The sequence below is a fragment of the Kitasatospora sp. NPDC004723 genome, assembly GCF_040609255.1.
In the GTDB taxonomy this organism is placed as follows: Bacteria; Actinomycetota; Actinomycetes; order Streptomycetales; family Streptomycetaceae; genus Kitasatospora.
The window spans coordinates 343,581-400,556 of the sequence record NZ_JBEXJT010000003.1; the positions used below are offsets into that span (position 1 = coordinate 343,581).

The following is a 56,976-nucleotide window of genomic DNA, read 5'->3' on the forward strand; positions in this document are numbered from 1 at the left end:
CTGAAGGAGGTCCGGGGGTGGCGTTGATGGTGGCGCGTGAAGTGCCGACTTCATCGACCATGGCAGTGCCGCACGGCCCAGCGAGTGTCGGGGTCGCACGGCGCCGGCTGCGTCGAGATCTGGGAGACCGCGAGATACCGGAACCGGTCATTGATGATGCGGTTCTGATCCTTTCCGAACTTTTGAGCAACGCTTGTCGCTACGCCCGACCGTTGGGCCCGCTGCCCGCGCTCGGCCGGGGCGCCCGCTCCGGGGCCGTCGAACCGCTGTTGGTCGGCGGACCGGCCCGGACCGGCGGGAGCAGCAAGCAGGCCGCCGCGGCGGGCGAGGCCGGCGAGGACGCCGGCGGCGTCCTGGTGCGCTGGCAGATGCACGCCGACGGCGTGCTCACCCTGGAGGTCACCGACGGCGGGGCGCAGACCCGGCCGTCGCCGTCCAGCCCCTCGCTGACCTCGCACGGCGGCCGCGGGCTGAGCATCGTGGACCAGCTGGCCAGCGACTGGGGCGTGCGCGACGCCCCCGGCGAGGTGACCGTGTGGGCGGCGCTGCCGGCCCGCGCCCGGCACGCCCGGCGGACCGGCGGCGGACACCACGCCGACGGACACCACGGTGGTGGGCAGCACGGCGGTGGGCACCCCGGCAACGGCCGCCACACCGGCTGACCGGCCGCGCACCGGACCGGCGGGCGCGGGCCGGGCCGCCCGCGCCCCGGCGCACGCCACGCGCCCGGGGAACGTCAGTAGGCTGCCGGGAGCACAACACCACCGTTCCCGGGAGAGCCGCACCATGGGCAAGAAGGCCGCCAAGAAGGCGCCGCAGCGCACCCAGTCCACCCCTGCCGTCACGGGCGAGATCCCCGTGGTCGGAGCCCGCGAGGACTGCCCCTGCGGCTCGGGCCGCCGCTACAAGGCCTGCCACGGCCGCGAGGCCTCGCACGCCGTCCAGGAGCTGGTGCACCGCCCGTTCGAGGGCCTGCCGGGCGAGGCGGACTGGGTGGCGCTGCGCGAGCTGGTGCCCGCCGCCACCGTGCCGCTGACGCTGGCCGCCGGGGTGGCCGGGGACGCCGCCGGCGAGGTGCCGTCGGTCACCCTGGCCACCGTGCTGCCGCTGGCCTGGCCCGCGCTGCGCCGCCAGGACGGCTCGATCCTGCTGGGCCTGCAGACCCAGTCGTCGTCCGGCGACCTGAGCCGTGACCTCGCGGACGCCCTGGAGCTGGCGCTGGCCACCGAGCCGGGCACCCCGGTGCCGGCCCGCCGGACCGTGCCGGGCGGCCGCCGCCTGCAGGACCTGCTGGACGGCACCGCCGCCTTCGAGCCGACCGTGCACACCGGCTTCGAGTTCTGGCTGGAGGACGCCGAGACCGCCACCGGCGAGGTGGCCGCCTCGCTGGAGCGCGCCAACGCCTCGGCGATCCCCACCGAGAAGCTCGCCGGCGTCGACGCCGCCTACTGGTGCGGCACCCCGGACAAGAACCACCTGCGCTGGGTGATGACCGTCCCGGAGGAGCAGCTGCTGGACGCGCTGGCCCGGCTGACCGCCGCCGAGCAGTCCGCGATCGGCCCGGACACCCGCCTGGTCGGCTCCTTCCGGGCGCACGGCCTGACCGTGCCGGTCTGGGACCTGCCGATCGAGATGACCGCGGCCGACTGCGAGAAGCCGGCCGCGGAGTTCGCCGAGCGCCTCGCCGCGACGCTCGCCGACCCGGCCCCGCTCACCGCCGACGAGCGGCGGGCCCGGGCGAACCTGGTGAACCGTCAGGTCACCCTGAACTAAAGGCGGGACGCAACGCCGGGACACACCCGGCGGATCGGCGTGATACGCGTCACATTGTCGCCCGCAACCCGCAATTTCCGGGCTGCGAGGGCGTCTTGGAAATTGGCGCGGGCGCGGATCCTTGTTACTGTCTAAAGAGTCCGGTCGCTGGTGCATCCCCCGTCGCCAGCGGCCGGATCTTTTGTTTTCCGAACGCCCCACGCCGGGGCCGGTCGGCCGTGCCCGATCAGTACGCCGACGACGGATCGTCAGTATGCCGAGCGGCCGCTGTCCAGCTGGACCGCCGCCGCCACCAACTCGCCCAGCAGCGGCTCGACCTGCGGCAGCCAGACCTCGCCGTCGGCACCCCGGCCGGGCGGCAGCACCCAGCGCACCCGGTCGCCGTCCCCGCCGCCGGGCGGCAGCGGCAGGAAGCCGCCGACCCCGTGGTAGCGCAACGATCCGGGCACCCAGGGGAGTTGGACGAGCATCTCGCCGAGCGCGTCCAGCGAGTAGGGGGCGACCAGCATCGCGTAGCGGCCGGGCATCGCCAGCACCGGGCCGAGCCGCAGCCGCAGCGCCGCCAGGTAGGCGAGCGCGCGGGCACCGGCCGCCGCCGGGAGGCTGACCGCGCAGACCGTCCGCCCGGTCGCCACCAGCACCGGGGCGTCCGGGCAGCGCCGCTCCCACCACCAGCGCACCATCCGGGCGTCGGTGGTGGCCGCGAGCAGCGGCGGGTCGTGCGGGTGGGCGCCCGGCACCGGGCAGTCCGGGTCGCCGCAGGAGCAGTGTCCGTCGGCGAGCAGGACGGCGCCGGGGACGACGGGCCAGCGGTGCCCGCCGGCCGCCGTCAGGGCCCCGGCCAGCCGGGCCGCCCGGGCCGCCGACCGGCCCCTCGGGTCGTCGCGCAGTGGGTTGTCACGCATTGGCACCCGTTCCTTTCCGTGACCGCTCGGTGGCTCCGCCCGCGGTCGCCGGACCGGCCGCCGCCGCGCGTCCGGGGACGCCGGACCGGCCCGCGAAACCGGACGGAGGGAACCGGCCGGGAGCCGGGTCGGAACGGACCGGGGGCCGGGCCGGGGCCGGGCTGCGGGCGGGGCGTACGGCGGAACGGACGGCGGTGCGACAACGGCGCGGGCCTGGAGCACGCGGTGGAGCACGATGTGAAAGGGCCGTGGAATAGAACAGCCCTTGGAACGAGAATCCCGTATGCGACCGGATGGACGCCGCCCGGCCGCGGTTGGTTCCACCGTACGAGTGAGTCGCTTCCGGCCGACCCGGCCGGCCGGCGCCAGGGGCATACGATCCGGACGGCCGCCGGTGCCGTCCCCCCGGTTCTGCCCGTTCGCCGACCGCTCCATGCCCGACGGGCGGCCGGGGCACCGTGTCCCGCCGGACTGCGGCGCAGTCGACCGGCGCGCGCCGAACGGAACGCGCCCCCGGCCGGGCCGCTCCGGCGCGGAACGGGCCATCTGCCTTGTCATGGCTCTGGACATGCCCCGAATGGCCTGTGTAGAAGTGGTGGCATTGCTGTCGATCAATGACGAGTAGTAGCGAATCGAGGCGAAACGCGCCCTTTTGGCCGTGCTCGCTCCTAACGGCCGTACCTGGGGGTTCCGCATGATCCGCGTGACACGCACCACCGCGTCAGGAGTGGCGGCATGACCGAGTCCCACCCACCGTCGACGTCCTCCGAGCCGGCCGACCCCGGCGGCACCAGCGGGCTCTCCGTGCTCGATCCGCCGGGCTTCCACGAGCCGGCCGCGCCCGCCGGACAGTCCGCCGGCCGGCCGGACGGGCCGCAGCAGGGACAGCCGGACGGCGCAGCGCCCGGTGAGCTGCCGGGCGGCGGCGAGGGCGCGAGCCGCGCTGCGGGCGCCCCCGGCGCATCCGACGGCGCACGGCCCGCCGCCTCCGCCACCCGCGTGCAGGACCGTTTGGCCGGACGCCTGTCCGAACTCACCAGCCTGCACGAGCACACCGCGCGGCTCGCCCGCGCCCGCGGCCTGTCCGCCGCCCTGGACGCGGTGCTCGCCTCCGGCGCCGCGCTGCTCGGCGCCGGCCGCGCCCTGCTGGTCACCGCGCTGCCCGGCGGCGGCCCCAGCCAGCCGGTCGGCCTCGGACTGGACCGCGCCAGCCTCGGCGCGCTGGAGACCGTCCCGACCGACCAGAGCCTGCTCGCCCGGCTGCTGCGCGAGCACGACCGGCCCGTCGAGCTGCAGTCGCACGACCTCGCCGGCGATCCCGCGATCGGCGCCCGGCTGCGCGAACTGGCCGGCCACCTCGGCCTCGGCGGCTGCTACGGCCTGCCGCTCGCCACCGAGGAGGACGGCCCGCTGGCCGCCGTGCTCTGGTTCTACGACCGGCCCGCCGCCCCGACCGAGCGCCAGCGCGAACTGGCCCGCCGCTACTGCGAGGTGGCCGCCCCGCTGCTGGCCAAGCAGCTCGACGCGGAGAAGGTCCGGCGCACCACCGAGGCGCTGCGCCGCGGCCTGCTGCCCGACCACCTCCCCCAGCCGGCCGGCCTGCGGCTGGCCGCCCGGCTCGTCCCGGCCGGCCTGGACCGCTCCTGCGGCAGCGACTGGTACGACGCCATCCCGCTGCCGGACGGCACGGTCGGCCTCACCGTCGGCTCGGTGTCCGGCGACGGCCCGGGCGCCGGACCGGGCTCCGCCCCCGGCGCGGCCGCCGCGATGGGCCGGGTGCGGGCCGCGCTGCGGGCGTACGCGGTGCTGGAGGGCGAGGACCCGGTGTCCGTCCTGGGCGACCTCGAACTGCTGCTGAAGACCACCGAGCCGGCCCGCACCGCGACCGCCGTCTACGCCTGGGTGGAGCCGGAGGGACGGCGGGTCACCCTGGCCGGGGCCGGACACTGCCCGCCGGTGCTGGTCACCCGGTACGGCGCCGAGTTCGTGGAGACCTCGCTCTCCGCGCCGCTGGGCGTGCTCTCCTGCTGGGAGGCGCCCGGCGTCGAGTTCACCGCCGAGCGCGGCGACACGCTGCTGCTCTGCACCGAGGGACTGGCCCGCCGCTTCGGCCCGACCTTGCACGCCGGGCAGGCCAATCTGCGCCGGGCCGCCGCCGACGCCCCGCGCGACGTGCGGAGCGACCCCGACCGGCTCTGTGCCCACCTGGTGGCGGTCGCGGCGGAGCAGGAGGCGGCCGGCGCCGGGGGCGTCCCGGCCAACGACGACCTGACGCTGCTCGCCGCGCGCTTCGAGTAGCCCGGCCCGGCCGGTTCGAACGGACCCGGCGAAGGCCCGAACGGGTGAGCGGCCGGGCGTCCGTACCATGGACGCACGGCCGCCCACCTGTGTCGCGATCCGACACGCCCCGGGCGGCACCACGCGCAAGGAGGCGACGTACGTGACCGAGGACCGCACCCCCGCGGTGGCCGAGAACCCCGAGGCCGTCGGCGGCGACGAGGAGCCGCAGCAGTACAAGGGCCGCAAGAACGGCCTCTACTCCAAGGTCTCCGACGAGCTGGCCGCCTCGATGAAGTCCGGCTGGGCCGACACCGAGCTGCACGGCCTGGCCCCGGTCCCGCAGGCCCCGTACGCCGCCGAGCGCCGCGCCAAGCTGTCCGCCGCCTTCCCCGGCGAGCGTCTGGTCGTCCCGGCGGGCACCCTCAAGGTCCGCTCCAACGACTGCGACTACGCCTTCCGCGCCGCCAGCGAGTACGTGCACCTCACCGGTGACCAGACCGAGGACGCCGTCCTGGTCGCCGAGCCCGCCGGCGACACCGGCCACACCTTCCACCTCTACCTGCTGCCCCGCTCCGACCGCGAGAACGGCGAGTTCTGGCTCGACGGCTACGGCGAGCTGTGGGTCGGCCGCCGGCACAGCCTCACCGAGCAGGAGCAGCTGCTCGGCCTGCCGGTCCGCGACGTCCGCAAGGCCGCCGACGAGCTGGCCGAGCGCGCCGCGGACGGCGTGCCGACCCGGATCGTGCGCGGCTACGACGCCGGCCTGGAGGCCGCGCTCGACGCCGCCCTGGACGCCGGCAAGGACGCCGAGTTCAAGGAGTTCCTGAGCGGCCTGCGGCTGGTCAAGGACGAGTGGGAGATCGGCGAGCTGCGCGCCGCCTGCGCCGCCACCGTCAAGGGCTTCACCGACTGCGTGCGCGAGCTCGGCCAGGCCGTCGCCACCTCCGAGCGCTGGATCGAGGGCACCTTCTGGCGCCGCGCCCGGGTCGAGGGCAACGACGTCGGCTACGGCTCGATCTGCGCCGCCGGCCCGCACGCCACCACCCTGCACTGGGTGCGCAACGACGGCGAGGTCCGCCCCGGCGAGCTGCTGCTGCTCGACGCCGGCGTGGAGACCAGCACCCTCTACACCGCCGACGTCACCCGCACCCTGCCGATCAACGGCCGCTTCGACGAGCTGCAGCGGAAGATCTACGACGCGGTGCACGACGCGCAGGAGGCCGGCATCGCGGCCGTGAAGCCGGGCGCCCGGTTCCGCGACTTCCACGACGCCTCGCAGCGGGTGCTCGCCGAGCGACTGCTCGCCTGGGGCCTGCTGGACGGCTCGGTGTACGACGTGGAGAAGGTCCTGGAACTGGGCCTGCAGCGCCGCTGGACCCTGCACGGCACCGGCCACATGCTCGGCCTGGACGTCCACGACTGCGCCCACTCGCGCACCGAGGAGCACGTCGACGCGCTGCTGGTGCCCGGCATGGTGCTCACCGTCGAGCCCGGCCTCTACTTCCAGCAGGACGACCTGACCGTCCCGGAGGAGTACCGCGGCATCGGCGTCCGGATCGAGGACGACATCCTGGTCACCGCCGACGGCAACGAGAACCTCTCGGCCGGCCTGCCGCGCCGCGCCGAGGACGTCGAGGCGTGGATGGCCTCGCTGGCCTGAGCCGGCGGGCAGCGCGCCCGAGCCGCCGGCGGTCCGGCCCCCGAGCAGTGGGGGCCGGACCGCCGGCGGCGTTTTCAGGGGAGGGGCGCGGTGAGGAGGTTGAACCCCGGGTAGACCACCACCGGTGCGGCGTCCTGACCGTCCCCCTTGGCCCCCAGCAGCACGGCGAAGTCGTTCATGCCCTCGGGCCGCCAGTCGTCCGGCACGCTGAACTGGAACGTGAAGGCCGTCGACTCGCGCGGCTTCACCAGCCGCTCCAGCAGGGTGGTGTCGACCATCAGCTGTCCGTTCCCGTCCAACGCGGCCGGCAGGGTGCGCAACCCCTCGACGCCGGAGCCGTACCGGGCCTGGACCACGATCTTGGCCGCGTCCTTCCCGTTCAGCCGGACGGTCGGGACCACCGAGGCCAGCGGCGCCGCCCCCGGATTGCGGACGGTCATCGTGACCACGCCGAGCGCCGTCTTCTCGACGTTGATCGCCGGTGCCTTCCGGGCGCTGGCGGGGGCCCTGCTCAGCCGCAGCGCCGTCAGCGTCGACGCCTCCTCGGCCCGCTTCGCGGTCGGCAGCACGGCCAGGGCCTGGAGCAACAGCGTCCCCTCCGCGCTGTCGATCGCCGGGTCCAGCCGGTAGCGGACCGTTTGGACGGCCCCCGGGGCCAGCGCGAACGCCACCGGATCGCCCGAGGTCAGGTAGGCGCCCGTCGCCTCGGTCAGCGGGACCTCCGTCCAGGTGCCGCCCGCGTCCTCGCGCTGCAGCCGGCCGCGCACCGTGCGGTCGGTGCCGACCGGGTCGGCGAGCGCCCGGACCGCCACCACCGGTGCCACCGCCTCGTAGGACTCCTGGGTGGTGTTGCGCCAGCTCACCGAGAAGGTCACCAGCTCGCCGCCGGCGATCGCCTCCGCCCCCGCCAGGCCGTCGAAGCCCACCTCGATGCCCTGGGACGGGCGGGCCACCCCGGTACCGGCCGTGCCCGGAGCGGGCGCGGCCCCGGACGGTGCCCCGGGTGCCGCGGCGGACTGCTCCGGGGAGCGCGCCGACCCGCCGCCCGTCCCGCCCCCGCCGCCGGCGGTCCCGCCCCGGCCCGGGGCGGACCCCTGCCCCGCGGCGGGGTCCGGGGAGTCCTGCGGGGAGCCCCCGGGCGGCGCCCCGGCCGGGACGCCGAGCGCGTCGGAGGGCTGCGCGGTCGGCGACAGCGGGTCCGTGCCCCCGGACGGGTCCGGACTGGCGCTCATCGTCGCCGCCGGGGCGTCGCCGCGCCGGTCGGCGCGCGTGTCGGTGGGGATGGTGAGCACGCCGATGAGCGTCGCCGCGGCCAGCCCCATCAGCGGCAGGCCCATCAGGTAGGCGGGCCGGCGCCGCATCCGGGGACCCTTCGGCGGGTCGGCCGGACGCAGGTCCTGGGTGGTGATCCGGGCGGCGCGGGCCGCCATCGCCTCCCGGAGCAGATACTCCACCGGGGAGTCGCCGCCGGGACCGGTCCCGCGGCCGGCGCCGTTCTCCCCGCCGGCCCCGCCGCCGCGCTCCGCGCCCACCGTGGGGCGCCGGTAGTCGCTCATCGGGCGTTCTCCAGCTTCTTCTCCAGGGCGTCCAGGGCCCGACTCGCGGTGGACTTCACCGTGCCGCGGGACACCGCGAGGATCTCCGCGATCTCCGACTCCGACAGGTCGGACCAGTAGCGCAGCACCAGGACCTCGCGCTGGCGCGGGGTCAGCTCCTGCATGGCCACCAGCACCCGGCGGTGCTCGTCGTTCAGGACGGCGTGGTCCTCCGCCGACGGCGCGTCCGCCTCGTGGGGCGGTACGTACTCGCGCGCGGTGCGGCGGCGGCGCAGCACCGACCGGGCGCCGTTGACCACGGCGGTGCGCAGGTAGGCCAGCGCGTTGTCCAGATCGTCCAGCTGCTCTCCGTGCCGCTGGTAGAGCTTGGCGAAAGCTTCCTGCACGACGTCCTCGGCCTGGTCCTGATGGTCGACCAGCAGCACCGCGAGGCGGACCAGGCTGAGCCGGTGGGTGAGATAGAGGTCGGTCAGCGTCGGCCCGGCCTCGCGGGAGCGGCCGCCGCCGGGCAGCAGGCGGAACCCGGCGCGGCGCCGGCCGGCCGACTGCGCGGCGACCGGCACGTCGAGCACCTCGCCCGGGTCCTGCACCTCCCGGGCGCCGAACAGCAGCGTCACCAGCCCGCGCAGGGTGGCCCCGCGCCCCTGGGCGGCCCGTGAGGCCGGCCCGATGGCCATGGACATCCGTCTTCGCTTTCCCCCCGACGGCGGTCCGGTTCCACCCCGGTGCGTCAGGACATCGTCATCGGTCGCCCCGGCCCGTCCGGGCCCGGTCGGATCGTCGTCGGCGAGCGGCCGGCCGTCAGGAGGACAGGCGCACGTGCGCCCTGCGGGTCGGCAGGGCCTGGCCGTCGACGCTGTGACCGACCGTCAGGTCGATGCCCATCCAGGCCAGCCATCCGGTCGGCACGGCGATCCGGAAGCGGTAGACGGTGCTCTCCCCCGGGCCGAGCACCCGGGAGAGCCCGGCGGTGTCCAGCGGGACCGGGCCCCCGGCGCCCGCGGTGGCCTGGAGGCGGCGCCACTCGCCGTCCACCAGCACCTCGGTGATCAGGGCCTCCGGCCCCGGGCCCTGTCCGGTGGCCTGGGTGCGCGGGTCGGGCACCGCCAGGGCGGGTGCGACGGTGTGGCTGGCGAAGCCGTCCACATTGGTCAGTTCCACCCGCACCTCGGAGGGGACCCGGCCCATCGCCGCGTCCGTCGGCCTGGTCACCGACAGCTGGACCGGCTGGGCCACCGTCACCTGCAACCGGGCCTCCGTACCGCCGACCCGCACCGCCCTGGCGCCGCGGCCGATCCAGCCCTCGGCCGAGATCGGCAGCCGGCCCGCCATGCCGCCGGAGGCCAGGGTCAGCCGGTAGCGGACCGTCCGGCGCTCCCCGGGGTCGAGCGCGAAGGTGCCCTGCTGGGGGCCGGTGCCCACGCCGACCTGGTCCAGCTTGACCTCGCGCCACTCGTCGAGGTCCTTGCGGTCCAGCATGCCCTTGGCCGTCGTACCCGGGCGGGCGACGGCGGCCGGGTAGTCGTACGGGAGCACCCGCACCACCGGGACGACCTCGTCGTAGCGCATCGGGGTGGTGTTGGTCCAGGTCACCTCGAAGTCGACGTAGCTGCCGTCGGCGCGGGCCTCCCAGGTGCCGCCGAGCGGGCGGATCGCGACGTCGACCTGCTCGCCGACCGCGAGGGGCGGCACCTCCGGCCAGACCGGGGAGCCGCCGGGCTTGGGCAGCGCCCCGCCGCCCGGGGCGGACGGGGTGGCGGACGGCGTGGAGGACGGGCCCGGAGTGGCCGTGAGGACCGTCGTGGCGTCGGCCGGGAGTCCGTCCGCGTACCCGGCCGGGACCAGCACCGGTGCGAACACCGGTGCGGACCCCTCGGCCACCGGCGCGGCCAGCGCCGACCTCATCGAGGCCCCCGACGGCGCCACCCCCGTCGGCACCGGACCCGTCGGCGCCACCCCCGTCGGCACCGGGCCCGTCGCGACCGCTCCGGCCGGCAGCACCTCCACCGGAACCGGCCGCACCGCCCGGACCGGGCCGGCGCCCGCGCCGCTCTCGGCGGGGAGCAGCGCGTAACCGGCCGCCCCGGCGACGACGGCCGCCAGCGGAACGGTCCTGACGAGACGCCGGACAGTGGACGGGCGCATGGTGGGTTCCCCGTGGTAGTCGGACTCTGCCTCTGCGGCGAGGCCCGGCACCGGCGCGGTGGTGACCCGCGCCGGATCGGCCCTCACCCTCTCAGACGTCCGAGTCCCGGCGAGGTTGCAGGGTGTTCGAAGAAAATTTCGTACTGTCCGGAACGACCGTACGACCTCCGTGGCGCGGCCGTCCCGCCGTGGCTACGCCTGCTCGCCGGTACGCCGGGCCGCGTTGGCGAGCATGGCGTCGTGCAGCCACCGCGCCAGACCCGGGGCGAGGTCCTCGTAGACCTGCGTGAAGCGCGGGTCGGCGACGTACATCCCGGCGATGCCGCGGTGGATCTCGAAGGTGCAGTCGTAGAAGTTCCGGCAGATGTGCTGCCGGTGCTCCTCGGCGAGGTCGGTGGCCCGGCCGCCGTCGGCGGGCTCGCCGGCGGTGAAGGCCTCCACCAGACGAGCGTTGAGCCCGTCCGTCTCGGCCTTGATCCGCTCCCAGTCGGCCTTGTCGTAGCCGCCGGTGCGGCGCTGGGACTCCGTCCAGGCCGCGGTGTCGCCCCAGCGCTGCTCGGCCTCGGTCTCCCACTCCTCGCGGTAGTTCTCGCCGAAGAGCTCGAACTTCTCCTCCGGGGTCAGCTGGATCCCCATCTTCTCTGCCTCCATGGCGTGTTCGACGGCCGCGGCCAGTTTCTGGAGATGGGCGATGCGGTCGGTCAGCAACCGGTGCTGGCGCCGCAGGTGCTCGCTCGGACTCACCGAGTCGTCGTCCAGGACGGCCGCGATCTCCTCCAGGGAGAACCCGAGTTCGCGGTAGAACAGGATCCGCTGCAGCCGTCCGAGGTCGGCCTCGTCGTACCGGCGGTAGCCGGCCCGCGTGCGGCCCCGGGGGGACAGCAGGCCGATCTCGTCGTAGTGGTGCAGGGTGCGGACGGTCACCTTGGCGATCCTCGCCACGGCACCGACCGGGTACCCGTCCCCGGTGTCCATCCGGGTCCTCCCTCCGTGCTGACCACGACCCTCCCGCCTCCCGTTGCGTGAGGGTCAAGCCGGTTCCGGCGCGGATCAGGCCGCCGCCGTGCGCCGGCCTGCCGGGCGACCCGCCGGGACCCGTCACCGCCCCGGCCCCGCTGCCGGGTGGGCCAGAGCAGCACGTACCCGGCCGAGACCACCACGAAGGCGAGCCGGACGAAGCCGCGCGCCGGGTCGGACGGCAGGAACAGCGTGCCGCCGTACAGGGCGACCAGCGCGATCCAGCTCCACCACGGCACCAGCCGCCGCTGCCCGACCGTGTCCCAGAGCAGCGTGCCGAGCAGGACCGACGCGGAGTAGTACGTGTAGACGCTCGGGTCGAGCAGGATCCGGGCGTCCGCGCCCAGCAGGACGACGGCCGGCCAGCGTCCGCGCCAGACCGCCAGGCTGCCCAGCCCCAGGCCGAGCGCGAACTGCGCCGGGCGGTCCCACCACGGCGTCGCCGGATCGGTCACCCCGAACCAGCGCAGCGCCGAGGCGGGCTGGTTGGGGATGGTGAACTTCGCGGCTGCCATGGTGTTCAGGTCGCCCAGGTAGAACGGCAGCCAGGCGACGGCGACGAGTCCGACGAACCAGAGCGCCGTCCGCGGCCATCTGGCCCGGGGCAGCGCGAGGATCAGCGGGGCGAACGCCAGCGCCCACGGCTTGGAGTCCACCGCCAGCGCCAGGTGGACGCCGACCAGGGCGGCCCGGCCGCGGCTGACCTCGTACGCGGCGAGGGTGGTGAAGAACAGCGCGAGCACGTCGTCCAGGTGCGCGAAGCGGACGGACACCTCGACCCACATCGGGATGAACGCCAGGCCGGCGATCAGCAGCCGCTGCTGGAGCCGGCGGTGGTTGGTGCCGGTGCCCAGGTAGTGGCGGGCGGCGGTGCGGCCGACCAGGACCAGCATCGCCAGGCCCAGGCCGGACATCACCGCCTCGGCCAGCAGTTGGCCGGTGTGCGGCGGGAACGGGTCGAAGAGCCGGGCCACCGCCAGGCTGACCGGGCCGATCTGCAGCTCGGGGTGGTCGGCGTAGAGCGCCAGGCCGCCGTCCGGACGGTCGCTGAAGAGCAGTTCCTCGCCCTGGCGCAGGTAGTGCCAGGAGAAGCCGCCGCTCGGCTCGACCAGCAGGAACCAGAGGACCGTCCAGGCGAGCAGCAGCACATGGTGTCTGCGGACCGGCAGGCCCGCGATCCGGCCGGTGGCGGCCTCGTGGTCCCTCTCGACGCGCGCCGCGCGCCTCGACCGTCCCGGCCCTGCCGAGCGCTCCGCGCCCCGTCCCCGCACCCCGCTACCTCGCCTGCCGTGTCGGCCCCCCGGGCCCGTCCCTCGGAGGCCCCAGGGGGCTCATCCTAGGCACGGCCGGGGCGGCGGACGGAACCGCCCGTGCCCCCGGTGGGCCGGGGACACGGGCGGCTGCGGCCGTCCTTGCTCAGCCCTGCTGGGCGGCGCGGCGGCGGCGGAGCACCACCAGGGTGCCGACACCGGCCGCGAGGACGGCGCCGCCGGCGATCGCGATGCCGGTGGTGTTGTCACCGCCACCGGTGGTGGCCAGGGCCTTGTCCGCGTTGGCCCGCGCCTTGACGACGGCCTCCGGGGTAATCGGCAGCGGCGCGATGGCCGGGACCTTCACCGGGAAGTCGATCGGCTGCCGGCCGCCGGTCTCCTCGTCGTCCGGGGTGCCCCCGGGGGCGGGGGTCGCCGGGGCGGTGCCGGCGGGGGCGCTCGGCGAGCCGCTCGCACTGGCGCCGCCCGTCGCGCTGGGCGAAGCGCTCGGCGACGCGCTCGACGAAGCACTCGGCGAAGCGCTGCCCGACGGCGTCGTCGTCGCGCTCGGCGTGGCGCTCGGCGTGGTGGTGGCGGTCGCGGTCGCCGACGGCGTCGCCGTGGCGGACGGCTCGGTGGTCGCCGACGGGCTGGTGCTCGTGCTCGGCGTGGCCGTGGCGCTCGGGCTGCCGGTCGCTGTCGCGGTGGCGGACGGCGTACCGGTCGCCGACGGCGAGGTGGTGGCCGACGGGCTGCCGGTCGGCTTCACGGTCGGGCTCGCGCTCGGGCTGGTCGGCTTGGTGGTCGTCGGCGCCACGGTCGGGCTCGGCTTGCCGCCGCCCCCGGCCACGATCTTGAACCGCTCGCCGCGGATGCCGTCGCAGCTGAACTCGCCCTCCCCCGTCGGCTTGTTGCCCTCCGACCTTGAGGCGAAGACCACCGGGACGACGCCGGCCGTGCCGAGCGGCGCGTCCTTGCCGACCGAGACCCGCACGGTGACGGTGAGGCTGCTGCCCTTGTTGACCGCGAGCAGCGAGTTCTCGAAGTCGGGTACATGCCCGTCGATGAGCTTGGCGAGCAGGAACAGCACGCCGTCGTCGTCGGTCTCGCCGCCGCCCGGCGCGGGCTTGGCCGGCAGCCAGGTCTTGGACTTGTCCAGCCCGTCGGGCAGTTGGAACTCGACCTTGAGGTCCTCCGCCCGCAGCGTGCCCTTGGCGTTCTTGAACTTGAGCAGCGGGTAGTAGACGAAGTCGTGCTTGGTGTTGTTGTCGACGGTGAAGTTGAACAGCTTGCTGTCGCCGCCGGCGACGAAGGTCCGCGGCACCCCGTCCAGGGACAGGTCGAGCGAGCGGGCACTCGCCTTGTCGGCCTGCGGTGCGGCGGCGGGCGACGAGCCGGTGGTGGCGGCGGCCACCGCGCCCTGGGCACCGGTCAGGGCCATCGAGGCGGCGAGCGCGGCGGCGGCGGCCAGGGCGAGACTGCGAGGTATGGAGAGGGACAAGGGAAACCTCACGGGAAAGTCCGGGCGCTGGCCCGGGGGCGCGGAAGGACCGGGCGGCCGTTCGAGCCGCGATCCCCCCGCGAAGCTGAAAGTCCGTCGGAGACTACCGAAGCCTCCGGCAGCGCCGGAACGGGGGTGCCGTTTTCCGGCGGCTGCCCGGCGGCTCCTGCCCGGTTGGTCCAACTCTGCCCCGGGAAGGGGCTTTTGGCTCCGACCGGCAGGTGACGCGAGGGTGACCGGTACACGTCCGAAGGACGGTACCGGACGGCCCGGCGCCCCCGCCGCCGTTACGCCTGGGACAGGACCCGGGCGTCCGCGAAGAAGGACTCGGCGGCGATCAGCGCCCGCTCGTCGCGCAGCACGTCGCCCGGCCGGTTGGCGTGGCCGAGCAGCGCGCCGCCCCAGCGCATGCCCAGGTGCTCGGCGGTGAGCCGCAGGGTGCCGATCAGCGGCTCCGCCTTGTCCGGCTCGGTGGCGTACGCGGTGACCGCCCAGACGGTGCCGCCGGCCATCCGCGCGCGGAAGTCCGCGCCGGGCACCCGCAGCCAGCCCGACCAGTGGTCCAGGTAGTGCTTGGCCGCGGCCGGCAGCGCGTACCAGTACAGCGGCGCCACGAAGACCAGGTCGGTGGCGGCCAGGGTGGCGTCCAGCAGGGTGCGTTCATGGCCGGTGGGCGGCTCGTACCGGCCGTCCCCGGTGTGCCGGAGGTCCTCGAACGGCGGCAGCGGGTGGTCGGCCAGCCGCAGCCAGCGCTGGTCGGCGCCGGCCGGCAGGCTCGCCTCGGCGGCCAGCCGGGCGAGCCGTGCGGAGTTGCCGTCGGCGCGGGTGCCGGCGTCCAGGAAGAGGAAGGACCGGCGCGCGTCGGCGCGACCGCTGGGCTGGGACATCGGGACCCCCGTACGGACTGCGGATCGATCGAGGATCACGAGCCTACGGCGGGCCGGCGGTCCCGCCCGCGCTACTCCGGGAGCCCGGCCCGACGGCGCGCGACGGCCGCGACGGCCGCCCAGTCCTTCTCGCCGTCGCCGTGCGCCAGCGCGTCCAGGAACGCGTCCCGCAGCACGCTGCCGAACGGCAGCGGCACATGCGTCGCCGCACCGGCGGCGAGCGCGAGGTCGACGTCCTTGAGCCCGAGCGGCAGCTTGAACCCGGCGGGCTCGTAACGGCGTTCGGCCACCATCGAGCCGTACCCGGAGTAGATCGGGCCGGGGAAGAGCGTCCCGGTGAGCATCTCGATCAGGTCCGTCGGCCGGACGCCGTTGGCCTCGGCCAGGCTGCACGCCTCGGCCATCGACTCGATCGCGCAGGCCAGCAGGAAGTTGGTGCTGATCTTGGCGGTGTTGGCCTGGCGCGGGCGCTCCCCGAAGTGCCAGACGCGCCGGCCCATCGCGGCGAACAGCGGCTCGACCGCCGCCAGCGACTCCGCGCTCCCGGCGGCCAGGATGTTGAGCTCGCCGGCCTCCGCCACCGGCGGGCGGCCGAGCACCGGCGCGGCGACGTACCCGATGCCGTACTCGGCGTGCAGGGCCTCGGCGCGCTCGGCCAGGGCGACCGAGACACTGGCCATGTTGACGTGCACACCGGCCGTGGCGGCCTCCAGCAGGGCCGGGTCGAGCAGCAGCCGCTCCACGGCGGCGTCGTTGGCGAGCATCGAGACGACCGCGTCGGCCGCGAAGACCTCGGCCAGTCCGTCGGCGGCCCGGGCGCCGCGGGCGACCATGGCGGCCACCGGTTCGGGCGAGCGGTTCCAGACCCGGACGGTGTGCCCGGCCTTCAGCAGGCTGGTGGCCATGCCCCGGCCCATCGCGCCCAGTCCGACGAAGCCGACGGTCAACCCGCTCATCGCACACGCTCCCGCTGTCGCCCGGTGGCCGGAGAGATCGTCCGGCCACGACCAGCCGACTCTACGTCAGCCCTCCGATCGGGCGGGGCGCCGTCCGGTCAGGCCGCCGCGGCGTGCCGTCCGTCCGCCGATCCCGCCTCCAGCTGGGCGAGGACGCGGTGGCGCAGCAGCTGGTACTGGGCCTGCAGCCGGCCCGGGCGCTGCGGACGAGCGACCGGCCGGCCGGGGCCGACCCGCTCGTCGGGGCCGAAGCGCGCGCGGGTCATGTCGACCTCGGCGCCGGCGGCCGAGCGGTTCCACCAGTGCAGGTCCGTGCGGACCCCGCCGGTGTACACCTCGCCCATCATCAGCTCGCCGCCGAGCAGGTCGTGCACCACCAGGGCGGTCGCCCGGCACTGGCCGTGGGCGGGGTCGTCGGCACGCCAGTGGGCCTGGTCCTCGGGCGCGCAGGTGTCGACACCCCAGGAGGAGCGGATCGCACGTTCGATGTCGTTGAGGGTCCACGCCGTCATAGCGGGAAGCCTGCCATGCGGCACCGACAGCGGCAGCGGCTTTTCGGCGGCCGACCCCGTGTTCTGCGGCGACCCGCACGACCTTCACCCGTACGGGGAACCCGCCGGGGAGGCGGGGCGCGCCGGGGAGGTCGGGGGTCCGCCCCGGCGCGCGGGCCGGCCGCACGCCCTCGGCGCGGCCGGCAGTCCTCGGTGGGAACTACTTGGTGAGCGCCTCGACGCCCGCCTGCGCGAACTGCTCGTCCTGGTCGCCGCTGGGCGCGCCCGCGACACCGATGCCCGCCACCGGCGCGCCCTTGGACTGCACCGGGGCGCCGCCGGCCAGGAAGAGGGTGTTCGGGATGTCCTTGAGGTTCGGGGCCTGGGCGAGGCGCTTGGCCAGCTCCGAGGTGGGCGCGTTCCAGGAGACCGCGGTGAACGCCTTGCGCACCGCCGACTCCGGCGACTGCGGGCCGGCGCCGTCGCCCTTGAGCAGCACCCGGGTGACGCCGTCGCGGTCGACGACCGCCACCGAGACGCGCTGGCCCGCCTTGGCCGCCGCGTCCAGGGTGGCCTGGGCGGCCTTGGTGGCGGCCTCGATGGTCAGACCGGTGCTCTGCGCGAGGTTCTTGTTCTGGGCGTCGGTCTTGACGGCGGCGGCGGTGACGGCCGGGGTGTCGGTGGCCTCGGCGCTGGCCGAGACGGCGCCGACGGTGGCGGCGGCCAGCGCGGCCGCGGCGACGGTGCCGGTCAGCACCTTGGCACGAACGGAGGTCTTCTTCATGGTCCGGCTCCTCGTCGGATGGCGGTGGTGGGGTCGGATCCGATCCTCCGTTCCGGCCCCCCGGTGCCACATCGGCGGTCCGGACACGGCGTCCGGGCATGATGGACGACAGACCCGTCAGCCGATCGGTCGATGCGGGCGGCGACCGGGCGGGCCACCATCGAAGGATCGCCGCGGCCCGGACGGCCCGGACGGCCCGGACGGAACGAGGAGCGGCCCCGTGCACCACCCCGGCCCCTCCCCCGTCGACCCCGCCGACCCCGCTGCCGCCGCTGCCGCCCCCGCCCCCGCTCCCGTCCTGGCCTTCCCCGACCCGGACGCCGGCCGGCTGGCCGTCCTGCTCGACTCCGCCTTCCTCCTCCTGCTCGCCACCTCGCTCAGCCGCTACCTCACCCACCACTCCGGCAATCCGCGGATCCCCTGGGTGCTCGGCCTGAGCATCGCCCTGGCCGTCGTCCAGCCGCTCGGCTCCTGGCTCGCCCACCGCCGACCGCCCGCCCCCGGGCAGCGCCGCCGCCCCTGGCCGCTGGTCGCGGTCACGGTGCTCTGGGTGGTCCTGGTCCTGATCGCGCCGAGCTTCTCCTGGTGCGCCGTCCCGCTGGTCTACACGGCCCTGCGGACGCTGCCCACACCGGCAGCGATCCCGCTGGTGGCGGCGCTCACCCTGCTGGTGGTCGTCGGCGAGGTCCGGCTGCCGGGCCCGCTGGACGCCAACCTCGTCCTGCTGCCGCCCGCCGTCGCCGCACTGGCCACCGGCGTCTTCCTGTACATGGAGCGGCAGGCCGAACGGCAGCGCGTGCTGATCACCGACCTGGTCCGCACCCGGCGCGAGCTCGCCGCCACCGAACGGCGGGAGGGGACGCTGGCCGAGCGCGAACGGCTGGCGATGGAGATCCACGACACCCTCGCCCAGGGGCTGTCCAGCCAGCAGATGCTGCTCCAGGCCGCCGACCGCACCTGGGACGGCGACCCGGCGACCGCCCGCGGCCACGTCCGCACCGCCGCCGAGGTGGCCGCCCGGAACCTCGCCGAGGCCCGCCGCTTCGTCCACGACCTCGCGCCCGCCGAACTCGCCGACGGCCGCACCCTGGACCAGGCGCTGCGCTCGCTCGCCGAGCGGGAGTCCGCCGAGAGCGGGCTGCCGGTCCGCTTCCACCTGGACGGCACGCCGCTGCCGCTGCCGGCGGCCGCGCAGTCGGCGCTGCTGCGGATCGCCCAGGGGGCGCTGGCCAACGTCCGTGAGCACGCCGGGGCCTCGGCCGCCGCGCTGACCCTCTCCTTCCTCGGCGACCAGGCCGTCCTGGACATCGCCGACGACGGCCGCGGTTTCTCCCCCTCGCCCTCGCCATCGCCCACCCCCTCCCCCTCGCCCTCCCCCTCCGCGCGGCCCTCCGCCTCGCCCGATCCCTCCGGCCGCGGGCACGGCCTGCCGGCCATGCGCGCCCGGCTGCGTCAGCTCGGCGGCACGCTGACCGTGGAGAGCGCCCCCGGCGAGGGCACCGTGGTCTCCGCGGCGATCCCGCTCACCCCCGACCGCCCCTAGGCACTGGAGCCGTCCGATGAACCCCACGCCTGCCCCGTCGCCGGTCCGGCTGCTGGTCTGCGACGACCACGCCGTGGTCCGGGCCGGCCTGCTCGCCCTGCTGGCCAGCGCCGGCGACATCGAGGTGGTCGGCGAGGCGAGCAGCGGTGAGGAGGCGGTCGAACTGGCCGCCCGGCTGGCGCCGCAGGTGGTGCTGATGGACCTCCAGCTCGGCGACGGCATCGACGGTGTGGAGGCCACCCGCCGGATCACCGCGGCCCCGGACGGCCCGCACGTCCTGGTCCTGACCACCTACGACACCGACGCCGACATCACCCGGGCGATCGGCGCGGGTGCCACCGGGTACCTGCTGAAGGCCGAGCGGCCGGAGGAGCTGTTCGCCGCGGTGCACTCGGCCGCGCAGGGGCGCACGGTGCTCTCGCCGCCGGTCGCCTCCCGGGTCATGGCGCAGATGCGGGCCCCGGCACCGCAGCTCACCGAGCGCGAGACGGACATCCTGGCCCAGCTCGCCCAGGGGCTCGGCAACCGGGAGATCGCCCGTGCGCTGTTCATCAGCGAGGCGACCGTCAAGACCCATCTGGGCCGGATCTACGCCAAGTTGGGCGTCGACACCCGGGCCGGCGCGGTGGCCGTCGCCAAGGAGCGCCGGCTGCTCCGCTGATACCGACCTTCCGTTCGGATTGTCTGATTCCGAACAAACGGTTCCGCCGGACCCGCGCCACCCGGCTCCGGTGCCCGAACTACCGGCCCCACCAGCGCTTTCCCCGCACCGTCAGCTCCCCGCTTGCCATCCGGGCCGAGATCCCCGAGGGTGGGACGCTTCAGGAATTCAGCATTGACAAACCAACCACGCGGTTTGTTACCGTAACGATCAACGACGCCCCACCTCAAGGGGGCTTGCCGGGCCTGTGCGGAACGCTCTCGCCGGAGAGTGGCGCCAGGGGGGACGGCGGGAGTCCGGGGCGATCGGGGGGAGCGGCGGAGAGCCGCGCGTCGACGCGGCGCGGAGCGGGTCCGGGGGGACTCGCTCCGCGCCTCCCTGCTTCCCGTGCCACCCCCACCGATCCCCCACCAACCCCTCACCGCCCCCGTGCCGAAGCCGCTCCGGCCGGTAAACTGCACCGGGTAGTGCAATCCGCCGAGGAGGGGACCCGCCGATGAGCACAGCGAACCCGGCATCGACCGCCGGTTCACGCCGCATGCCGGAGAAACGCCTGGCCATCGCCCGCGCGGCGAGCACGGTGTTCGGCCGCGAGGGCTACACCCGGGCCAGCGTCGACGCCATCGCCACCGAGGCCGGCGTCTCCAAGCGCACCATCTACAACCACTTCGGCGACAAGGAGAAGCTCTTCCTCTCCGTCGCCCTGGAGACCGCGGGCGAACTCACCGAGATCATCGCCGGCCTGGCCGACCGTCACCTGCACAAGATCGTCGATCTGGAGGCCGACCTGGTCGCCTTCGCCGTCGACCGCGCCAAGGCCGTCCTGGCCGCCGGCGAGCACTACGCGCTCGGCCGCACCATCCGCGCCGAGGCCGGCAACATCCCGCCCGACGTCCTCGCCGCCTGGCTCGCCGCCGGCCCCCTGGCCTCCCAGCGCGACCTCGCCGACCACCTCGCCCGCCTCGCCGCCCAGGGCCTGCTCACCCTCGACGACCCCGACCTCGCCGCCACCCACTTCACCCTGCTCACCTTCAGCGGCGCGGCCGACCAGTCCTTCTACGGCGCCGTCCCCATCTCCGACGCCGCCCTCCACACCACCGTCGCGACCGGCGTCCAGGCCTTCCTCCGCCTCTACCCCCGCCCCTGACCCCACCGCCCCCTGCCCCCACCGGCCCCCGACCCCTGACGCTGCGGGCCCCGAAACCGCGCGGCCCCCGCCGACCGGCGGGGCCGGCATCCGTCCCGGGACAGACCGCGCGGATCGGTCCGCCGCCGGACGCCGCCCCCGCACGTCTCTGGAAACCTCCTCGGCGTACCGGAAACACGCGAGCAGTTCCCGGGTCGCGTCGATGCCGTTCAGCACCGGCATCCGGATGTCCATCAGCGCCACGTCCGGACGCCGTTCCCGGACCAGGTCCACCGCGGCCCGTCCGTCGGCCGCCTCGCCGACCAGCACCAGATCGTCGGCGGACTCGACCAGGACCCCGAACCCGGCACGGACCAGCGGTTCGTCGTCGGCGATCATCACCCTGATCGTCACAGCGTCACTGCGGTCTGCTCGTCGACGCACTCGTCAACGCACTCGTCCGCGGAGGGCGCGGCAACCACGCCGGCGGCCGGAACGGCCACCGGCCGACGTCCGGCGATCGGAAGCCGCACCAGCACCCGGAATCCGCCGCCGGGCAGCGGCCCCGCCTCGGCCCCCCGTGGAGCGCGGCCCGCTCCCGGATGCCGACCAGACCGTGGCCGTCCCGGGCCGTCCCGGCGGGCCAGCCGCACCCCTCGTCGCGAACCGACCGTCGCTTGCCCGGTGGTTTGCTCCGGTCCACACTGATCACCGGACGAAGGGGACGCCATGGCGGAGGGCACGGCGACGGCCGCGGGGGGCGGGTCGGAGGCGTTCGGGGCGCGGCTCCAGGCGTTCCGCAGGCGGGCCGGGCTGAGTCAGCAGACGGCCGCGGCGCGGGCCGGGGTCAGCACCAGGGCGCTGCGCGACCTCGAACACGGGCGGGTCCGGCGCCCCCGGGCGGGCACCCTGCGGCAGCTGGCCGAGGCCCTGCGGCTGACCGACGGCGAGCTGGCGGAACTGCTGGCCGCCGACCCGGCCGAACCGGTGGCCGGCGCCGGGCGGCCGCGGCTGCTGATCCTCGGCCCGCTCGTCCTCCGGCACGACCGGACCACCGTCCCGGTGACCGGCCCGATGCTGCGCCGGCTGCTCGGCCTGCTCGCGCTCAAGCACCCCGCGCCCGCCACCCGGCAGGAGATCACCGACACCCTCTGGCCGTCCGGGCCGCCCGACTCCCACCGGAGCCTGGTCCACGGCTACGTCAGCCAGGTCCGCCGACTGCTGGCGCCGGACGGCCCGCGCACCGCCCCGGCGCCGACCGTCGTCCGCACACCCACCGGCTACCTGCTGGAGGCGCCGCGGAACCAGATCGACCTCGGCCGCTTCGACGAACTGCTGGACGACGCGCGACGCCTGCGCCGCACCCCGGACCCGGAGGCCTCGTACCGGGCGCTGACGCAGGCACTGCGGTACTGGCGGGGCCCGGTGCTCGCGGACGCGGACCCGGCGCTGCGCCGGCACCCGGCCGCCGTGGCGGCCGGCGAACGACGGCTCAGGGCCGTCCTGTTGCACGCCGACACGGCGCTGCTGCTGCGCCGCTCCGCGGAGGCCGTCCCGGTGCTGTCGGAGCTGGTCGACGCCGAGCCGCTGCACGAGGGCCTGCACGCCCGGCTGATGCTCGCGCTCGCGAGCTGCGGCGAACAGGCCGCCGCACTCGCCGTGTTCGGCCGCCTGCGCGCCCGGCTCGACGAGGAGTTGGGCATCACGCCCGGCGCGGAGGTGCACGACGCCCAGCTGCGGGTGCTGCGCCGGCAACTGCCGCTCGCACCGGTCGGCGGCCCGGCGCCGACCGCCCCGCGGCCGGCCCAACTGCCCGCCGCCACCGGCGTCCACGTCGGCCGGCGGCGGCAGCTGGAGGAGCTGGACGCCCTCGTCGCGACCGACCCCGCACGCCGTCCGCACCTGGTGGCGGTGGTCGGCGCACCCGGCATCGGCAAGACCGCCCTCGCCACGCACTGGGCGCACGCCCGGCGCGCCCACTTCGAGGACGGACAGCTGTTCGTCGACCTGCGCGGCCACTCCCGGCTCCCGGCACTCAGCCCCGACGACGTCCTGGCCCGCTTCCTCCGGGCGCTCGGCGTCCGGCCCGACCGGCTGCCCGCGGACCGGGACGAGGCCGCGGCGCTCTACCGCACCCTGCTCGCCGACCGGCGCATGCTGATCGTGCTGGACAACGCGCGCGACGCCGAGCAGGTCAGGCCGCTGATCCCGGGCGCCCCGGGCTGCGCCGTGCTGGTCACCAGCCGCAGCCGGCTCGCCGGACTGGTCGCCGGCGACGGCGCCCGCCAGCTCGCCCTGGAGGTGCTCGGCCCGGAGGAGGCCCGCCGGCTGCTCGGCAGCACCGTCGGCGAGTGCCGGGTCGCGGCCGAGGAGCGGGCCGCGGTCGAACTCGTCCGGCTCTGCGGCGGCCTGCCGCTCGCCATCCGGATCGCCGGTGCCAACCTGGTCTCCCGCGGCACCGGAATCGCCGACTACTGCGCCGAGCTGGCCGGCGGCGGCGTCCTCGGCCGGCTGCACGTCGAGGGCGACCACCGCTCGACGGTGCGGGCCGCCTTCGACCTCTCCTACCGCGCGCTGCCGCCCGCGGCCCGGCGGATGTTCCGGCTCCTCGGCCTGATGCCCGGCCCGGACCTGTCCGCCGACGCCGCCGCCGCCCTCGCGGACTCGGCCCCGGCCGCGTCCGCCGCACTGCTGGCGGTCCTGGCCAACGCCCACCTGGTGCAGGAGCGGGCGGCCGGCCGGTTCGGACTGCACGACCTGCTGCGCTCCTACGCCCGCGAACTGGCCCGCGAACTGGCCGGCGACACCGAGGCGCAGGCCGCCCGGGAGCGGCTCTTCGGCTGGTACCTGCGGCACGCCGACGCGGCGGCCCGGCTGCTCTTCCCCACCGCCCCCGCCCCGGACCCGGATTCCCGCACGCCGCCGGCCGCACCCCCCTTCCCGGACCACGGCCGGGCGGCGCGGTGGCTGGAGGAGGAACGCGAGAACCTGGCCGGCGCCGTCCTGGAGGCGTCCGACGCCGGTCTCATCGCCGTCGCCCGGCGGCTCGCGGAGAACCTGCACGGCTACCTCTCGACCGGCATGTACACCGGCGACTGTGCCGAGCTCGCCACCGCCGCCCTGCTGCACCGCCCCCGGCCCGACCGCCCCGACGGCCCGGAGCGCCCCGCGGGTGAGGTTGCCGACACCGACACCGACACCGACGCCGACGACGAGGCCACCCTCGGCCTGATCTGCTGGAGGCTCGGCCGGCTGCACGAGGCCGCCGACCACTTCTCCCGGGTGGCCGGGCACTTCCACGCCCTCGACGCGGCCCGCGCGGAGGCGGTCTCGCACACCAACCTGGGGATCGTCCACCGGGCGCTGGGCCGCCCCGGCGACGCGATCCGGGTGCTCGGCGAGGCCCTGCCGGTCCACCTGCGGAGCGGCAACAAGTACAGCGAGACCGTGGCACTCAACGGCCTCTCCGGCGCCCACACCGACCTGGGCGACCACGCCACCGGCCGGCAGCTGGCCCGCACCGCGCTCGCCATCGCACGCACGCTGCGCAACCGGGCCCTGGAGGCCAACGCCTTCCTGGCGCTGGGCGCGGCGCAGGAGCGCGCCCACGAACCGGCGGGCGCGGCCGACAGCTACCGGGAGGCGCTGCGCCTCGCCGAGCTGGTGCGCGACCGCTTCACGCAGGCCACCGCCCTCGTCGGCCTCGCGACGGTCCGGACCTGCCACGAGCCACGGGCCGCCCTGCGCACCGCGGAGCGCGCCCTCGTGCTCTCCCGGGAGGCGCGGTTCCGGATGCTCGAAGGCAACGCGCTGGACGCGTTGACCCGCGTCCGGGTCCGGCTGGGCGAGCCACGGGCCGCCCTGGAGACCGGGCACGCCGCCCTCGCCGTGCACCGCGAGACCGGACACCGGCCGGGCGAGGCGCGCAGTCAGCTGGCACTCGGCCACGCGCAGTCGGCCCTCGGCGCGCGCGGCCCGGCGTTCGGACACTGGCGCGAGGCGCTGCGGCTCTCCCGGGCGATGGGCGGATCCGGGATCCGCTGACCGGCGGTCCGGCAGTTTCCACGGTTCTGCCGGTCCGCCCTTCCGACCGCCGCTCCGGTGACGGAACCGCAGGTCAGCACCGGTGCGCCCGCGTTCGCCCGCTCCCTCCCGGCCTCCGGTCCGGCTCCCGGAACCCCACCAGACCCGCTCCCTACGGTGTGATCATCAACCCCGCGCCCCGAGGGATCGAACGCCCATGGACGACCTCCTGACCCACCGGCCCACCGCGGCACCACCGACCGCCGAACCGGCCATCTGGTCCCGCAACTTCCGCTACTACTTCACCGCCCGCAGCGCCGGCCTGCTCAGCTGGGCCATGCTGCCGGTCGCGGTCTCGGCCGGCCTGCTCAGCGGCGGGTACGGCCTGGACACCGCCGGGTACGCGATGGCCTTCCTGGTCGGCCCGTTCGCCGGTCTGGTGCTGTTCGGCGGCGTGCTCGCCGACCGGTTCACCGCCCGCCGGATGATGATCGCCGCCGACCTGGCCAACCTCACCGCCCATGTGCTGCTCGCCCTGCTCTTCCTGCACGGCATCGACCACCTCTGGCAGCTGTACGCCCTGCTGGTGGTGGCCGGTACCGCCAACGCGATGTTCCAGCCGGGCGCCTCCTCGACCGTCCCGCTGGTCTCCCGCGACGTCCAGGGCGCCAACGGCGTGCTGCGCACCTCCGAGGCGCTCACCGGCCTCGGCGGCCCGGCCCTGGCCGGCGTCCTGGTCGGACTCGGGGACACCGCCTGGGTGATGGTCATCTCCGCCGTCGCCTACGGCACCAGCGCCGCCTGCCTGTTCACCCTCCGGCTCGGCACGGTGCCCGCCCCGCCGCCCGGCGGGAGCATCTGGCACAACCTCGCCGTCGGCTGGCGGGAGTTCCGCGCCCGCAGCTGGCTCTGGGGCGTGATCGTGATCTGGATGGTCTTCGCGGTGCTCTCCTGGGGCCCCCAGCTGTCGGTGGCCGCCGGCGTCATCGTCCCCCGGTACGGCGCGACCGCCTTCGGCCTCCTCAACTGCGCCCTCGGCGCGGGCACCGTGGCCGGCGGCCTGCTGGCGATCCGCTACAAGCCCGCCCGCCCGCTCGCCGCCGGAGCCGTGGCGATGCTGGCCTACCCCCTCTACCCGCTCGGCATCGTCCTCGGCTGGCCGGTCTGGCTGCTCGCCGCCGCCCAGGTCGCGGTCGGCGCCGGCATCGGCGTCTGGGGCGTCATGTGGGCCACCAGCGTCCAGACCCAGGTCCCCGGCGAGGTCCTCAACCGCGTCCACGCCTACGAGGTCGCCGGCTCCGTCGGCATGTACCCCCTCGGCAGCGCCCTGGCCGGCCCCGCCACCCACGCCTTCGGCACCGACCGCGTCCTCCTCCTCGGCGCCGCCACCGCCCTCCTCACCGCCACCGCCCTCCTCGCCACCCGCCCCATCCGCACTCTCCCCCGCACCCCACCCCACCCCTGACCCCACTCCGCACAACACAAAAGCCGCAGGTCATCTGACCTGCGGCTTTCGATACTGGAGCGGGCGACGAGAATCGAACTCGCGCTCTAAGCTTGGGAAGCTCATGTTCTACCATTAAACTACGCCCGCCTGATGAGCCGTCAGAGACCGCTCGATCTGCCCCTCACTGTACCCCATCCGTGACGGTGGCTGCACAGGTGGCCGCGGGTGGCGGCGGAGGCGCGGGGGGTGGGTGGAGGCGTACTGTGTGGGCCGCGTGAGAGTGCCCCGGTGGGTGGGCGCGGGGCGGCGAGCCTTGGTGTGGAATGTCCGGTACATCCCCTAATGTGACGCTGGTCCCGGGGGCTCCGCCGTTCGGGGCGACGAGTACGGGTGAGTACTGGGGTAAGGATGGGAAGGGGACCGATGGAGCAGCGCGCCGTCGTTCGTTGTGCCGAGGGGCACCTGTTCAGCACCACCACGTTCCCGATGCAGAACCTCGGACCCGGTCGGCTGGGGCCCGGTCGGCTGATCAGGTGTCCGCAGTGCGGACGGCTGCGGAGCTCGGTGCTGGCCGACGTACGGGAGCTGTCCGAGCCGCAACTGGCCCGGGCGCTGCGGCTGGAGGCCGCGGAGTTCCTCGCCTGACGAGGGCGGGGACGGGAGAGATGTGAAGGCCGCGGCCCCGGGCGATTCGTCCGGGGCCGCGTCGTGCACGTAACCTCGAAGCGTGCTGCTCTCTGACAAGGACATCCGGGCCGAGATCGACAACGGCCGGGTGGTGATCGATCCGTTCGACCCCACGATGGTCCAGCCGTCGAGCATCGACGTGCGCCTGGACCGCTTCTTCCGGGTCTTCGAGAACCACCGTTACCCGCACATCGACCCCTCCGAGGAGCAGCCGGACCTGACCCGGCTGGTCGAGCCGGAGGGCGACGAGGCGTTCATCCTGCACCCGGGCGAGTTCGTGCTGGCGTCGACCTACGAGGTCATCACGCTGCCGGAGGACGTCGCCTCGCGGCTGGAGGGCAAGTCCAGCCTCGGCCGGCTCGGGCTGCTGACGCACTCCACGGCCGGCTTCATCGACCCGGGCTTCAGCGGGCACGTCACGCTGGAGCTGTCGAACGTCGCCACGCTGCCGATCAAGCTCTACCCGGGGATGAAGATCGGGCAGCTCTGCCTGTTCCGGCTCTCCTCGCCGTCGGAGCACCCGTACGGCTCGGAGCGGTACGGCTCGCGGTACCAGGGGCAGCGCGGTCCGACGCCGTCCCGGTCCTACCTGAACTTCCACCGCACGCAGGTCTGAGCAGGTCCGAGCAGGCCTGAGCGGGACGGAGCGGAGCGCACGGTGCGGGCGGTCACCCCTGGGCAGGGGTGACCGCCCGCCGGCGTGTCAGGCCCGCTTCGGGCGGGTGACGGCGACCAGCTCGCTGCCGTCCTCGGAGAGCCGCAACTCGGTGCGCAGCTCGGCCAGCTCGCCCAGGTGGTGCAGGTGGGTGCCGCCGCAGGAGATCCGCGCCGCGCCCTCGGGCAGCTCGCAGTGCCACTCGCGGCGGGCGGTCAGCTCCGGGCCGGGGACGTCGATGCGCACCGGGGCGTCGGCGGCGATCCAGGAGGCCAGCCGGCGGTTGACGGCCTCGGTGAGCTCGGGGAGGGCGTCGGCGAGGGCCGGGAGCTCCTCGGTGGCCTCGGCGGTGAAGCCCTTCTTGCGCAGCGACTTGCCGAGCCGGTAGGTGTCGGTGCTCGCCTCGGTGTCCATCACCGAGGTCGCCATGGCGAGGCTGTCGAAGTCCGGGTGGCCGAAGGCGTCGGCGCGGCCCGGGTCCTTGCGCCAGCGCGGCGCGAGCGCCTCGTTGAGGGCGAGGGCGAGCAGGTGGCAGCCGCTGTGCGAGGCGCTGAGCGCGCCGCGGCGGGAGGCGTCGACGGCGAGCACGGCGGTGCGGCCGACGAGGTCGCCCGGGTCGGCCGCGAGGACGTGCAGGACCAGCCAGGACCACTCCTCGTCGCCGCGCCGGACCGGGATGTCGGCGCCGACCAGCGGCGCGCCGCCGTCCGGGCCCACCGCGCCGGTGAGGCAGTCGACGACGGCCAGTTCGACGCCGTCCACGGTGAGGGTGCCGAGGTCGGCGGGCTGGTCGGGCCAGGTGTGGTCGAGCGGGTGGAACGGGGTCGCCCCGGTGACCACGGCGTAGCGGCCGTCGTCCAGCGGGTGCACCGCGAGCACCGTCGACTCGCCGGTCACCGCCCCGGACGGGAAGCTGACGTGGGTGGTGGGGAGGGTCATGCCGGGCTCCGTGCGGGTGAGGGTCGGGTGAGGGCGGGAAGGAACGTGGTCGGGAAAACGCGACGGGCCCCGCGAGGCGAGGCCCGTCGTCCATTGTCGCCGAGGGTCCCCGTCGGCGCGGGGACGCCCCCGGTCAGCCCAGGGTCGGCAGCTTGATCAGCACCAGCAGGGCCAGCAGCTGCAGCGCGGCCGCGCCGGCCGCCTTGCCCCAGGGCAGGTCGTGCACCCGGCGGACCATCAGGGCCAGCAGGTAGCCGCAGAGCAGCCAGGTGGCCCAGCCGACGGCCTGGACGAGCAGGTTGTCGGCGGGCAGGACCAGCGCCAGCAGCAGCCGGGGCGCGTCGGTGACCCAGCCGATCAGCACGGCGAGGCCGACGGTGGACTGCCACGGGCCGTCGCCGCCGAACTGCCGGGCCAGCCCGTACGTGACCGCGCCGAGCATGGCGCCGGCCAGGGTGAAGCCGATCGCGGCGGCGAGCATCGCGGTGAGCGCCACGGTGAAGGTCGAGTTGACCACGTCGTCGCGGGTCAGGCCGATGCCGAGCACGGCGAGGGCGCCGTACAGCAGGGAGACGGTGACGGCGGGGAGCCAGACCTGGTGGTCGCGGGTGCGGTCGAAGACCGCGGTGGGGGTGCGGAACAGGCCGGCCAGCAGCTCGCGCCAGGTCGGCCGGGGGCCGACGGCCTGCGGCGCGGACTGGCCGCCGGCCCGGTAGACGGCGACGTTGTCCTGGCCGTAGGGCTCCTGGTACTGCTCCTGATGCGGCGGCTCCTGCTGACCGTACGGCGGCCGGCCGTAGGAGGACGGCTCGCCCGCGTACGGGTCGGCGCCGACCGGGAAGGCCCGGGTGTGGCCCGGGTTGTCGGCCGCGTACTGGTCCGCGTGCGGAGCCGGCTGCGGAGCCGGGTACGGAGCCTGCGGGGCACGCGGACCGTACGGGTCGTAACCGCCGTAGGGGTCCTGGTGCGGCCCCTGCTGCGGGCCGGTGAAGTACTCCGGCCCGTCCGTCGGCCCGTACCCCCCGGGCGCCGCCTGCTGCTGCGGGGGCGCCGACCACCCGCCATGGGGGTCGGCGCCCTGACCGCTGTCGTATCGATTGCCAGCCACGTTCCGAAGGTACCCGCCAGGCGGGCGCCGCGGCGGACGGGCACCGGACCGGGGCCGGTTTGCAGCGAGCCTGTTACCGCCGACCCGCCTGCCCGTCGCCCGTCCCCGGGCTCAGCCCCGGACGCCGACCTTCGGCCCGTGCACCGCCGCCGCGGCGCTGGTGCCGGCCGGGCACCCGCCCGGGCCGGCCGAGGTGCGCACGGCGCCGACCGGCAGCAGCGTGCCGCAGGCGATCCGCACGCCGTTCGGCAGCTCGTTGTCCGCCTCGACGATCGCGCCGTCGCCGATCACCGCGCCGTCCAGCGCGGTGCGGTCGCCGACGGTCGCGAAGGCGCCCACGATCGAGTCCTTGACCAGGGTGTCCGGCCCGATGACGGCGCCGGGCAGGATCACGCTGCCCTCGACGATCGCGCCGGCCTCGACCACCGCGCCCTCGGCGACCACCGTGCCGCCGCTGAGCACCGCGCCGTCCCGCACGGTCGAGCCGGGCAGCAGCAGGGCGTCGCCGGTCGGGCCGGGGACGGCGGGCGAGTCGACCTTGCCGAGCACCAGGTCGGCCGAGCCGCGCACGAAGGCGGCCGGGGTGCCGAGGTCGAGCCAGTACGAGGTGTCGACGACGCCGCGCAGCAGCGCGCCGGTGGCCAGCAGCTCGGGGAAGGTCTCGCGCTCGACGGAGACCTCGCGGCCGGTCGGGATGCGGTCGATGACCGAGCGGGTGAAGACGTAGCAGCCGGCGTTGATCTGGTCGGTGACGATCTGCTCCGGCGTCTCCGGCTTCTCCAGGAACTCCAGCACCCGCCCGTTCGCGTCGGTGGGGACGAGCCCGAAGGCGCGCGGGTCCTCGACCCGGGTGAGGTGCAGGGTGACGTCGGCCCCGGCGGCCACGTGGCCGTCGCGCAGGGCGGCGATGTCCACGCCGGAGAGGATGTCGCCGTTGAACACCAGGACCGGCTCGTCGGGGCCGCAGGTGAGCCCGGTGGCCGCGTTGCGGATGGCGCCGCCGGTGCCGAGCGGCTCGCGCTCGGTCAGGTAGACCAGCTCGATGCCGTAGGGCGTGCCGTCCTGGAAGTGGTCCTCGAAGACCTCGGCGAGGTAGGAGGTGGCGAGCACCACGCGGGTGACCCCGGCCGCCGCCGCGCGGGCCAGCTGGTGCGCGATGAAGGGGACGCCCGCCACGGGCAGCATGGGCTTGGGGGTGTGGGTGGTCAGCGGACGCAGTCGCGTGCCCTTACCACCGACCAGCATGATCGCCTCGGTCATGGTCTGCGCTGTTCCCCTTGTGCTCTCTGCGGCCCGGCCCGGCGGGCCGATACCTCCGTCGGTCTGCTGTACGCCGTCCCGGGGGCCGGAACGGATCGACCGGCTCGCGGCCGGTCCGGCGCCTACTGTATTTCCTCCTCACCGCGGGGCCGCCCGGCGGCCCGGCGCCCGGCGCCCGGTCCGGTGACCGCGGCGCGGCCCGCGGACCCGGAAAGCCCGGCCCGGGCGGGCGCCGGTGGGCACCCCCCGGGCCGGGCGGTTGTTGCAGAACTGTCGAAGAACCGGGCCGGTTCACGACCACGTCGGGTCGGCCGGGACCGCGCCGGCCGCGCCTCAGGCGTCGACGGTCTGTGGCTCCTCCGTCCCGGCCGGCGGAGTCGCCTTGACCGAGTCGAGCAGCAGCTGCGCGACGTCGACGACCTTCAGGTGCTCCTTGGCCGCGCCCTCGTTCTTCTTGCCGTTGACCGAGTCGGAGAGCATGACGAGGCAGAACGGGCAGGCGGTGGAGACGATGTCCGGGTCGAGGGACAGCGCCTCGTCGACGCGCTCGGTGTTGATCCGCTTGCCGATCCGCTCCTCCATCCACATCCGCGCGCCGCCGGCGCCGCAGCAGAAGCCGCGCTCCTTGTGGCGGTGCATCTCCTGCTGGCGCAGCCCCGGGACCTTGTCCATGATCTCGCGCGGCGGGCTGTAGACCTTGTTGTGGCGGCCCAGGTAGCAGGGGTCGTGGTAGGTGATGAGGCCCTCGACCGGGTTGACCGGCACGAGCTTGCCCTCGTCGATGAGGTGCTGCAGCAGCTGGGTGTGGTGGATGACCTCGAAGTGGCCGCCCAGCTGCGGGTACTCGTTGGCGATGGTGTTGAAGCAGTGCGGGCAGGTCGCCACGATCCGCTTGACCGGGGCGTCCTCCAGGGCCGCGTTCAGGGTCTCGACGTTCTGCGCGCCGAGCATCTGGAAGAGGAACTCGTTGCCCAGCCGGCGGGCGGAGTCACCGGTGCAGGACTCCTCCTTGCCGAGGATCGCGAACTTCACGCCGGCGGTGTGCAGCAGCTCGGCGAAGGCCTTGGTGGTCTTCTTCGCGCGGTCCTCCAGGGCGCCGGCGCAGCCCACCCAGTACAGGTACTCGACCTCGGCGGGGTCGATGTCCTCGCCGATCACCGGCACCTCAATGCCGGTCTCCTTCTTGAGCTCCTTGACCCAGTCCAGACGGGCCTTGGTGGCCATGCCCCAGGGGTTGCCCTTGTTCTCCAGGTTCTTGAGCATGGTGCCGGCCTCGGTGGGGAACGAGGACTCGATCATCACCTGGTAGCGGCGCATGTCGACGATGTGGTCGATGTGCTCGATGTCGACCGGGCACTGCTCGACGCAGGCGCCGCAGGTGGTGCAGGACCACAGCACGTCGGGGTCGATGACGCCGTTCTCCTCGGCGGTGCCGATCAGCGGGCGCTCGGCCTCGGCCAGCGCCGCCGCGGGGACGTCCGCGAGCTGCTCGGCGGTCGCCCGCTCGGTGCCCTCCATGTCCTTGCCGCCGCCGGCGAGCAGGTAGGGGGCCTTGCCGAAGGCGTGCTCGCGCAGGCTCATGATCAGCAGCTTCGGGGAGAGCGGCTTGCCGGTGTTCCAGGCCGGGCACTGCGACTGGCAGCGGCCGCACTCGGTGCAGGTGGAGAAGTCGAGGATGCCCTTCCAGGAGAAGTGCTCGACCTGGGAGACGCCGAAGACGGCGTCGTCGGCCGGGTCCTCGAAGTCGATCGGCCGGCCGCCGCTGGTCATCGGGCGCAGTTCGCCGAGCGCGGTGGAGCCGTCCTCCTCGCGCTTGAAGTAGATGTTGAAGAAGCCCAGGAAGCGGTGCCAGGCGACGCCCATCGAGGGGTTGAGGCCGATGGTGATCGCCCAGGCGAAGGAGATGCTGATCTTCAGCATCGCGAAGAGGTAGACCAGGTTCTCCAGGGTGCCGTGGGACAGCCCGCGGAAGGCCGCCACCAGCGGGTAGGAGATCAGGTACTTGGCCTCGTAGGAGCCGACGTTCTCCAGCGCGCCCTCCAGGCCGCGCAGGATCATGATGCACAGGCCGATGCCGAGGATCGTGTACTCGACGTAGAAGGCCTGCCAGGCGATCGAGCCGGCGAAGCGGGACTTGCGGCCCGCCCGGCCGGGCAGGCTCATCAGGCGGATCACGATCAGCGTCGCGATGCCCAGCGTGGTGAAGGTGCCGACCAGTTCGGTGAACAGCTCGTACGGCAGCCAGCCGCCGAGCACCGGCAGCACGAACTCGGCGTCGAACAGCTGGAAGAACGCGGTCAGCAGGGTCAGGCCCAGGGTGAGGAAGCCGACCGCGACGAACCAGTGGGCGACGCCGACGATCCCCCAGCGGTTCATCCTGGTGTGGCCGACGAACTCCACGGCCACGGTCTTCACCCGCTGCGCGGGCTGCCCGAAGCGGGTGGGGTCCGGCTGGCCGGTCCGCACCACCCGGTAGATGTACAGCGCCGCACGAGCGGCGAGCGCGGTGCCGACCACGAATGTGACCAGCGAGATGACGATCGCTGCTAGCTGCATCGGCTCTCCGTCTCCTGCGGCTTGCGTGTTACTGGTGTGCAGTCTCTCCGAGGGGAGTGTACTCGTCGGTAACTTCCAGCGCCGACGGGCCGGACATTACCGTTCGCGAACACCTCTCCTGAAGATGCCCAAGGTATGGCGGCAGTCACGCGGGCGCACAGCCGACGCGGCCGTCACCGCACTCCGGGCGAACCACTCAGCAAAGTTGAGCGCCATGGACTCATCCCTGTTGACGCCCTCGCCATCGTCATGCATCCTTGAGCCCGTAAAGCTCAACTCTTCCGTGGAGGTATCTACGATGGCACGCGCGGTCGGCATCGACCTCGGTACGACGAACTCGGTCGTCAGCGTTCTGGAGGGTGGCGAGCCCACCGTCATCACGAACGCCGAGGGTGCGCGGACCACGCCGTCCGTCGTCGCCTTCGCGAAGAACGGCGAGGTGCTCGTCGGCGAGGTGGCCAAGCGCCAGGCGGTCACCAACGTCGACCGCACCATCCGCTCGGTGAAGCGCCACATGGGCACCAGCTGGAAGATCGGGCTGGACGGCAAGGACTTCAACCCCCAGCAGATCAGCGCCTTCATCCTGCAGAAGCTGAAGCGCGACGCCGAGGCGTACCTGGGCGAGACCGTCACCGACGCCGTCATCACCGTCCCGGCGTACTTCTCCGACTCGGAGCGCCAGGCCACCAAGGAGGCCGGTGAGATCGCGGGCCTCAACGTCCTGCGCATCGTCAACGAGCCGACCGCGGCCGCCCTGGCCTACGGCCTGGACAAGGACGACCAGACCATCCTGGTCTTCGACCTCGGCGGCGGCACCTTCGACGTCTCCCTGCTGGAGATCGGCGACGGAGTCGTCGAGGTGAAGGCCACCAACGGTGACAACCACCTCGGCGGCGACGACTGGGACCAGAAGATCGTCGACCACCTGGTCAAGGTCTTCCAGGCGGGCCACGGCGTGGACCTGTCCAAGGACAAGATGGCCCTGCAGCGTCTGCGCGAGGCCGCCGAGAAGGCCAAGATCGAGCTGTCCTCGTCCTCCGAGACCTCGATCAACCTGCCCTACATCACGGCCTCCGCCGAGGGCCCGCTGCACCTGGACGAGAAGCTCACCCGGGCCCAGTTCCAGCAGCTGAGCTCCGACCTGCTGGAGCGCTGCAAGATCCCGTTCAACAACGTGATCAAGGACGCCGGCATCTCGCTCTCCGAGATCGACCACGTCGTCCTCGTCGGCGGCTCCACCCGCATGCCGGCCGTCGCCGACCTGGTCCGCGAGCTGACCGGTGGCAAGGAGGCCAACAAGGGCGTCAACCCGGACGAGGTCGTCGCCATCGGCGCCTCGCTCCAGGCCGGTGTCCTCAAGGGCGAGGTCAAGGACGTCCTGCTGCTCGACGTCACCCCGCTGTCCCTCGGCATCGAGACCAAGGGCGGCATCATGACCAAGCTGATCGAGCGCAACACCACGATCCCGACCAAGCGCTCGGAGATCTTCACCACGGCCGAGGACAACCAGCCGTCCGTGCAGATCCAGGTCTACCAGGGCGAGCGCGAGATCGCCGCGTACAACAAGAAGCTCGGCATGTTCGAGCTGACCGGTCTGCCGCCGGCCCCGCGTGGCCTGCCCCAGATCGAGGTCACCTTCGACATCGACGCCAACGGCATCATGCACGTCGGCGCCAAGGACCTCGGCACCGGCAAGGAGCAGAAGATGACCGTCACCGGCGGCTCCGCGCTGCCGAAGGACGACATCGAGCGCATGATGCGCGAGGCCGAGCAGTACGCGGAGGAGGACCACAAGCGCCGCGAGGCCGTGGAGACCCGCAACCAGGCCGAGCAGCTCGTCTACTCCACCGAGAAGTTCATCGCCGACAACGCCGACAAGCTGCCGGCCGACGTCAAGACCGAGGTCGAGACCGCCATCGGCGAGCTCAAGGAGGCCCTGAAGGGCGAGGACATCGCGAAGATCCGCGAGGCCTCGGAGAAGGTCTCCACCACCGCCCAGAAGCTCGGCCAGGCGCTGTACGCCAACGCCGACGCCGCCGGTGCGGCCGGCGCGGGTGCGGCCGGTGACGCCGGTGCCAAGGACGACGACGTCGTCGACGCCGAGATCGTGGACGACGAGAAGCCCAAGGGCGGTGCGGCATGACGGAGAAGCCGCAGGGTGCCGAGCCCGGCGACGACTCCGCCGCCGAGGAGGCCGTGATCAAGGCGGCCGAGGAGGCCGCCGCGGCCGGGGCCGAGGGCTCCGCCGCCTCCGGCACGGAGGAGGCCGCCTCGGCCAAGCGCGAGCTGGCCGAGCGCACCGCCGACCTCCAGCGCCTCCAGGCCGAGTACCAGAACTACCGCAAGCGGGTCGAGCGCGACCGGCTGACGGTCCGCGAGATCGCCGTCTCCAACATCCTGGAGTCGCTGATCCCGGTGCTGGACGACATCGGCCGCGCCCGCGACCACGGCGAGGTGACGGGCGGCTTCAAGTCCGTCGCGGAGTCGCTGGAGACGGTCGTCGCCAAGCTGGGCCTGCAGCAGTTCGGCAAGGAGGGCGAGCCCTTCGACCCGACCATGCACGAGGCGCTGATGCACAGCTACTCCTCGGACGTCACCGAGGACACCTGCGTCCAGATCCTCCAGCCCGGCTACCGGATCGGCGAGCGGATCATCCGCCCGGCGATGGTCGCGGTCGCGGAGCCCCAGCCGGGCACCCAGACCACGTCCGGTCCGGACTCCGACGCCGCCAAGGGCGGGGAGAAGAAGGACCAGGCCGACGGTGGCTCGGACAGCTGACCAGCGGTGACAGCTGAAAACCCCTGCGCTGCGGAGTCGTACGCCGGCCAGTACGGCGGCCGGCTCCGCAGCGCGCTGTCGATGGGTCCGGGCACGGAACGCCGTGCCCGGACCGTTGACAGCACTGTGACGATGGACCTCGGGAGGTGGCGCCGGCCATGAGCGGCAAGGACTACGTGGAGAAGGACTACTACAAGGTCCTCGGCGTGCCCAAGGACGCCAGCGCCACAGAGATCAAGAAGACCTACCGCAAGCTGGCGCGCGAGTTCCACCCCGACGCCAACAAGGGCGACACCAAGGCCGAGGAGCGGTTCAAGGACATCTCCGAGGCGTACGACGTCCTCTCCGACGAGAAGCGCCGCAAGGAGTACGACGAGGCCCGCAGCCTCTTCGCCAACGGCGGCTTCCGCCCCGGCGGCCCCGGTGGCACCGGCAGCTACAGCTTCGACTTCGGCGACCTCTTCAGCGGCACCCAGGGCGGCAACACCGGCGGCCTCGGGGACGTCTTCGGCGGCCTGTTCAACCGCGGCGGCCGGCAGGCCCAGCCACGGCGCGGCGCCGACGTCGAGACCGAGGTGACGCTCTCCTTCGAGGAGGCCGTCGACGGCGCCACCGTCCCGCTGCGGATGACCAGTCAGGCCCCCTGCCGGCTGTGCAACGGCACCGGCGCCAAGGCCGGCACCACCCCGCGGGTCTGTCCGACCTGCGTCGGCTCCGGCACCGTCAGCCGTGGCCAGGGCGCCTTCGCGCTCTCCGAGCCCTGCCGGGACTGCCGAGGCCGCGGCATGATCGTCGACGACCCGTGCCCCGACTGCCACGGCAGCGGACGCGCCAGCTCCGCCCGCACCATGCAGGTCCGGATCCCGGCCGGCGTCCAGGACGCCCAGCGGATCCGGCTCAAGGGCAAGGGCGCCCAGGGCGAGCGCGGCGGCCAGCCCGGCGACCTGTACGTCAGCGTCCACGTCGACTCCCACCCCGTCTTCGGACGCAAGGGCGACAACCTGACGGTGACCGTCCCGGTCAGCTTCCCCGAGGCCGCCCTCGGCGGCACCATCGAGGTGCCGACCCTGAACGGCCCGTCGGTGAAGCTCAAGCTGCCGCCGGGCAGCGCCAACGGCCTGACCCTGCGGGCCCGCGGCAAGGGCGCCACCCGCAAGGACGGCACCCGCGGCGACCTCCTGGTCACCGTGGAGGTCGTGGTGCCCCAGAGCGTCACCGGCGATGCGCTGACCGCCCTCGAGCAGTACCGCGAGGCGACCGCCTCCGACGACCCACGAGCCGCTCTCTTCCGGGCGGCGGAGGGAGCGTGACGACCAGATGACCCCCGACGACCCCATCGGCCCCGGCCTGGGCGAGGGCCTGCCCGGTGGCGGCGGCGCCCGCCGCACCACCCGCCGGACCGCCCCGCAGCCCCAGTACGTGCTGACCGAGGACACCCCGGTCTACGTGATCTCGGTGGCCGCCGAGCTCTCCGGCCTGCACCCGCAGACGCTCCGTCAGTACGACCGGCTCGGCCTGGTCTGCCCCGACCGCACCGCCGGGCGCGGGCGCCGCTACTCCGCGCGCGACATCCAGCAGCTGCGCGAGGTCCAGCGGCTCTCCCAGGACGAGGGCATCAATCTGGCCGGCATCAAGCGGATCATCGAACTGGAGAACCAGGTCACCGCGCTCCAGTCCCGGATAGCCGAGCTGGTCGACTCCCTGGAGGGCGCCGCCACCGCGCTCCAGCAGCGCGAGGCCACCATCCACGCCTCCTACCGCCGCGACCTCGTCCCCTACCAGCCGCCCACCCCGCACTCCAGCGCCCTCGTCGTCTGGCGTCCCAAGCGCTGACGGCCCCTGTCGCCACCGCGCACCGCCGCCGGTTTCCCCCTGGCCGGGGGGTGCCGGCGGCACGGCGTTGGTGAGAGAGTGTTGAGGACCTGGACCGAACCGCCGGTCAACGGATCCCGGCCGCCGCGACACGCCGTACCTCTAGGATCGCCGATGAGGCGGCGTGGCCCGTGCCCCTGTTGACCGCTTCCGCCGGTCGATGACGAGGAGACGAGAATGAACGGTCGGGAGCAGAGCGGCGCCGCGGCCGGAGCGCCGCGGATTCTCTCGACCGATGCCCGGGAACTCTATTTGGCCGTCCTCCGCAAGGACGGCAGAATTGCCCGGAAAGGAAACGACCCTGACGAATCACAGGTGTTCGACGAACTCCTGTCGATCGGTCTCCTGGTTCCGGATCTGGACGAACCGCGCATGCTGATCGCGGCCGATCCGGCCCAGCTGTCCGCCAGTCTGAGCCTCACCTGGCAGCGGCAGGCCCTGGAACATTTGTCCCGCGCCGTCTCGCTTCCGACCGAACTGGCCGAACTGGCCGAGGAATTCCATTCGCCGGGCCAGAGCGGCGGGCAGATCGAGTACGTCCGGGGCAAGGCCCTCATCAACCAGCGGGTGCGGCAGTCCACGGCCGGCGGGCTGGAGGAGGCGCTGGCGATGCAACCCGGCGGCCCGCGACCACCGGACGTCCTGGCCGCGAACCTGGAGAGCGACCTGGAGGTCCTCCGGCGCGGCGCGACGATGCGGACGATCTATCACGCCAGCACGCGGTACCACCAGCCCACCCGCGACTACGTCACCACGCTGGCCGCCGCCGGGTGGCAGTTCAGAACGCTCGACGAGCCCTACACCCGGCTCATCATCATCGACCGGCGCATCGCCGTCATCCCGGTCGATGATGACATGAGCCTGGCTGCCTTCATACACGACCAATCAGTCATCGAATACCTGGCCGAGGAAGTGTTCGAGCGGAACTGGGGCCGCGCACTCGAATTCGACGGCCACCCGGCAGTACCGCGCCAAGTGGTATCGAGGCTACGGCAGACCATCATCGAACTGCTGCTCTCGGGAACGAATCACCGAGTCATCGCGCGCCGCCTGGGGATCAGCGAGAGAACGCTCGCCCGGCACATCGCCGAAATGCGCGAGGACTACAACGTGGATTCCCTGTTCCAGCTCGGCTACGTTCTCGGACGGGCCGCCAACGAGGACGGCCCCCACGCGTAGCGCGTCCACCGCTCCCGGCCGCGCGTCCACGCGCCGGCACCGCGGGCGGCTCAGGTCCAGTTGATGTCGGCGTCGGTAAGGGCCGCGACATGCTCGGTCCGCCCGGTCTCGGCGGACTGCCCCTGCGGCACGCCGGCCCAGGCGATCACCAGGGCCGCCACACCCATGACGAGCGGAAGCAGAACCTTCCGGCCGGATCGGCGCATACGAGACATACGCACATCACTTCCTCTGAATGGATCAGCCACCGGACATCTAGAACGAACGTCCACTCATGGTGCCGTACAACACGGCCCGGTGTCACCATGCTTCCGCCACCCAGTGCGTCATCTCCCTGCCAGGCATCCAGATGACACCACGCAAACCTGGACGGGGCAGCGGTCACCGATGGACGATCAGTTCGCTCTCGATGGTCCATTGCAGGCTCGCCAAACTTGCCAATGTACCTTCAAATTCTCTGTTCAACCAACGATTCCCCAAGCCCTGTCAGCTGAGCAGCCCTCACCAACAGCATCTGCCGACACCAACCACCCCGGTCGGCCATTCCCCCGGAGTCGACATGACCGAGCCCTACCTGCGTCACCACGACAGCCAGGCCCATGAGGGCCGGCGTGCACGCGTGTTCCTGGCCGCGCCGCTGATGCGGTTGACCGGGCCCGCGGACAGTGTGGTGACCCTCGCCAGCCGGACGCGGCTGACGACCCTGCGCACCACCCTCCTCCGCAGTGGCGCCGCCGTGTACAGCGCCCACCACAGTGACGCCTGGACCGTCGCCGGGCGCGCCCCCGAGCCCCGTGTGCCGTCGGACTTCCGCGCGCTGCAGTCCGCGGACCTGGTCTTCGCCTACGTCGGCGCGCCGCTCTCCGCCGGCGTGAGCCTGGAGCTGGGCTGGGCCTCGGCGCTGCGCAAGCCGATCGTCCTGCTCGTCGACGAAGCCATCACCCACAACCCGCTGATCGCCACCATCGAGCAGGTCGCCCCCGTCCTGCCGCTGGTCTTCGACGACACCTGGTCCCAGGAGGCCCTCCACCACACCGTGGAGACCGCCCTCGACTGGGCCGGCATGGCGCTCTCCCTGCGCGAGGGCTTCTGGACCGCCCCCGGCGAGCAGTTCACCGTCCCCCGCCAGCAGCCCCCCGCCGTCGGCCCGTCCGGCTACTGGCCCACCGGCGCCGCCACCGGCTGACCGCGTTTCAGTCATCACGGGCCCCCCGCATCTGCCAGCCGAGCTGGAACAGCGTCTCCGCGTCGTGCAGCTCCCGCAGCCGTGCGATGTGCCCGGCCACCGAGCGTTCGCTCAAGCCCAGCCGGGTGGCGACCGCGCGCTGGGTGAGGCCGCGGGCGAGGAGGCGGCCGATCCGGGCGGACGTCGGGTGCGGGGCGTCGGCGGACCGGTCGACCGGGCAGGCGCGGACCCAGTCACGCTCGAACAGGCGGACCAGGTACGCGACGGTGGCCGGGTTGTGCACGAAGACGGCGCCGGCCGCGTCGGCGGCGTCCGGTAGGACGGCCACCGCGCGGTCGAACACCAGCATCCGCAGGTACGGCTCGTGCAGCACCCTGAACTGCGATCCGTACCCGGCCATCAGCGCGACGTGCTCGGCCACCGTGCGGTCGGCGAGGGCGACCGGCTGGTAGAGCGTGCGGATGGCTCCGCCGCGGCGGAGCAGCGCGAGGTCCTGGACGGACGCCATCCGCAGGCCCGCGATCGGGCGGTGGCCGGGCTGGGCAGCGAGCATCTCGTCACCGCAGTCGGAGATGAGTTCCGAGATCCGCTGCCGGATGTCGGCATTCCCCTCGACACGGATGGACCCGGTGGTGGCGGGGGCCGGACGGTGGGCGGCGTCGTAGACGGCGGTGAGCGGCGCGAGGGTGTCCGCAAGGCGGTCCGCACGGAGCAGGAGGCCGGTGGCCTCGCTGCACAGGTCGGCGGAGAGCCGGTCGCCGGCCGCGCGCGGGCTGGCGGCCGCATAGCCGTCGGCGGTGCGGACGAGCAGGCCCCGGGCGAGCAGACCGGCCAGCGCCACCGGGTCGGCGGTGTCCGGCGGGCTGAGCCGGCCGCCGTTGGCGAGCGCCGTCAGGTAGAGGTCCTGCTCGGACGGCGTGGGCTCATCCGTCGTCACGGCCGCCCCGCATCAGCCAGCCGAGCTGGAACAGGGTCTGGGCGCCGTAGCGGTCGCGCAGCCGGGAGATGTGGGCGGCCACCGTGCGTTCGCTCAGGCCCAGCCGGGTGGCGACGGCGCGCTGGGTGAGCCCGCGGGCGAGCAGGCGCCCGACCCGGTCGGGGGCTTTGTGGACGGGACCCTGGCTGAGGACGGCGGACCAGTCGGTGGCGTCGGCGCGCGCCCAGTCGCGTTCGAAGGCGTTGACGATGAAGGCGATCGCGGCCGGGTCGGTGATGAACGCGGCCGTGGTGTGGTCGTCGTTGGCGGAGATGACCGCGACCGAGCGGTCGAAGATCATCAGCCGCTGGAAGGGCTCGTCCAGGATCCGGATCAGCGAGCCGCGCCGGGTGACCTCCTCGACGTAGGCCAGCGCGGGCGGTTCGGAGACCGCGACCGGCTGGTAGATGGTGCGCAGCGAGCAGCCGCGCTGGAGGAGCTGGACGTCCTGCTGGATGGCGATCTTGAGGGCGTCCGCCGGGCGCGGGCCGGGCTGGGCGGTGAGGACCTCGGTGCGGCAGTCGGAGACCAGCTGGGAGATCCGGTGCCGGATGTGGATGTGGCCCTCGATGTAGACGGCGCCGCCGGAGCGCTCGGGCGGGCGGGGCATCGCGTCGTAGGCGCGGGTGAGGGCGTCCAGGGCGCCGGGGAGGTTCTCGGCCCGGACCAGCAGCCTGGTGGCCTCGCTGCGCAGTTCCGCACCGAGGCGGTCGCTGACCGAGCGGGGGCTGACGGCGGTGTAGCAGGCGTCCATCGGATTGAGCATCAGCAGGCCGACGGAGACGAGCCGGCGGACGGCGTCCTGGTCGGACTCGGCGACGTCGGCGATCCGGACGCGGCCGCCGTCGGCGAGGATCGCGAGGTAGAGCCGGCGGGCGGGCTCGTCGGGTTCGCCGACGGCCGCGGTGGCACCGGCCGAGCCGTCCGGGGCGGGTCCGCCCGGGAGGACCGTCGGGTCCGCCGTCGCCTCGAACGTCACGTCGAACGCTCCCTGCCGAATGCTCTCGGGGCTGGTGGTGCTCCGCGCGCGCCGCGCGCGGCGGTGATCACCGTACTGGTGGCCGGCGGCCCTCCGGACCCCGGGTGCCGTCGCACCCGGATCCGGGGGCCGCCGGTGTACGCCGCGGTCCCAGCGCTTCCGGCGAGGCGGAGCAGCAACGCCTCGCCGACTCCGGTCCCGGGGGCCATCACCACACATGGCGTCCCGGCCGGCGCTCTCCCCCCCGATATGCAGGCACGTGCGGACGTGCCGGTCGCATCCAGTACTGAAGAGCAAGTCGCCTTCCTCGGGCTGCGGTTGCCCGGACGACCTGGCGTGACTCCACCCTCACAGCGTGACGGCCGGTGAACAAGTGCCACCCTGCTGCATGTTCTCGCAATTGCAGGAACCTGCACCGGCGCTCCGGCGCGCACTTCGGCGGGCCGTTTCCGACTTCTGCGAACCCGCAGGTCAGAGGAGTGCGGTGAGGATCATCCAACCGTCCGTCCGGTCGGTGGCGGAGTTGCGTGTTCCGGAACCAGAGCACGGTTCGGGCAGCCCGCGACGCGGCGGACGGCGGCTCAGCGCCGCAGCGCCTCGGCCGGCTGGATCCGGGCCGCCCGCCAGGAGGGGTAGACGCCCGCGAGCAGCCCGGTCAGCAGGCCCATCAAGGGCGCCGCCGCGACCGTCGCCGCGTCCAGGACCGGGGTCCACTCCCGGACCACCGCCACCACGACGACGGTGACGGCGCCCAGGCTGGCCCCGACAAGACCGCCGATCACCCCCAGCGCCCCCGACTCGGTGAGGAACTGGAGCGTGATGTGCCGTCCCTTGGCGCCCAACGCGCGGCGCAGTCCGATCTCCCCGGTCCGTTCGAGCACCGCGACCAGGGTGGTGTTGGCGATCCCGACCGCGCCGATCACCAGGCAGATCCCGGCCAGCAGCAGGAACAGCTGGTTCAGGTCCGAGGTCACGCTGCGGCGCAACGTCCTCGGGTCGGGCGGCGGCACCGACTTGAGGTACTCGGGATGGTCCGGGCGCAGCGCGGTGGGCACCTCGTCGGCGATCTGCCGGGCGGCCCCCATCCTGGTCGACACCAGCATCCGCTCGCCCGCGCCGGGCGGCCCCCACACCCGCTCCGCCGTCGTGCTGGGGACGAGCACCGACAACGCGAACTCCGGCCGGCGCAGGCTGTCGTCGATGATGCCGACCACGGTGAACGGCTGGTCGCCGATGAACACGGCGGGGCCGGTCTCCAGCGTGGTGATGCCGAGCCGGGCCGCGACGCCGCTGCCGATGACCGCGACCGGCTCGGCCCGGTCGGCGAGGTACCTGTCATAGAGCCTGCCCTGGACCACGTGTGGCGCCGACGCCTCGACGGCCCCCGGGGAGGCCGCGACGACCCCGATCCGCTCGCCCCCGACGGTCCCCACGGGCGAGGACCGGACGGCCGTCTCCGGGCCCAGCCGGACGTCCCAGAGGACCCCGGCGTGCTCGACCCCGTTCAGCCCCTGGACCCGGTCGTCGGCGTCGGCCGGGAAGGTGCGCCCGGCGAACGGGTTCAGGTCGTGCGCGACGTCCTCGACGGTGACCTCGGTGGCGGTCAGCGGATTGAAGCGGGAGTCGATCTGGGAGGAGGTGGTCGCGGTGAGACCGAGCACCGCGACGAAGGTGCCGACGCCGAGCACGGTGCCGAGCGCGGTCAGCGCCGATCTGGCGGGCCGCTGGAGCATTCCGGCCACCGCCTCGGACACCAGGTCACGCGGGGTGAGCCGGGAGTGCTCGACGCTCCCGCGCCCGGAGCCGGCGCCCCGGACGGGGCGGCTGGGACGGAGCCTCATCGGATGGCCTGCCCGGTCGCCGCGGCGGCGGGCGAACGGTCGCTGAGCACGCCGTCCCGGATCGTCAGGGTGCGCGAGCCGCGCTCGGCGATCGCCGGGTCGTGGGTGATCACCAGGATGGTCAGACCGGCCAGGTGCAGTTCGGCGAGCAGTTCCATGACGACCTCGCTGTTGGCGGTGTCGAGGTTGCCGGTCGGCTCGTCGCACAGCAGCAAGGACGGTCGGCCCACCAACGCCCGTGCGACGGCGACGCGTTGGCGTTCACCCCCGGACAGCCGGCTCGGCAGCGCCTGCGCGCGGTGCGCGAGGCCCACCCGGTCCAGGGCCTCCCGCGCCCTGGCCCTGCGCTCTCGCGCGGGGACCGCGCTGTACAGCATGGCCAGTGCGACGTTCTCGACCGAACTGCGGTGCGGCAGAAGGTGGAAGGACTGGAAGACGAAGCCGATCCGCCGGCCCCGCAGCGCGGTCCGCCCGTTGTCGGACAGCCGCCCGGTGTCGATCCCGTCCAACAGGTACGTCCCCTCGGTGGGCCGGTCCAGCAGGCCCACGATGTTCAGGAAGGTCGACTTGCCGGACCCGGAGGGGCCGACCACCGTCACGAACTCGCCGCGGCGCAGCGCGAGATCGGCGGGTTTGAAGGCGGCCACGGCGGGCGGGCCCGGATAGGTGAGACCGGCCCCGCGGAACTCGATGACCGGGGGCTCGGGCAGGCCGTCCGGGGCGGAGGCGTCGGTCGGTGTCCGGCGTCGGCGCCTCACCGGGTACCCGCCCCGGGGGCGCCCTGCGCGGGAGCGGCGCGCAGACCGGTGACCACCCGGGCCCCCTCCGCCAGTGCGGCGCCCTCCACGGGCGCGACCTCGACGAAACCGTCCCCGGTGGTTCCGGTCCGGACCGGGACGCGGCGCTGGCGGCCGCCCTCCTCCAGCGCGGTGACCGTGGTCCGGCCGTCCGCCCCGGCCGACACGGCGGTCACCGGGACGACCAGCACCGGGCCGTCGGTCGAGGCGGCCTCGACCGTCAGCCGGACGTCCTGCCCTGCCAGCCTGGCGTCGAGCGGGGCGTCGGGCTGCACCACGATCGGGTAGCCCCCGGCGGCGCCGGCCTGCGGCTGGGCGGCCGCTCCACCGGCGGGCGCCGCGCCGCCCTGGCCGGCCGGGGCGGCGACCGCCATGCTCTCGGCGACCTCGGAGACCTTGGCGGTGGCGGTGATACCGCTGAGTTCGGAGGCGATCTCCACCCGCTGGCCGACCCGGACCAGCCCCTTCTGGTGGGCCGGCAGGCTCCCACCGACCTGCAGAGCGCCGGCCGACACCGTCATGACCGCGCCGGTCACCTTGGCCCCGACCCTGAGCGCCACATTGCCGACCCGGGCGGGGAAGCCCTCCAGGAAGACCACCTCGCCGGCCGGGACCATCGGGCCCTCGGCGGCCTGGGCAGCGGCGAGGTCCTGCCGGGCCTGGTCGAGGTCCTGCTTCGCCCGGTCCACCGTCTTCTGGAGCTCGGGGAGGGAGGCGCCGCCCGTGGCCTGGGCCGGGGCCTTCCCGCCCGGGGCGCTCGCGCCCTCCGGCGTCGCGGCCGCCGTGGGCGGTGTGGCGGGCGTGCCCGGCCGGGCGCCGTCGGTGGCGGCGGGCGTCGTACTCGGTGCCGGGGCCGGCGTGGTCGGCTGAGCGGCGGCTTGAGCCGCGGCCTGGGCCGCGGCCTTGGCGTCCTTGGCGTCCTGCCAGCCGCGTTCCGCCGCCGTGACGGCGCGCTGGGCGGCCTTGACCGCGGCCCCGTCGTCCGCCACCGCCGGCAGCGGGTCGTAGCCGGCCGAGGCGTAGAAGGCCTTCACGGCCGCCTTGGTCCCCGCCCCGAACTGGCCCTGCTGGTCCGCGCCACGCCCGTGTCCGAGCGCGGCCAACGCGGCCTGCAGCTGGGCGACATCGTCCCCGGAGGCGCCGGGCCGCAGGTCGCGGTAGACCGGCAGCGCGCCCTTCAGCGCGAACACCGGACGTCCCGACACCTCCATCAGGAGCTTGCCGGCGTCCACCGGACTTCCTGCGGACAGGGGCAGTTTGGTGACGACCGGAGCGACCGTGCCCGCTCCGCCGAGCGCCGGGGCGAGTTCCAGCGACTGGCCCGCCACCACGGTGCCGCGCAGGATGACCGACGCCTTCAGGACCCGGCGTTCCACCGGCGCGGAGAGGACGTCCGGCGGTGGTGCGGCGGTGTCCGCCGCGACCTGGGCGGGGGATTTGATCATGAGTGAGGCCCCCACCCCCGCCCCCGTCAGAACCACGGCCCCCACGACGATCCCCACCACCCAGCGGCGCCGTACGGAGACCCCTCGGCCCTCCGGTGCGCTGTCGTCCCCCGACTCCCCGTTACCGAGCCCGGATGTCGTTCCCACCCCGCCTGCCATGCCGTCCACCATCTCGTCGTCCAGGGGTCTCACCCCCCGGGAATGCCGCCTTCTTCCATGCTGGGCCTGCAGGCGAGCCACGCCTTCAGCGCCGGCCCGTCCTCCTTGAGCTTCTTGCGAAGCTCGTCCCCGAGCACCGGCTCACCGGTCCGCTCATCGGGCATCGGGTACTCGGGCACGCCGTTCTTGTGCATGCACTCCGCCAGGGTCCGCAGCCCCTCCAGCGACGACGGCTCCACCGTCGGCGGCGGGACCGGCTGGCCCGTCCCGCACTGGGCGTCGGCCTTCTTGAGCGCCTCCGGCGTCGTCTTCCCCTTGTCGACCGCCCCGTCGGTCACCACCACCCCGGCGGATCGCAGGCACTCCAGGTAGGCCGCCCCGGCCGCGCCCGACGGAATCGCGGGGCCCTTGCCCACGGCCGACGGCGACGCCTCGTCGGCGGGCTTGTCCGAGCCGGACGTACAGCCCGCGGCGCCCAGGGCGAGGGCCGCCAGCAAAGCGATCGCTGTTCGTCGATAACGGGGTGGTCGCATAGGAGGTCCATCCACCAGGGCGTTTCAGTCACGCCGGCATCGGTCAAGGGTTTCGTTCACCGGTTCGGCCAACGCGATCATAGCCAGCACCCCCGGAAGCTTCTACTGGACCAACGTACATATGGACCAAGGAACTTGACGTCGTGTTTGCTCTTCCTTGCCGGACGCATTCCCGACCGGCGGCCCGCACAGCCGGTGCGGGCCCGGAGTACCCGATTCACAGAAACGGACCACCATGCGCATGAACCGTACGATTCGTCGCTCCCTGGCGGTCGGCCTGAGCGTCGCGGCGCTCAGCCTCACCGGTCTGGCCGCCGCCGGCTCGGCGTCGGCCGCCGGCAAGGACGGGGGCCTGGCCCCGGGCGAGTTCGGCCTGTTCTACAACCAGAACCAGGCCGGCTACATCTTCGACCTGGCCGACAGCGACGTGAACTTCTCGAACGACGTCTTCCCCGGCACCTCGGTGGGCGCGAACGACAACACCGAGTCCTACTGGAACCGGGACACCCGTCGCTGGGACGTCTACACCGACGCCGACGGCAAGGGCATCCAGGGCTGGCTGCCGGCCGGCCAGAGCGGCAACGCCAGCGCCAACTTCAAGAACCAGATCTCGTCCGCCTACTGGCGCTGAGCCACCCCGCCGGCCAACCCGACCGGCGTGGCGCGAACACTGAAGTATCGTAAGCGGTAGGCACGTTGAAGAACCGCGGAACGGACGCCGCAGCCCGGTCCGCCCCGCGCACGGCGCCGTCCTCTGCCCGTATCAGCCGGGCAGAGGACGGCTTCCCGCAGGTTATACCCGTTCGCCACCACCCTGGAGCACCGATGCCCGCACGGTCGCGCGGCCGGGAAGCGCGCAGGCTTCTCGCCCTCCCCCTCGTCCTGACAGCCGTCCTCGCCGCCGCGTGCTCCTCGGGCGACGGCAGCGGTGCAGGGGGCGACGCGCAGAAGGAACCCGCGGTCGCGTCGACTCCCGAGCTGCTGGACGCCAACCAGGCCGCCTACCCCCTGCAGGCGTTCTCCGCCACGGCCGCGCAGATCGACCAACTGACGCGCGCCCAGGATGTCCTGGTGGACCAGTGCATGCAGCGCTTCGGCTTCCGCTTCACGCCGGAGGCCTCCACTCCTGTCGCCGACACCGGCCGGAACACGTTCCGGTACGGGACGGCGAATGCGGAGACGGCGTCCCGCAACGGCTACAACCGGCCCGAACTCGCACAGCCGCCCCGCCCCCGGCCCAACCTGGGGCCCAACGAGCAGCGGGTGCTGCACGGCGAGGAGTCGCTGGACCCGAAGTCGCTCCCCAAGAGCCAGGAGGAGGCCGACCGTCAGGGCGGCAGCGCGGACATGATCAACGGGCTCAAGGTTCCGATCGGTGGCTGCCTGCGCGAGTCCTTCCTGAAACTCCACGCACCGAAGCCGAACAGCATCGAGCCGCAGTACGTGTTCAACCTCGAGCAGCAGGCCAACAGCAGCTCCCGCACCGACTCCCGGGTGGCCGCCGCCGTATCGGCCTGGTCCGCCTGCATGGCCGAGAAGGGCTACCAGAGCACCAACCCGGTCAGCCCCGCCCAGGACCTCGGTCTGAGCGGGGCTGCGGCCTCCGGCCCCGAGGCGATCGCGGCGGCGACCACCGACGTGGAATGCAAGCGGAAGGTCAACCTGGTGGGCATCTGGTCCACCGTGGAGGCGGCCTACCAGCAGCGCCTGGTCGAGAAGAACGCGGAGACCCTCCGGCTCGCCCGCGCTCAGCTCGACGAGAGCCTGCGGCTGGCTACGTCGCTACTGCGCTGATCTTCCGGTCCGGGCCCGCCCCCGCGGGACCAGAGATAGGCGACGATCGCGGCCTCCACCCGCGACCCGACCTCGATCTTCTGCAGGATCGCGGAAATGTGGAACTTCACCGTCCGCTCAGTGATGGAAAGACTCCGTGCTATTCCCCGGTTCGTCGCGCCGGTCGGCAGGAGCGCGAAGACCTCTTGCTCCCGCCTGCTCAACTGCCCCGTGAAAGACAGTGCTTCGACCACCCATTTCGGCTGCGGAACATCGATAACGGACAATCCAACCCCCCCGATGATTCCGCCCTCCGGTCGGACGGTCACGCAATCCGGACACAGCGGGCGGGCAATCGAACAGCCACAACGAAAGCAAACACTACGCACACCACTTTGCTCGCGGAATATCATTCCAAGACGTGTTCGCGGAAATGCAACACCCACCCCCGGGAGCCCGCGGACCGGGCTCAGCGGGCCAGCAGCCGCCCGCCGGCCAGCGCGGCGGCCGTACCGCCCGCCGCGAGCGCCCAGCCGGCCAGCAGCAGGGCGAAGAGTCCGGCGGCGAGCCAGGTGAAGCCGGGGAAGCCGGTGTGCCGGGCGAGCGCGGCCGCCCCGGTGACGCAGGTGCCGATCGGGAAGGTGAACGCCCACCAGGTCATCGCGAAGCCCATCCCGGCCCGCCGGGCGCGCAGGTTGGCCACCACGGCGAGCGGCAGCCAGAGCATCGCGGCGCCGAGCACGGCGACCCCGAACAGTTCGGCCAGGGCGAGCGCGGTGGGCGCCAGGCCGGGCAGCAGCGGGCCGGCGGCGTCGGCGATCTGGTGGACGGCGGTGGTGGACTGGCCGAGCGGACCGAGCACCAGGAACAGCGACGGAGTGAGCGCCAGGGCCGGCAGCTTGCTGTGCACCAGGCCGGTGAGCACCACCGGCAGCAGCGCCAGGGTGGCCAGCAGACCGATCCCGAACAGCGCCGCGCAGCCGTACAGCAGCGCCTCTCGGGCGGTGCCGGCCGGCAGGTGCGGGACGAGCGCCGGGCCGGTGGCGGAGGCGACCAGCGGGGCGACCACGGGCAGCAGCCAGGTCGGGTTGGCGGCGAGCGGGGAGACGGTGTGCCGGGTGATCATCAGGTACGGGATGCCGGCCGCGACGGCGAGCGCGTACAGCGTGCCGGCCGTCCAGAGCACGAGGTCGAGCGCGACGGCCGGACCGGTGCCGATGACCCGGGAGCCCACGGTCAGGGTGCCGAGGCCGACCGAGAGCAGCGCCATCGGCGGGCAGCCGTAGAAGACGGCGGTGGCCGGGTCGTCCAGCAGGTGCGCGCGGGCGGCCGTGCGGTGCCGGGTGAGGTGGACGCCGCGGGCGGCGCCGATCAGCAGCAGGCCGGCCAGCCCGAGCGCCCACATCAGCTCGGCGAAGCCGGTCAGCCCGGGCCACCGGACCGGCAGCGCGGCGGCGCCGTTGGCGATGATCGCGGTGCCCATGACCACCGCGTACCAGTTCGGGCCGAGCTGGGCGAGGTCGAGGCGGCGGATCCGGGCGGACGGCCGCGGGCGGGCGTCGGGGGCGGTGCTGAGCAGGGTGGCCATGGCACCCACCGTCGCCCGGGGCGGCCGGTGCCGGTAGCACCGCGCGCTCTATGAGGGCATAGCCTGAGTCTATGGCTCTCTCTCCGCGCGTCCCCGAACTCGGTGCGCTGGAGCTGCTGCTCGCGGTGGCCCGGCTCGGCAGCGTCGGCCGGGCGGCCGCCGAACTCGGGGTGAGCCAGCCGACCGCGAGCGCCCGGATCAAGGGCATGGAGCGGCAGATCGGCGTCGCGCTGCTGGAGCGCTCCCCACGCGGCTCCCGGCCCACCGAGGCGGGCCGGCTGGTGGTCGAGTGGGCGCGGCAGGTGGTGGAGGCGGCGCAGGCGCTGGACGCCGGGATCGACGCGCTGCGCGAGCGCCGGGACGCCCGGCTGACCGTGGTGGCCAGCCTGACTGTGGCCGAGTACCTGATGCCGGGCTGGCTGCTGGCGCTGCACGCGGTCAGCCCGGGCACGGCGGTGACGCTGCGCACCGCCAACTCGGCGGATGTGGCCGGCCACGTCCTGGCGGGGGACGCGGACCTCGGCTTCGTCGAGGGGCCACTGCCCCCGGCCGGGCTGGCGGGCGCGGTGGTGGCGGCCGACCGGCTGGTGGTCGTGGTGGCGCCGGACCATCCGTGGGCGCGGCGCCGCTCGCCGCTGTCCGGCCGGGAGCTGGCGGCGACCCCGCTGGTGCTGCGCGAACCGGGCTCGGGGACCAGGGAGGTGCTGGAGATGGCGCTGGCGCCGTTCGGGGGCACCACCACACCGCGGCTGGAGCTGGCCTCCTCGACGGCGCTCAAGGCGGCGGCGATGACCGGGGCCGGGCCGGTCTGCCTGAGCGAGCTGGCGGTGGTGGAGGAGCTGGCGACCCGCCGGCTGGTGGCGGTGGAGCTGGCGGAGGAGCTGGACCTGCGACGGCCGCTGCGGGCGGTCTGGCCGGCCGGGCAGCGGCCGACCGGCCCGGCCCGGGAACTGCTGGCGCTGACCCGGCGGACGGCCGGGACCCACCAGGCGAGGATGGCGCAGGCGCGCGCCCTCCCGCCGCGGACGGACCGCAAGCCCGCCGGTGCGGCGGAGCGCCCCGCGCTGCGGACCCGACCCGACCGTTCATCCAAAAGTTGAGCGGAATAGACTCAACTTAGTGCATGCTGTAGACGGCAGACATCACGCACGACCAGGGAGGACCCCCCAGCAGTGGACGCCAGCAAGTTCACCACCAAGACGCAGGACGCCCTGTCCGCCGCGATCCGGCAGGCGGGCGCCGTCGGCAACCCGGACGTCAAGCCGGTGCACATCCTGACCGCCCTGCTGGAACAGCCCGAGGGCATCGCCAGGCCGCTGCTGGAGGCGGTCGGCGCGGACGTGTCCCGGATCGACGCCGAGGCCCGCCGCCAGCTCACCGGACTGCCCAGCGCCTCCGGCGCCACCGTCGCCGCGCCGCAGCTGGCCCGCGACACCCTGGCCGTGCTGACCGAGGCCGGCAAGCGCGCCGACGACCTCGACGACCAGTACGTCTCCACCGAGCACCTGCTGGTCGGCCTGGCCGCCGAGGGCGGGGCGGTCGCCGAGCTGCTGGTGCAGCAGGGCGCCACCCCGAAGGCGCTGCTCGCCGCCTTCAAGGACGTCCGGGGCAGCGGCCGGGTCACCTCGCCGGACCCCGAGGGCACCTACAAGGCGCTGGAGAAGTACGGCACCGACCTCACCCAGGCCGCCCGGGACGGCAAGCTCGACCCGGTGATCGGCCGGGACCAGGAGATCCGCCGGGTGGTCCAGGTGCTCTCCCGCCGGACCAAGAACAACCCGGTGCTGATCGGCGAGCCCGGCGTCGGCAAGACCGCCGTCGTCGAGGGCCTGGCCCAGCGGATCGTGGCCGGTGACGTGCCGGAGTCGCTGCGCGGCAAGCGCCTGGTCGCCCTGGACCTCGGCGCGATGGTGGCCGGCGCCAAGTACCGCGGCGAGTTCGAGGAGCGGCTGAAGGCCGTTCTCAACGACATCAAGCAGAGCGACGGCCAGGTCGTCACCTTCATCGACGAGCTGCACACCATGGTCGGCGCGGGCGCCGGCGGCGACTCCGCGATGGACGCCGGCAACATGCTCAAGCCGATGCTGGCCCGCGGCGAGCTGCGGATGGTCGGCGCCACCACCCTGGACGAGTACCGCGAGCGGATCGAGAAGGACCCGGCCCTGGAGCGCCGCTTCCAGCAGGTGCTGGTCGGCGAGCCCAGCGTCGAGGACTCCATCGCCATCCTGCGCGGTCTCAAGGGCCGCTACGAGGCGCACCACAAGGTGCAGATCGCGGACGCCGCCCTGGTCGCCGCGGCCACCCTCTCCAACCGGTACATCACCTCCCGCTTCCTGCCCGACAAGGCGATCGACCTGGTCGACGAGGCGGCCTCCCGGCTGCGGATGGAGATCGACTCCTCCCCGGTCGAGATCGACGAACTCCAGCGCTCCGTCGACCGGTTGCGGATGGAGGAGCTGGCCCTGGAGAAGGAGTCGGACCCGGCCTCGGTCGACCGGCTGGCCCGGCTGCGCCGCGATCTCGCCGACAAGAACGAGCAGTTGAGCGTGCTCACGGCCCGCTGGGAGCAGGAGAAGAAGAGCCTGAACCGGGTCGGCGAGCTCAAGGAGCGGCTGGACGACCTGCACGGCGCCCTCGAACGCGCCCAGCGGGACGGCGACTTCGAGCGCGCGTCCAAGCTGATGTACGCCGAGATCCCGGCCGCCGAGAAGGAGCTCGCCGACGCCCAGGAGCGCGCCGCCGGCGAGGACACCTCCGCCTCGATGGTCAAGGAGGAGGTCGGCCCGGACGACGTGGCCGATGTGGTGGCCTCCTGGACGGGCATCCCGGCCGGCCGGCTGATGGAGGGCGAGAGCGCCAAACTCCTGCGCATGGAGGAGGAGTTGGGCCGCCGCCTGATCGGCCAGGCGGAAGCCGTGCAGGCCGTCTCGGACGCCGTGCGGCGCACCCGCTCGGGCATCGCCGACCCGGACCGCCCGACCGGCTCGTTCCTCTTCCTCGGCCCGACCGGCGTCGGCAAGACCGAGCTCGCCAAGGCGCTGGCCGACTTCCTCTTCGACGACGAGCGGGCGATGGTCCGCATCGACATGAGCGAGTACGGCGAGAAGCACTCGGTCTCCCGGCTGGTCGGCGCCCCGCCCGGGTACGTCGGCTACGAGGAGGGCGGCCAGCTCACCGAGGCGGTCCGCCGCCGCCCGTACAGCGTGGTGCTGCTGGACGAGGTGGAGAAGGCCCACCCCGAGGTCTTCGACGTGCTGCTGCAGGTGCTCGACGACGGCCGGCTCACCGACGGCCAGGGCCGCACCGTGGACTTCCGCAACGCGATCCTGATCCTCACCTCCAACCTGGGCAGTCAGTTCCTGGTGGACCCGGCCACCCCGGAGGAGCGGAAGAAGGACCTCGTGCTGGAGTCGGTGCGAGCCGCCTTCAAGCCGGAGTTCCTCAACCGGCTCGACGACATCGTGGTCTTCGACCCGCTGGGCACCGCCGAGCTGACCCGGATCGTCGACCTCCAGATCGCCCGGCTGGGCGACCGGCTGCGCGACCGCCGGCTCACCCTGGAGGTCTCCGCGGCCGCCCGGGACTGGCTGGCGCTCACCGGCTACGACCCCGCCTACGGTGCCCGGCCGCTGCGCCGGCTGGTGCAGTCCGCGATCGGCGACCAGCTGGCCCGGGCGATCCTCGCGGGCCAGGTGCACGACGGCGACACCGTGCTGGTCGAGCGGGACGAGGAGGGCGACCGCCTCACCGTCCGTGCCCGCGGGCCGCTGGAGAAGTAGCCGCCCGTCACGACCGGAACGATCATGGCCCGCCCCCGGAATTCACGGGGGTGGGCCTTGATCCGGCCATGCCCCTCCCGGTGGCTGCCACCCCTGTGAGGTGAGCCCCGGATGAGGCAGGATGGACTCGGAAGGGCGGCCTCTCATTGCCGACCACCATGTGCACTGAGGAAGAGGACCCCATGAGCATCGACCCGTCGTCCATCCCGTCGTTCGGCATGCCCCAGGGCGGCCAGCCCGGAGGCCAGGGCGGGCGTCCGGCCGGCCCGCCGCCGATCATCGTCCCGGACCAGAACCTGGTCGGACAGCTCCTCGACCAGATGCAGCTCAAGCACGGCGTGGACGAGGAGGGCGACCTCACCGCCCCCTGGGAGGGCTTCCGCGTCTACTACATGTTCCGTGGCGAGCAGAAGGAGCTCTTCGCGGTCCGGGCGTTCTACGACCGCCCGTACCCGCTGGAGAAGAAGGGCGAGATCCTCGACCTGATCGACGAGTGGAACCGTGAGACCCTCTGGCCGAAGGTCTACACCCACACCCACGAGGACGGCGTGGTCCGCCTGATCGGCGAGGCCCAGATGATCGTCGGCACCGGCGTCAACCTGGACTACTTCGTCACCACCACCGCCAACTGGACCCAGGCCGCCGTGGGCTTCGAGCAGTGGATCGTCGAGCGCCTCGGCCTGCAGGACGACATCGAGGGCGAGGACGGCGAGGGCAAGCCGTCCGACGACACCGACCAGAACTGACCCCCGGGGATCCCGACTCCCCCGTACGGCCCGCCACCGGCACCCCGGTGGCGGGCCGCGCTCGTTCCCGCACGCCCGCCGCGGTCACCAGCGGCGGCGCCGCCGGCGGTACCGGTGGAGCAGCAGGCACAGGCCGGCGAGGACGAGGGCCGCGAGCCCGGCGGTCACGGGGGCCGGGAGGTCCCCCGTCCCGGCGGCCGACGCCTCGACGGCTCCGGCACCGTCGGGCTTCGCCGGGAAGGTGACGGTGACCCGGGTGGTGTGCTCGGCCGTTCCGCTGCGGAGCGTGAGCTCCGCGGTCCACGGGCCGTCCGGCAGCCCCTTGTCCAGCGGGACGACCGCCTCCCCGACGTCACCGGGAGCGAGCGTGGTGCCCGTCCTGACCGGGAAGGGCCCGGCGCGCAAGCCGCCCGGACCGCCGGTCAGGGAGAGCGTCCCGCCGATGTCCAGCGCGCGGCCCCCCGTGTTGCGGACCCGGGCGTGGACCTCCCCCCGCCCGTCGCGGGCCTTGGCGGGACGGAGCCGCTCGATCGCGAAGTCCACGGGCGGCTCACCGCCGGGACCGACGTCGACGTACATGCGGACCCCGACCCGGCCCAGGATCGCCAGGTTCTGCGAACGGTCCGGGGGGTCGGCCGTCTGGGCCCAGATGACGCCGTACCGCTCCCCTGCGGCGGCCTCCTTGGGCACCCGGACGGTGGCCCGCACCCGCGCCGTCCCGGAGGGCTCCAGCTGGAGCTCCGTCCGGTCCAGCGACGTCCAGCCGGTCAGCTCGTTGGGGGTGCGGTCCGGTGCGAAGGCGAACTGCTCCTTCGCGATGGCGGCCGCCCCGGCGTAGAGGCTGACGCGCATCGGCGTCGAGGACTCGTTGGAGACCTCCACCCGCCGCTCGATGGTCGACCCCGGGGCGACGTGGTCGACGATGTACGCCTGCGCCCTGGGATCGTCACGGCGGTCCTCCGGAGCGTCGAGCAGCCTGATGCCGATGGTCCTCCCGGCGGCCTTCCCGGCGGCACCCGGCCTCGGGGAGGGCGTCCCGGGCGTGCCGTCCGCCGCCGCCGGCAGCACCGCGACCGCCTGGACGACGGCCAGCAGCGTCAGCAGGACCCAGTACCGGCGCGCGCCCCTCGTCCGGTCAGGCAACGGACTGGGTCAGCGTTCCGGTGTAGAGCCCGCCGATGGCGCCGGCGGGCACGCTGACGGTGACCGTCGGGTCCCAGGTCGCGGTGTTGTCACCGACGCCCGCGGACCCGGTGACCACCGTCTGCGCGGAGTTGGTCAGCGTCACGTTCGTCGTGGTGACGGTGATGACGCCGGTCGTCGTCACCGACCCGACCGTGTAGGTCGCGTCGGTGGCCGGAATCGTGGACGGGCCGTTGGCGAAGTCCGTCTCCGATGCCGTGACCGTCCAGGAGGCCGAGAGCAGGGCCCGGTTGTCGACGACGGTCACCGGGCCGATCGGCGCGCTGATCTGGGTGCCGGGCGCTCCCGAGCCGAGGGCGGCGCTCGCCGGAACCGACAGCGTCAGCGCGCCGGAGGTGACCACGAAGGTGAGCGTGGTGCTGGGGTCGGAGGCCGCGACGGCCAGACCCGGCTGGACCGCGACGAGGGCGGCGGCCGCGGCCGCGACGGAAAGTGTTCGTAAACGCACGGTGACTCCCGGAAACAGCCGCCCGGCGGCGGACCTGCAGGTTGACGTGATGTCAGGCAAACCGGCGCGGACCGTTCCCGCAAGACGGGGGCCGCCGCGCTGCGCCATAGGAATGCCGCGTTTCAGCCGGAAAGCCCGGCCGCCGGACCGGACTGGCGGCCCGAGAGCTTGTCCGCGCCCCGCGACCGTCGGAGGATTGGCCCGACCACAATCTGTGAGGAGCCGTGATGGGTGCGAGGCCGCTGTTGAACCGCCGGCTGGCGGGCATGGGAACGACGATCTTCGCGGAGATGTCCGCCCTGGCCACGGCCACCGGCTCGATCAACCTCGGCCAGGGGTTCCCGGACACCGACGGCCCCGAGGAGGTCCGCGAGGCCGCCGTGCGGGCCCTGCGCGAGGGGCGCGGCAACCAGTACCCGCCCGGCCCCGGCGTCCCCGAGCTGCGGCAGGCGATCGCCGGGCACCAGCAGCGCTTCTACGGGCT

General features: G+C 73.9%; 47 protein-coding genes, 1 tRNA gene and 2 pseudogenes (1 of these 50 cut by a window edge). 23 read left to right on the top strand and 27 right to left on the bottom strand.

What is annotated here, in order from left to right; genetic code table 11:
• Window positions 1-17 precede the first annotated feature (17 nt).
• Window positions 18-662: an ATP-binding protein gene (locus tag ABZW10_RS06305; RefSeq protein WP_355360748.1), complete on the top strand. Its 645-nt coding sequence runs from the start codon at window positions 18-20 to the stop codon at window positions 660-662.
• Between the two features lie 124 nt (window positions 663-786).
• A complete protein-coding gene (locus ABZW10_RS06310; RefSeq protein WP_355360751.1) occupies window positions 787-1,773 on the top strand; it encodes a DUF5926 family protein in 987 nt (328 codons plus the stop codon).
• A 248-nt stretch (window positions 1,774-2,021) separates the two neighbouring features.
• On the opposite strand, the gene ABZW10_RS06315 is transcribed toward ABZW10_RS06310, so the two are convergent.
• Window positions 2,022-2,678 (bottom strand): bifunctional DNA primase/polymerase, encoded by a 657-nt coding sequence (locus ABZW10_RS06315; protein ID WP_355360754.1) that lies wholly within the window; start codon window positions 2,676-2,678, stop codon window positions 2,022-2,024.
• 735 nt (window positions 2,679-3,413) lie between these two features.
• Here ABZW10_RS06315 and ABZW10_RS06320 point away from each other — a divergent pair.
• Window positions 3,414-4,976, top strand: coding sequence for a GAF domain-containing SpoIIE family protein phosphatase (locus tag ABZW10_RS06320; protein ID WP_355360757.1), 1,563 nt, complete (start codon window positions 3,414-3,416; stop codon window positions 4,974-4,976).
• A gap of 142 nt (window positions 4,977-5,118) precedes the next feature.
• A complete protein-coding gene (locus tag ABZW10_RS06325) occupies window positions 5,119-6,618 on the top strand; it encodes an aminopeptidase P family protein (protein ID WP_355360760.1) in 1,500 nt (499 codons plus the stop codon).
• Window positions 6,619-6,692: 74 nt separating this feature from the next.
• Here the strand turns inward: ABZW10_RS06325 and ABZW10_RS06330 are convergent, their stop codons facing one another.
• The 10 genes from ABZW10_RS06330 to ABZW10_RS06375 all read right to left on the bottom strand — a co-directional run bounded on the left by ABZW10_RS06330 (window position 6,693) and on the right by ABZW10_RS06375 (window position 17,205).
• Window positions 6,693-8,174 carry a hypothetical protein gene (locus ABZW10_RS06330; protein ID WP_355360763.1) on the bottom strand — a complete coding sequence of 494 codons (1,482 nt, stop codon included), beginning with the start codon at window positions 8,172-8,174 and terminating at the stop codon, window positions 6,693-6,695.
• Entirely contained in the window at window positions 8,171-8,857 is a 687-nt protein-coding gene (locus ABZW10_RS06335) for a SigE family RNA polymerase sigma factor (protein ID WP_355360766.1), read from the bottom strand. Before ABZW10_RS06335 ends, ABZW10_RS06330 begins: the two co-directional genes overlap by 4 nt.
• A gap of 118 nt (window positions 8,858-8,975) precedes the next feature.
• Window positions 8,976-10,319 carry a hypothetical protein gene (locus tag ABZW10_RS06340; protein WP_355360769.1) on the bottom strand — a complete coding sequence of 448 codons (1,344 nt, stop codon included), beginning with the start codon at window positions 10,317-10,319 and terminating at the stop codon, window positions 8,976-8,978.
• 192 nt (window positions 10,320-10,511) lie between these two features.
• Window positions 10,512-11,294 carry a MerR family transcriptional regulator gene (locus ABZW10_RS06345; RefSeq protein WP_355360772.1) on the bottom strand — a complete coding sequence of 261 codons (783 nt, stop codon included), beginning with the start codon at window positions 11,292-11,294 and terminating at the stop codon, window positions 10,512-10,514.
• Window positions 11,240-12,505: a hypothetical protein gene (locus ABZW10_RS06350; RefSeq protein ID WP_355360936.1), complete on the bottom strand. Its 1,266-nt coding sequence runs from the start codon at window positions 12,503-12,505 to the stop codon at window positions 11,240-11,242. The genes ABZW10_RS06345 and ABZW10_RS06350 overlap by 55 nt, the downstream gene beginning before the upstream one ends.
• 247 nt (window positions 12,506-12,752) lie before the next feature.
• Window positions 12,753-14,087: an LPXTG cell wall anchor domain-containing protein gene (locus ABZW10_RS06355; RefSeq protein WP_355360775.1), complete on the bottom strand. Its 1,335-nt coding sequence runs from the start codon at window positions 14,085-14,087 to the stop codon at window positions 12,753-12,755.
• Between the two features lie 287 nt (window positions 14,088-14,374).
• On the bottom strand, window positions 14,375-14,974 hold the full coding sequence (locus ABZW10_RS06360) for an NAD(P)H-dependent oxidoreductase (protein WP_355360778.1): 600 nt from the start codon (window positions 14,972-14,974) through the stop codon (window positions 14,375-14,377).
• A 71-nt stretch (window positions 14,975-15,045) separates the two neighbouring features.
• Window positions 15,046-15,930, bottom strand: a complete 885-nt coding sequence (locus ABZW10_RS06365; protein ID WP_355360781.1) for an NAD(P)-dependent oxidoreductase — start codon at window positions 15,928-15,930, stop codon at window positions 15,046-15,048.
• Window positions 15,931-16,028: 98 nt separating this feature from the next.
• The gene (locus ABZW10_RS06370) at window positions 16,029-16,442 is read right to left on the bottom strand and encodes a hypothetical protein (protein WP_355360784.1); all 414 of its coding nucleotides are present in this window, start codon (window positions 16,440-16,442) and stop codon (window positions 16,029-16,031) included.
• 199 nt (window positions 16,443-16,641) lie between these two features.
• Window positions 16,642-17,205, bottom strand: coding sequence for a heme-binding protein (locus ABZW10_RS06375; RefSeq protein ID WP_355360787.1), 564 nt, complete (start codon window positions 17,203-17,205; stop codon window positions 16,642-16,644).
• Between the two features lie 298 nt (window positions 17,206-17,503).
• Between ABZW10_RS06375 and ABZW10_RS06380 the strand changes: the two genes are divergently transcribed.
• From ABZW10_RS06380 to ABZW10_RS06390, 3 genes are all read left to right on the top strand, one after another.
• Window positions 17,504-18,748 carry a sensor histidine kinase gene (locus ABZW10_RS06380; RefSeq protein WP_355360939.1) on the top strand — a complete coding sequence of 415 codons (1,245 nt, stop codon included), beginning with the start codon at window positions 17,504-17,506 and terminating at the stop codon, window positions 18,746-18,748.
• 16 nt (window positions 18,749-18,764) lie between these two features.
• Window positions 18,765-19,409: a response regulator transcription factor gene (locus ABZW10_RS06385; RefSeq protein ID WP_355360790.1), complete on the top strand. Its 645-nt coding sequence runs from the start codon at window positions 18,765-18,767 to the stop codon at window positions 19,407-19,409.
• A gap of 538 nt (window positions 19,410-19,947) precedes the next feature.
• On the top strand, window positions 19,948-20,556 hold the full coding sequence (locus ABZW10_RS06390) for a TetR/AcrR family transcriptional regulator (protein WP_355360793.1): 609 nt from the start codon (window positions 19,948-19,950) through the stop codon (window positions 20,554-20,556).
• Window positions 20,557-20,751: 195 nt separating this feature from the next.
• Here the strand turns inward: ABZW10_RS06390 and ABZW10_RS06395 are convergent.
• A pseudogene (locus ABZW10_RS06395) lies at window positions 20,752-20,934 on the bottom strand (response regulator transcription factor); the annotation flags it as partial.
• A 330-nt stretch (window positions 20,935-21,264) separates the two neighbouring features.
• Here ABZW10_RS06395 and ABZW10_RS06400 point away from each other — a divergent pair.
• The gene (locus tag ABZW10_RS06400) at window positions 21,265-24,579 is read left to right on the top strand and encodes a BTAD domain-containing putative transcriptional regulator (protein ID WP_355360796.1); all 3,315 of its coding nucleotides are present in this window, start codon (window positions 21,265-21,267) and stop codon (window positions 24,577-24,579) included.
• Between the two features lie 196 nt (window positions 24,580-24,775).
• Window positions 24,776-26,023: an MFS transporter gene (locus tag ABZW10_RS06405; protein ID WP_355360799.1), complete on the top strand. Its 1,248-nt coding sequence runs from the start codon at window positions 24,776-24,778 to the stop codon at window positions 26,021-26,023.
• Window positions 26,024-26,078: 55 nt separating this feature from the next.
• On the opposite strand, the gene ABZW10_RS06410 is transcribed toward ABZW10_RS06405, so the two are convergent.
• Window positions 26,079-26,152 (bottom strand) — tRNA-Gly (locus ABZW10_RS06410).
• A 276-nt stretch (window positions 26,153-26,428) separates the two neighbouring features.
• Here ABZW10_RS06410 and ABZW10_RS06415 point away from each other — a divergent pair.
• A complete protein-coding gene (locus ABZW10_RS06415; protein WP_199839558.1) occupies window positions 26,429-26,650 on the top strand; it encodes a hypothetical protein in 222 nt (73 codons plus the stop codon).
• Between the two features lie 82 nt (window positions 26,651-26,732).
• On the top strand, window positions 26,733-27,308 hold the full coding sequence (dcd, locus tag ABZW10_RS06420; protein ID WP_355360802.1) for a dCTP deaminase: 576 nt from the start codon (window positions 26,733-26,735) through the stop codon (window positions 27,306-27,308).
• A gap of 87 nt (window positions 27,309-27,395) precedes the next feature.
• On the opposite strand, the gene ABZW10_RS06425 is transcribed toward dcd, so the two are convergent.
• From ABZW10_RS06425 to ABZW10_RS06440, 4 genes and pseudogenes are all read right to left on the bottom strand, one after another.
• Window positions 27,396-28,286, bottom strand: coding sequence for a metal-dependent hydrolase (locus ABZW10_RS06425; protein WP_355360805.1), 891 nt, complete (start codon window positions 28,284-28,286; stop codon window positions 27,396-27,398).
• Window positions 28,287-28,419: 133 nt separating this feature from the next.
• Window positions 28,420-29,394, bottom strand: a complete 975-nt coding sequence (locus tag ABZW10_RS06430) for a YIP1 family protein (protein WP_355360808.1) — start codon at window positions 29,392-29,394, stop codon at window positions 28,420-28,422.
• A 186-nt stretch (window positions 29,395-29,580) separates the two neighbouring features.
• A pseudogene (locus ABZW10_RS06435) lies at window positions 29,581-30,654 on the bottom strand (NDP-sugar synthase); the annotation flags it as partial.
• Window positions 30,655-30,987: 333 nt separating this feature from the next.
• On the bottom strand, window positions 30,988-33,210 hold the full coding sequence (locus ABZW10_RS06440; RefSeq protein ID WP_355360811.1) for a (Fe-S)-binding protein: 2,223 nt from the start codon (window positions 33,208-33,210) through the stop codon (window positions 30,988-30,990).
• A gap of 298 nt (window positions 33,211-33,508) precedes the next feature.
• Here ABZW10_RS06440 and dnaK point away from each other — a divergent pair, with 298 nt between their 5' ends.
• The 6 genes from dnaK to ABZW10_RS06470 all read left to right on the top strand — a co-directional run bounded on the left by dnaK (window position 33,509) and on the right by ABZW10_RS06470 (window position 40,225).
• Window positions 33,509-35,353, top strand: coding sequence for a molecular chaperone DnaK (gene dnaK / locus ABZW10_RS06445; protein WP_355360814.1), 1,845 nt, complete (start codon window positions 33,509-33,511; stop codon window positions 35,351-35,353).
• A complete protein-coding gene (grpE, locus tag ABZW10_RS06450) occupies window positions 35,350-35,988 on the top strand; it encodes a nucleotide exchange factor GrpE (protein ID WP_355360817.1) in 639 nt (212 codons plus the stop codon). Before dnaK ends, grpE begins: the two co-directional genes overlap by 4 nt.
• 158 nt (window positions 35,989-36,146) lie before the next feature.
• Window positions 36,147-37,298 carry a molecular chaperone DnaJ gene (gene dnaJ / locus ABZW10_RS06455; protein WP_355360820.1) on the top strand — a complete coding sequence of 384 codons (1,152 nt, stop codon included), beginning with the start codon at window positions 36,147-36,149 and terminating at the stop codon, window positions 37,296-37,298.
• 7 nt (window positions 37,299-37,305) lie between these two features.
• Window positions 37,306-37,821: a helix-turn-helix domain-containing protein gene (locus ABZW10_RS06460; protein WP_355360823.1), complete on the top strand. Its 516-nt coding sequence runs from the start codon at window positions 37,306-37,308 to the stop codon at window positions 37,819-37,821.
• A 216-nt stretch (window positions 37,822-38,037) separates the two neighbouring features.
• Complete coding sequence (locus ABZW10_RS06465) at window positions 38,038-39,039, top strand: helix-turn-helix domain-containing protein (protein WP_355360826.1); 1,002 nt, start codon at window positions 38,038-38,040, stop codon at window positions 39,037-39,039.
• A gap of 559 nt (window positions 39,040-39,598) precedes the next feature.
• A complete protein-coding gene (locus ABZW10_RS06470) occupies window positions 39,599-40,225 on the top strand; it encodes a hypothetical protein (RefSeq protein WP_344335757.1) in 627 nt (208 codons plus the stop codon).
• Window positions 40,226-40,232: 7 nt separating this feature from the next.
• Here the strand turns inward: ABZW10_RS06470 and ABZW10_RS06475 are convergent, their stop codons facing one another.
• From ABZW10_RS06475 to ABZW10_RS06500, 6 genes are all read right to left on the bottom strand, one after another.
• Window positions 40,233-41,162 carry a LuxR family transcriptional regulator gene (locus ABZW10_RS06475; protein WP_355360829.1) on the bottom strand — a complete coding sequence of 310 codons (930 nt, stop codon included), beginning with the start codon at window positions 41,160-41,162 and terminating at the stop codon, window positions 40,233-40,235.
• Complete coding sequence (locus tag ABZW10_RS06480; RefSeq protein ID WP_355360832.1) at window positions 41,149-42,180, bottom strand: LuxR C-terminal-related transcriptional regulator; 1,032 nt, start codon at window positions 42,178-42,180, stop codon at window positions 41,149-41,151. Before ABZW10_RS06480 ends, ABZW10_RS06475 begins: the two co-directional genes overlap by 14 nt.
• 581 nt (window positions 42,181-42,761) lie before the next feature.
• Window positions 42,762-44,021, bottom strand: a complete 1,260-nt coding sequence (locus ABZW10_RS06485) for an ABC transporter permease (protein ID WP_355360835.1) — start codon at window positions 44,019-44,021, stop codon at window positions 42,762-42,764.
• Entirely contained in the window at window positions 44,018-44,779 is a 762-nt protein-coding gene (locus ABZW10_RS06490) for an ABC transporter ATP-binding protein (RefSeq protein WP_355360838.1), read from the bottom strand. Before ABZW10_RS06490 ends, ABZW10_RS06485 begins: the two co-directional genes overlap by 4 nt.
• Entirely contained in the window at window positions 44,776-46,263 is a 1,488-nt protein-coding gene (locus ABZW10_RS06495; protein ID WP_355360841.1) for a peptidoglycan-binding protein, read from the bottom strand. Before ABZW10_RS06495 ends, ABZW10_RS06490 begins: the two co-directional genes overlap by 4 nt.
• A 188-nt stretch (window positions 46,264-46,451) precedes the next feature.
• The gene (locus tag ABZW10_RS06500) at window positions 46,452-46,955 is read right to left on the bottom strand and encodes a hypothetical protein (protein WP_355360844.1); all 504 of its coding nucleotides are present in this window, start codon (window positions 46,953-46,955) and stop codon (window positions 46,452-46,454) included.
• A gap of 241 nt (window positions 46,956-47,196) precedes the next feature.
• Between ABZW10_RS06500 and ABZW10_RS06505 the strand changes: the two genes are divergently transcribed.
• Together ABZW10_RS06505 and ABZW10_RS06510 are read left to right on the top strand one after the other, a co-directional pair.
• Entirely contained in the window at window positions 47,197-47,586 is a 390-nt protein-coding gene (locus ABZW10_RS06505; protein ID WP_355360847.1) for a peptidase inhibitor family I36 protein, read from the top strand.
• Between the two features lie 194 nt (window positions 47,587-47,780).
• Complete coding sequence (locus tag ABZW10_RS06510) at window positions 47,781-48,749, top strand: hypothetical protein (protein ID WP_355360850.1); 969 nt, start codon at window positions 47,781-47,783, stop codon at window positions 48,747-48,749.
• On the opposite strand, the gene ABZW10_RS06515 is transcribed toward ABZW10_RS06510, so the two are convergent.
• Both ABZW10_RS06515 and ABZW10_RS06520 read right to left on the bottom strand, forming a co-directional pair.
• Window positions 48,704-49,141, bottom strand: a complete 438-nt coding sequence (locus ABZW10_RS06515; RefSeq protein ID WP_355360853.1) for a helix-turn-helix transcriptional regulator — start codon at window positions 49,139-49,141, stop codon at window positions 48,704-48,706. The two genes, ABZW10_RS06510 and ABZW10_RS06515, sit on opposite strands and share 46 nt — an antisense overlap.
• 56 nt (window positions 49,142-49,197) lie before the next feature.
• Complete coding sequence (locus tag ABZW10_RS06520; RefSeq protein ID WP_355360856.1) at window positions 49,198-50,316, bottom strand: TDT family transporter; 1,119 nt, start codon at window positions 50,314-50,316, stop codon at window positions 49,198-49,200.
• A gap of 71 nt (window positions 50,317-50,387) precedes the next feature.
• On the opposite strand from ABZW10_RS06520, the gene ABZW10_RS06525 reads away from it, so the two are divergent.
• From ABZW10_RS06525 to ABZW10_RS06535, 3 genes are all read left to right on the top strand, one after another.
• On the top strand, window positions 50,388-51,416 hold the full coding sequence (locus ABZW10_RS06525) for a LysR family transcriptional regulator (RefSeq protein WP_355360859.1): 1,029 nt from the start codon (window positions 50,388-50,390) through the stop codon (window positions 51,414-51,416).
• 72 nt (window positions 51,417-51,488) lie between these two features.
• Window positions 51,489-54,095, top strand: a complete 2,607-nt coding sequence (gene clpB, locus ABZW10_RS06530) for an ATP-dependent chaperone ClpB (protein WP_355360862.1) — start codon at window positions 51,489-51,491, stop codon at window positions 54,093-54,095.
• 182 nt (window positions 54,096-54,277) lie between these two features.
• The gene (locus tag ABZW10_RS06535) at window positions 54,278-54,841 is read left to right on the top strand and encodes a YbjN domain-containing protein (RefSeq protein WP_355360865.1); all 564 of its coding nucleotides are present in this window, start codon (window positions 54,278-54,280) and stop codon (window positions 54,839-54,841) included.
• An 84-nt stretch (window positions 54,842-54,925) separates the two neighbouring features.
• Here the strand turns inward: ABZW10_RS06535 and ABZW10_RS06540 are convergent, their stop codons facing one another.
• Together ABZW10_RS06540 and ABZW10_RS06545 are read right to left on the bottom strand one after the other, a co-directional pair.
• Window positions 54,926-55,984 (bottom strand): peptidase, encoded by a 1,059-nt coding sequence (locus ABZW10_RS06540; RefSeq protein ID WP_355360868.1) that lies wholly within the window; start codon window positions 55,982-55,984, stop codon window positions 54,926-54,928.
• Window positions 55,977-56,492, bottom strand: coding sequence for a hypothetical protein (locus tag ABZW10_RS06545; RefSeq protein ID WP_355360871.1), 516 nt, complete (start codon window positions 56,490-56,492; stop codon window positions 55,977-55,979). The genes ABZW10_RS06540 and ABZW10_RS06545 overlap by 8 nt, the downstream gene beginning before the upstream one ends.
• 227 nt (window positions 56,493-56,719) lie before the next feature.
• On the opposite strand from ABZW10_RS06545, the gene ABZW10_RS06550 reads away from it, so the two are divergent.
• Window positions 56,720-56,976: the 5' portion of a pyridoxal phosphate-dependent aminotransferase gene (locus ABZW10_RS06550; RefSeq protein WP_355360874.1), read on the top strand. Its footprint extends 913 nt past the window's final position; the window shows 257 of its 1,170 coding nt (coding positions 1-257); its start codon is at window positions 56,720-56,722; its stop codon lies off the right edge, out of view.

Bases quoted from the DNA above. Each gene is read 5' to 3' on its own strand.
- ABZW10_RS06310 (WP_355360751.1), top strand. From the start codon at position 787: ATGGGCAAGAAGGCCGCCAAGAAGGCGCCGCAGCGCACCCAGTCCACC.
- ABZW10_RS06315 (WP_355360754.1), bottom strand. From the start codon at position 2,678: ATGCGTGACAACCCACTGCGCGACGACCCGAGGGGCCGGTCGGCGGCC.
- ABZW10_RS06320 (WP_355360757.1), top strand. From the start codon at position 3,414: ATGACCGAGTCCCACCCACCGTCGACGTCCTCCGAGCCGGCCGACCCC.
- ABZW10_RS06330 (WP_355360763.1), bottom strand. From the start codon at position 8,174: ATGAGCGACTACCGGCGCCCCACGGTGGGCGCGGAGCGCGGCGGCGGG.
- ABZW10_RS06335 (WP_355360766.1), bottom strand. From the start codon at position 8,857: ATGTCCATGGCCATCGGGCCGGCCTCACGGGCCGCCCAGGGGCGCGGG.
- ABZW10_RS06340 (WP_355360769.1), bottom strand. From the start codon at position 10,319: ATGCGCCCGTCCACTGTCCGGCGTCTCGTCAGGACCGTTCCGCTGGCG.
- ABZW10_RS06345 (WP_355360772.1), bottom strand. From the start codon at position 11,294: ATGGACACCGGGGACGGGTACCCGGTCGGTGCCGTGGCGAGGATCGCC.
- ABZW10_RS06360 (WP_355360778.1), bottom strand. From the start codon at position 14,974: ATGTCCCAGCCCAGCGGTCGCGCCGACGCGCGCCGGTCCTTCCTCTTC.
- ABZW10_RS06365 (WP_355360781.1), bottom strand. From the start codon at position 15,930: ATGAGCGGGTTGACCGTCGGCTTCGTCGGACTGGGCGCGATGGGCCGG.
- ABZW10_RS06370 (WP_355360784.1), bottom strand. From the start codon at position 16,442: ATGACGGCGTGGACCCTCAACGACATCGAACGTGCGATCCGCTCCTCC.
- ABZW10_RS06375 (WP_355360787.1), bottom strand. From the start codon at position 17,205: ATGAAGAAGACCTCCGTTCGTGCCAAGGTGCTGACCGGCACCGTCGCC.
- ABZW10_RS06385 (WP_355360790.1), top strand. From the start codon at position 18,765: ATGAACCCCACGCCTGCCCCGTCGCCGGTCCGGCTGCTGGTCTGCGAC.
- ABZW10_RS06390 (WP_355360793.1), top strand. From the start codon at position 19,948: ATGCCGGAGAAACGCCTGGCCATCGCCCGCGCGGCGAGCACGGTGTTC.
- ABZW10_RS06400 (WP_355360796.1), top strand. From the start codon at position 21,265: ATGGCGGAGGGCACGGCGACGGCCGCGGGGGGCGGGTCGGAGGCGTTC.
- ABZW10_RS06405 (WP_355360799.1), top strand. From the start codon at position 24,776: ATGGACGACCTCCTGACCCACCGGCCCACCGCGGCACCACCGACCGCC.
- ABZW10_RS06415 (WP_199839558.1), top strand. From the start codon at position 26,429: ATGGAGCAGCGCGCCGTCGTTCGTTGTGCCGAGGGGCACCTGTTCAGC.
- ABZW10_RS06425 (WP_355360805.1), bottom strand. From the start codon at position 28,286: ATGACCCTCCCCACCACCCACGTCAGCTTCCCGTCCGGGGCGGTGACC.
- ABZW10_RS06440 (WP_355360811.1), bottom strand. From the start codon at position 33,210: ATGCAGCTAGCAGCGATCGTCATCTCGCTGGTCACATTCGTGGTCGGC.
- dnaK (WP_355360814.1), top strand. From the start codon at position 33,509: ATGGCACGCGCGGTCGGCATCGACCTCGGTACGACGAACTCGGTCGTC.
- grpE (WP_355360817.1), top strand. From the start codon at position 35,350: ATGACGGAGAAGCCGCAGGGTGCCGAGCCCGGCGACGACTCCGCCGCC.
- dnaJ (WP_355360820.1), top strand. From the start codon at position 36,147: ATGAGCGGCAAGGACTACGTGGAGAAGGACTACTACAAGGTCCTCGGC.
- ABZW10_RS06460 (WP_355360823.1), top strand. From the start codon at position 37,306: ATGACCCCCGACGACCCCATCGGCCCCGGCCTGGGCGAGGGCCTGCCC.
- ABZW10_RS06465 (WP_355360826.1), top strand. From the start codon at position 38,038: ATGAACGGTCGGGAGCAGAGCGGCGCCGCGGCCGGAGCGCCGCGGATT.
- ABZW10_RS06470 (WP_344335757.1), top strand. From the start codon at position 39,599: ATGACCGAGCCCTACCTGCGTCACCACGACAGCCAGGCCCATGAGGGC.
- ABZW10_RS06485 (WP_355360835.1), bottom strand. From the start codon at position 44,021: ATGAGGCTCCGTCCCAGCCGCCCCGTCCGGGGCGCCGGCTCCGGGCGC.
- ABZW10_RS06495 (WP_355360841.1), bottom strand. From the start codon at position 46,263: ATGATCAAATCCCCCGCCCAGGTCGCGGCGGACACCGCCGCACCACCG.
- ABZW10_RS06500 (WP_355360844.1), bottom strand. From the start codon at position 46,955: ATGCGACCACCCCGTTATCGACGAACAGCGATCGCTTTGCTGGCGGCC.
- ABZW10_RS06505 (WP_355360847.1), top strand. From the start codon at position 47,197: ATGAACCGTACGATTCGTCGCTCCCTGGCGGTCGGCCTGAGCGTCGCG.
- ABZW10_RS06510 (WP_355360850.1), top strand. From the start codon at position 47,781: ATGCCCGCACGGTCGCGCGGCCGGGAAGCGCGCAGGCTTCTCGCCCTC.
- ABZW10_RS06515 (WP_355360853.1), bottom strand. From the start codon at position 49,141: ATGATATTCCGCGAGCAAAGTGGTGTGCGTAGTGTTTGCTTTCGTTGT.
- ABZW10_RS06520 (WP_355360856.1), bottom strand. From the start codon at position 50,316: ATGGCCACCCTGCTCAGCACCGCCCCCGACGCCCGCCCGCGGCCGTCC.
- ABZW10_RS06525 (WP_355360859.1), top strand. From the start codon at position 50,388: ATGGCTCTCTCTCCGCGCGTCCCCGAACTCGGTGCGCTGGAGCTGCTG.
- ABZW10_RS06535 (WP_355360865.1), top strand. From the start codon at position 54,278: ATGAGCATCGACCCGTCGTCCATCCCGTCGTTCGGCATGCCCCAGGGC.